This window comes from Streptomyces sp. NPDC020801, assembly GCF_044334385.1.
Taxonomy (GTDB): Bacteria; Actinomycetota; Actinomycetes; order Streptomycetales; family Streptomycetaceae; genus Streptomyces.
The window spans coordinates 1-56,879 of sequence record NZ_JBIRST010000021.1; the positions used below are offsets into that span (position 1 = coordinate 1).

The window sequence follows — 56,879 nt, forward strand, 5'->3', positions numbered from 1 at the left end:
AGAACAAGGACCACCTCACCCAGCTCGACTCGGCCATCGGCGACGCCGACCACGGCACCAACATGCACCGCGGCTTCTCCGCCGCCGTCACGGCCCTGGCCGACTACGAGCCGGACACCGTCGGGGCCGTACTGGTCAAGGCCGGTACCACCCTCATCTCCACCGTCGGCGGCGCCTCCGGCCCCCTCTACGGCGCCGCCTTCCGCGCCATCGGCAAGGCCCTGGACACGTCCGCCGCCGACACGCAGCAGTTCGCCGCCGCACTCGCCGCCGGGCTCGCAAGCGTCCAGAAGCTCGGCGCGGCCAACCCCGGTGACAAGACCATGATCGACGCCTATGCCCCCGCACTGGCCGCCTTCCAGCAAGAGGCCGATGCCGGAGCCGACATGGCGGCCGCGGCCGTGGCCGCCGCCGACGCCGCCGAAGAGGGCATGCGTGCCACCATCCCGATGCAGGCACGCAAGGGCCGTGCCTCCTACCTCGGCGCCCGCAGCATCGGCCACCAGGACCCGGGCGCCACCTCCACCGCCCTCCTCTACCGCGCCCTCGCCGAGACGCTGGGGGACCGATGACCGACCGCCGCACCTACGCCGGGCATGCCGCCGCGCCCGGCATAGCCCTCGGTGTCGTCCACCGCACCGATCGGCCGCTCACCAGAACGGCGTTGCCCCACCGCGCCGGCGGCGACCACACGGAGCAGATCACGGACGCCTTCGACGCCGTCGCCACCCGACTGCTCGACCTGTCCGCCTCGCTGCGTGAACAGGGCAAGGACGAGCAGGCCGACATCATGGAGGTCAACAGCTACATCGCCCAGGACCAGGATCTACGCGATCAGGCCGTCAAGAGGGCGAACGACGGTCAGCCGGTAGCCGTTGCCGTGCGGCTGGCCATCGACGCCTACGCCGGAACCATCGCCGCCCTGGACGATCCCACCCTCGCAGAACGGGCGGCGGACGTCCGGCAGGTCGGACGCCGCGTTCTGGCCCACCTCCACGGCGAGACCGGCCCCGCCCCCGACCAGCCCCTCGTCCTGGTCGCGCACGAGATCGGCGCCGCCGACCTGCTGGAACCGGGCCTGACGGTGACAGCAGCCATCTCCGTGACCGGCGGCCCGAACTCCCATGCTGCGATCGTCGCCCGCTCGCTGGGCATCCCGTTCCTCCTGGCCGTCGACCCCGAGCTGCTCGAGCTGTTGGACGGGCAGGAGATCCTGCTCGACGCCGACCGGGCCGGCGCGGTCGTCCGCCCCGGCGACGAGGAACGCTCCAGGGCCCTGCGAGCCATGGAGGCCGCCCGGGCTCGCAGGCTCGCCCTTGCCGAAGAGCGTCATCTGCCCGCCGAGACGCTCGACCAGCACCGCGTCGTTCTGCGGGCCAACGTGGCCACCCCGGCTGAGGCGCGCGCAGCCGTGACCACGGGTGCTGAAGGTGTCGGCCTGCTCCGCACCGAGCTGCCCTTCCTCAACCACCCCGCCTGGCCCACCCGCGCTCAGCACGCGGCCACCCTCGTCCCCGTCCTGCGCGCTCTCACCGGGCAGGTCGTCACGGCCCGCACGCTCGACTTCGCCGACGACAAACTGCCGCCGTTCCTCGCCCGCCTCCGGGGCGCGCGGATCGGCCGCGGCCTCCCCCTCATGCTCGCCCAACCCGACGCCTTCGCCGACCAGTTCCGCAGCCTGCTCAACGCCGGAGCCGACACCGACCTGCGCATCATGATCCCCATGGTCGCGAGCGTCGACGAACTACGCGCCTGCCGAAGCCTCCTTGAGGCCGCGGCCACCGAAGCCGGCGTACCGGTGCCGCCTCTGGGCATCATGGTGGAACTCCCCGAAGCCGTCACCGCGGCCGACGACCTCGCCCGCGAAGCCTCCTTCTTCTCCATCGGCAGCAACGACCTCACCTGCCAGGTCCTGGGCCTGGACCGGCGCGACCCCACCGCCACCCCCGCCATGGCCGCACACCCCGCCGTACTCGACGCCATCGCCCGCGTCGTCACTGCCGCCCACCGCCACGATCGTCAGGTCTCCGTCTGCGGTGACGCCGCCGCACACCCCCTAGTGACGCCCCTGCTCATCGGCCTCGGCTGCGACAGCCTCTCGGTCGGCCCAGCCGCCCTCGACGAGGTCCGGGCCCGCATCCGCCGACTCCGCCACGACACCTGCGCCTCCCTGGCCGCCGTCGCCCTCACCCGCAAGACCCCCGAAGAGGTCTGGCGACTCGTCGAGCAGTGCTGCCGGCCCTCGCTGCTCTGAGAAGAAGGGGCCTGGACCGTGAAGAAGCTCATCAACTCGCCCGATGAGGTGCTTGCCGATGCTCTCGTCGGTGTGGCCGCCGCGCACCCCTCGCTGACGGTCAACACCTCCGAGCGCTACATCGTCCGCGCGGGCGGGCCGACCCCTGGGAAGGTCGGCCTGGTGTCAGGTGGCGGTTCCGGGCACGAGCCGTTGCACGGCGGGTTCGTCGGGTACGGGATGCTCGATGCGGCCTGCCCCGGTGAGGTGTTCACCTCTCCCGTGCCGGACCAGATCCTCGCCGCCACGCGGGCCGTGGACGGCCGGGCCGGGGTCCTGCACATCGTGAAGAACTACACCGGAGACGTGCTGAACTTCCAGATGGCCGCCGAGCTGGCCGCCGACGACGGCGTGCGGGTGGAGGGCGTCGTGGTCAATGACGACGTCGCCGTGGAGAACAGCACGTGGACGGCGGGCCGACGGGGCACCGGGGCAACGGTGTTCGTGGAGAAGATCGTCGGTGCGGCTGCCGAGCTGGGCGCAGACCTGGGTACGGCCGCGGCTCTGGGACGGGAGGTCAACGGCCGGTCCCGTTCCTTCGGGGTGGCGCTCTCGTCGTGCACGGTGCCCGCGTCGGGGAAACCCGGTTTCGAACTGGGCGAGGACGAGGTCGAGCTGGGCGTCGGCATCCACGGTGAGCCCGGTCGCGCCCGCGGCAGGCTGACCTCCGCCAGGGAGATCGTCGGTGTCGCCTTGGACGCCATCCACGCCGACGTGCCGCTCTCGGGCGAGGTGCTCGTGATGGTCAACGGCCTGGGCGGCACCCCGCTGATCGAGCTGTACGTGGTGTATGCGGCGGTTGCCGAATGGCTTGCCGGCCATGGCGTGTGGATCACCCGCAACCTGGTCGGCAACTACGTCACCAGCCTGGAGATGGCCGGTTGCACGATCACGGTGTGCCGCCTCACGCCACAGCTCACCCATCTGTGGGATGCCCCGGTCGTGACCCCCGCGCTGCGCTGGGGGCGCTGAGCGGCTCGACCACCGACGACAGACCGTACGAGGGAGAGGGACGACGATGGACGCGAGCATGTTCCGGGCCTGGATCCATGAGGCCGCCCGATCGGTAGTGGAGAACGCCGATCATCTCACCCGCCTCGACTCCGCCGTCGGCGATGCCGACCACGGCATCAACATGCGCCGTGGCCTGCAGGCGGCGGTGGCGATGCTGGACGAGACCAACCCGTCCACCCCCGGTGCGGTGCTCGCCACCGTCGGCCGGGCATTGATCAGCAAGACCGGCGGGGCCTCAGGACCGCTCTACGGCACCGGGTTCCGGCAGGCCGCGCGGATCCTGGGCGAGGATCCCGACGTCACCGCCGCACAACTGGGTGCGGCGTTGGCGGCTGCCCTCACCGGCATCCAGCGGATCGGCGCGGCGCTGGAGGGAGACAAGACGATGGTCGACGCCCTCAGCCCGGCCGTGACCGCCTACCAGGCCGTCATCGACACCTGCGGCGATCTGGCCACCGCCACCCGCGCGGCCTCCGACGCCGCCGTGCGGGGCCTGAAGCAGACCGCCGGCATGCAGGCGCGGAAGGGCCGCGCGAGCTATCTCGGCGCCCGCACCCTCGGCCACGAGGACCCCGGCGCGGCGTCGACTGTCCTCATTCTGTCCGCCCTCGCGACCGTCAGCTCGGCGGGCGAGCGGCATGCGGACGGTAATCCGTAAACACCCCTGCATGTTCGGTTGGCCCACGGCTGCCGAGCGAACCTGCCGTCGGCAGGACCAACCTCGCCGTCGATGCCAAGCCCCACCCGGCCGCGCACAGACGGACAGCTGACCCCCGGTACCGAGCGGATCGCCACAGCGACCGCCCCAACCAAGTGGTCGCGATCTCGAACAGCTCCGAGACCGATGTGTAGTTCGCGTCCGCAGGCACCTGCCAGAAGACGCACGAGGCCATGGCCTCAGTCATCGACGTCACGACAAGCGCACTCGCGCGACGAGCGGAGCGCCCGCGATGCGTGGACGCCCCCTGAATCGCGCACGTTCAATGGCGGGGAGAAGGTGCGACGGCAAGTGCAAAGACAACGGGCCGGCAACCAAAGGCGGTTCGCCCCGAGCAACTGGAGGGTGCGCACCCAACTGCTGGCTGTGGTGGTCGTCCCGATCGTCACCGCGCTCGTACTCGGCGGTCTGCGGATCGGATCCGCCGTGCAGAACACCCAGGACATCAACAACGTCCGTCAGCTGGTCCGTGTCGTCGACAAGGGCACGGCACTGGTGGAGGAGATCGAGGACGAACGCGATCTCACCGCCCTCTACGTCGCGGCCGGGCGTACGGGCGACACGAGCCGACTCGACACGCAGCGCTCCAAGTCGGACGCGGCGCTCGCTCGCGTCCGTGCCGAGGCCGCCCGGGTCCACCGCGGGACGAACCCCGTGCCGGCCCCCCGGCTCTCGGCGCTCGACGCTCTTGGCGGGAAGGTGGCGTCTCTGCGCGACGCGGTAGCCCGGTCCAAAATGCGCTTCCCGTCCGTGGTCATCGCGTATACGGCGTTGATCGCCGAGCTCACCCATGCCCTTGACCTGCTCACGCCGGACATCGCCCACCCTGCCCTTGCCGCGAGGGCTGGTGTGCTCGAGACCTTCGCCCAGGCAACGGAGAAAGCCTCCCGGCAACGCGCACTGCTCGGAGGCGTACTGACCCAGCCGCACTTCGAATCGAACGAGGCCCTGAACCTGTCGCTCGCCAGCCGGCAGGAACAGGCATCGATCGACCAGTTCCTGTCCAGTGCGCCGTCGGCCGAGCGTCAGTTCTACGAGCGCGTCGTCACCGGAAGGGACGTCAACAAGGCGGAGGCGCTCCAGAAGCACGCACTCGCCCAGCAGGGCACCAGCCGCCTCCGCTTCGATGCGGGCGAGTGGTTCGACGCCATGACGAGCAAGCTCGACCTGATGAGACTGGTCGAGAAGCAGCTCGTCGGATCAGTGGAAGAGGAAAGCCTGCGTGAACAGCACGAGGCCGAACGCTCAGTGTTCATCACCGCGCTCGTCGAGCTGACGCTCCTCCTGCTCACGTTCGGCCTGACGTACGTCCTCGTGCAGTCGATCGTCCGCCCGCTGCACACCCTGCGCGCCTCCACTCTCGATATCGCGCAACGCCGCCTGCCCGAGGTGGTCCGGTTGCTGCGCGGCTCCAGCGACGCGGATGTGGAGGCCACCGAGGTCGAGCCCACGGACATCGACTCGACCGACGAGATCGCCGGTGTCGCCCGCGCGTTCAACGACGTCTATCGCGACTCCGTACGGCTGGCGTGCGAGCAAGCACAACTGCGGGGCCGCATCAACACGATGTTCGTCAACCTCTCGCAGCGCAGCCAGAACCTCGTGGAACGGCAGCTGGAGCTGATCGACCGTCTGGAGAAGGGTGAGCAGGACCCCGACCTGCTCGCCAGCCTCTTCAAGCTCGACCACCTGGCCACCCGCATGCGCCGCAACGGGGAGAACCTACTCGTCCTCGCGGGCGAGAAGGCGGGCCGCCGCTGGAGCGCCCCGGTCCGGCTCGTGGATGTCCTCCGCGCCGCCATCAGTGAGATCGAGCAGTACCAGCGCGTGCAGCTGCGTGGACTGGTCACCGCGGACGTCGACGGCCGGGCAGTGAACGACATCGTTCACCTCATTGCGGAGCTGCTGGAGAACGCGACGACGTTCTCCTCGCCCGACACGCAGGTGCTCGTCACGTGCCAGCTGCTGTCCGGCGGCGGCGCGAAGGTCGAAATCCAGGACAACGGCATCGGCATGTCGACCCAGGACCTCGAGGACGCCAACGCGAGGCTCCTGACCCCCCCAGTGGTCGACGTCGCGGTGGCGCGGCGCATGGGTATGTTCGTCGTCGGCCGGCTCTCCGGCCGCCACTGCATCCGCGTCCAGCTCCGCGGGTCGTCTCCCCACGGCGTCACAGCAGTAGTCATGCTGCCCCAGCAACTGGTCCGGGAACACGAAGATCACATGGATCCCCCCGGACTGTCAGCCAGGTACACCCCGGAAGGACGCCTCACCGGCTGGCGCAACTACGACACGGCCGAGCAACTCGACGAGAGTGCGTCGCCCAGACGTGCGCTCCGGACACGCCGTCGCGGCGCCCGCTCGAGCGGCACCGTGTCCTGAACGCGCCGGCACCGATGTAGCGGCGGCTCGCCGCTCGGGCCCCTGGCACTCCGTCCGCTCCCACGAACGGCATGGGGGGACTCAGGGGCCGGTCGGAACTCCTCCAGGTCAGAAAGGCAATGCGGTGTGCCCCCGGCAGGATTCGAAGCTGCGACCTGACCCGGGGATCACGGGGTAAGGCGTTTGCGGGGTCACAGGTCGTATCGCCCCCGACCGTGTGGGGGCGATGCGACCTACCGCGCCGCTGGCTAACCCATGGTCTTGGCGCCGTCCAGGGACTCGCGGATGATGTCGGCGTGGCCGGCGTGCTGGGCGGTCTCGGCGATGATGTGCATCAGCACCCGGCGGGCCGACCATCGCGCACCCGACTGGGACCACGGGGCCTCTGGCAGCGGTTGTGTGGCGTTCAGGTCGGGCAGGGTGACGACCAACTCGTCGGTCCGACGGGCCACTTCGGCGTAGTCGGCGAGCACGCCGGCCAGCGTCTCGCCGGGCAGCATCCGGAACTCGTCGGCCCGCCGGGCCCAGTCGGCCTCGGTCATGGAGGTGAAGTCGGGCATTGCCGACGGGCCGTCCAGGATGAACTGCCCCCAGGTCCGCTCGACCGCAGCGACATGCTTGATCAGACCGCCCAGGCACAGCTGGCTGGCGGTGGTCCGGCGCCCGGCCTGCTCGTCGGTGAGGTCGCGGGTGGTGAAACACAGGAAGCGCCGATGCGTGGCCAGCGCCTCCAGCAAGTCGGCGCGCTCGCCGGTGGCGGTCGGCTCATCGGCCGGGTCGTGGGGCGCCAGTTCGTTGACAGTCACGGTCTCGCTCATGGTCGCTGCCTTCCGTGGTTTGTGTTCCGCCGGGCAAGAAGGACGCTAGGGGCCGTAGAGGTCAGATGCTGACCTAAATCGGAGGAGAGGCGAGATTTTCGTGACCCACTCCCCGGCGCCTCCCGAGAATGTGACTCGTCCTTCTCGCCAGCTCGCGCGGGGCGCTGCGAGACACGAGGTTTCTCATCACCTCGCTACCTCGAAGTGATCGGATCGGGATGTTTAATGGTTTTTGTCATGATTTTCCGTCAGGTGTCCTGTGGCGTTCGTGTCTTGTCGCTTGGGGGGTGCGGGGCGCTTTGCTATGAGGAGAGGTGAACCCGCGAATGAGCGCTCATACTCGTGGACAGGGCGATCTGCCGTGGTATCGGGTCAGCTGTAAGTGGCCCGTGGTCGTGTTCAACAGGGTCCTGGTCGGTGGGACGACCCCGGTTCGTGCCGTCGTTGCGTCCGATCCCGTCGGCTCGGGTGGACGGCGTGAGGAGCGCGGCGCGGGGGTGGTATCGGTGGGGTGCGCGCTGCTGTCCGGTATGGCGCTGCTGGCGGCCACGGCTCCACCAGTGGCCGCCGCGCCGGTGGGGGCCGTGCCGGCGCGGACGCAGAGGGCTGATCCGTCGCAGACCTTCACCTTCACCGGCGGTCCGCAGACCTTGACGGTTCCGTCGGGGGCGGTGGTCACGATCACCGCGGACGGAGCCGGCGGCGCCGACAACACCGGCACCCCCTGTTCCGTCACGGGGACCGGCGGGACGGGGGCACGGGTCGTCACCACCCTCCCGCAAACCACTGCACCGACGACCTTCACCATCAACGTCGGCGGCACCGGCGGCAAAGGCTGCAACGGCACCGGGACGCCGGGTGCCGGCGGGTTCAACGGCGGCGCCCCGGGTGGGAGTTTTCCGGCCAGTGGTTTTCATTTTGAAGGTCCGGGTGGGGGCGGGGCCTCCAGCATCAGCACGGGTGGCTCCTTGCTGGTGGTCGCCGGGGGCGGCGGTGCCGCCGGCGGCACCGGAGCGGGCTCTACCGGGGGGAACGGAGGCAACGGCGGGACAACGCCGGATGCCACCGGCGGTACCGCGGGAAGTGCCACCGGCCCCGGGGCCTCGCCGGGGCAGGGTGGGGGCGGTGGCAGCACCAGCACCAGTACCGGCGGTGCCGGCGGGGCCGCCGGCACCGTTCCCTTCTGTGCGGTCACGAACGGCGGGCCGGGGAGCGGGTTTTCAGGTGCCACGGTCGGTGCCGGTGGCACTGGGGGCAGCTTCGACGGCGGCTGCGCCGCCACTGCCATCGCTGGTGGTGGGGGCGGTGGTGGTGGGTACTTCGCCGGCGGGGGCGGCGGCAGCGGCGCCGTCAACAACAGGGGCACCTCGGCGGGTGGGGGCGGTGGTGGTGGGGGCAGCAGCTTCGCCACCCCCACGGGTACCGGCACGTCCTATGCGCTTTCGACTACGGGGACGGCGAACCACAACGGCCAGGTGATCATCTCCTACACGGTCCCGTCCTTGACCATCACCAAGACCCACACCAGGCACTTCACCCAGGGGCGGCATGGCACCTACGCCATCACCGTGGGCAACGCCGCCGGGGCCGCCCCGACCAACGGCGCCACGGTCACCGTGCACGACACCCTCCCCGCCGGGCTCAGGGCCGACAGCATCAGTGGCGCAGGATGGAACTGCACCCTGAACACACTCACCTGCACCCGTAGCGACGTCCTCCCTGCCGGAAGCAGCTACCCTCCCATCACCCTGAAGGTCGACGTCTCCTGCACGGCCCACTCCCAGGTGACGAACACCGCCACCGCCATCGGCGGCGGCGACACCACTACCCGCACCGCCACCGACCTCACCAAGATCAAGCGCCACAACCACGACGAGCGCTGCGAGCACCACGACCACTGGTAACCCAACTGGCCTGCGCCGACGGCGGGGCGTGTCCATGAGGACAGCCCTGCACACGGTGTCCCGGGAGGCTGGGGCGCAACAGCACAGCGGGACGTCCGCAGGAGCGGGTGACGATCGAGCTAGCGGGCATGAACACACCCGCTAGCAACCCTTGTCGACCGCTGCTGACCCATGCATCTGGCACGGCTGCGGCACGCGGGTCAGGACGTCGAGCGCGCCGCCCGAAGGGCACGCTTTCCAACTGTGGTGGTGGGGTGTTGGGGTGCGTGCGGGAGCGTTCACCTGGGTTCATGGGCGGATGGTCGGGGTGCGGGAGTGGGCCTCTGGTCTCGCCTGAACATTCGCGAACGGCGGTGAATGAGACGGAAACTGACACGGTGGCGACCGGCCGGGTACTTGCTCCTGCCCAGGTGAGCGCTCAAAGGTAACTCGCCACCGCGGTCCCGGCTTCGGTGTTGGGGCGAGCCGTACCGCCCAAGGTGTGCCCAGGGCTGTCCTCTGCTGTCCTGTGCCAGCTGCCGTTGACTGCTTGCCATCGAAGATTGGGCGGTGGGGACCAAGCGTCCTCCGGCGAGCCGAGGACGCAATCAGTCGTGACGGCGCGCTCTACCTGACTGGACCTTCGTCTTCTCCAGGTTGTTCGTCAGGCATGTCCAGGATGGCCTCTCGGGTGTAGTGAGGGCTCCCTGGGGGTGGGGCCGCCCCAGGGGCCATGAGTTCGGCGAGGAGCCTGCTCAGGTCATCCGTGGACAGCGCCAGTCCCAGGCTCTGCACGATGCGCAGAGCGCAGTCCCGGATGGACTGAGCGCTCTTCTCGGGCGCCGCCGTGCTCCTGATCTCGTCACACACTCGGCTGAACTGCTCAGCGCTGATCGTCGGCCGACTTACCGGTTGCGCCATGGTGCGTTCCTCCTGGAAGAGCGGGACCGTTCCAACCGCTCTTCCAGAAAGCGCTGAGCGCACCCCAACGGCAACTGGAGAGAGCCAGCGCGCAGACGCTCGACCAAAGCCGCATTGGGAATCGTTGGCACGCGCTCAAGGTGTGCTGTCACAGGACGTCCGCCACCTGACACGGTCTCTTTGCCGGCCTGAAAAATCGAACACATGCTTGAATTCAGCCATGAGGCTGTTTCCCGACCACCTTGCCCAGGCGCAGCAGGAGTGGAGTGCCACCTACCGGCAGCTTGCCGAGCGGCCCGGCTGTACCGAGTTGCGCCGGCGTCTGTACTGGCTGTCGGCTCAGCTGTTCTTTCATCCCTACTGGCAGCAGCAGCGACCGAGCCCTGCAGCGTGGCGGGAACTGCGTGATCTGGGACGCTCGGACGCAGACGTGAGTGAGCGGCTTCATCGATGACACGCTGGAATGCGGGGCCGCATGTCCCGGATGATCCTGAACGCATGTCCGGAGCGATTCGCGTGATCGTGCATCCGCCGTCGTCCACGGGTGGCCGGCGCGTACGCGTGGACGGCGAGATCCTCGGCTTGGCCCACGGCGTGGTCGACGTTGCGGAGTTCCTGCGCCGGGCCGGACTGGAGATCGACCCGGCGGAGGTGGCAGGGGCCCCTGATCGACGGCAGTGAGCCTCCCTGATACTCCAAGGAGTTGGAGTGAGCCCAGCGCGTCGCCGTGCCCGTAGGAGCTCCGCAGGAGTGTCGCGCGGGACTTGCGCCAGTTGCTGTGGGCCGGCCGTGATGAGTGCAGCTCCAGATCAATCCCCATGCTTCATGATGCACACGCTGTGCTTGCTGCACAGCCACAACTGATCAACGGCGGCCGTGACCTGCGGCCGCCTAACCGATCAACGCCCTGACCTAACGCCCTGACCTGCTGTCGAACTGTCGGCAGCGCTGTCGACGTTGGTCATCGTTGAGCGCCCTTTCACGGCCCCAGGACGGCCCGGGAGGGCGCTCGCATGTTGGGCCAACCAGTCGTGAGCGCCGCATTAGGGTAGACGCGTCAGCTGCGGATAGAGGCGGTTCCTCAGGCAGCAACCGCATCGCCTAATTTGAGGAGCTGTCGTGGGTTCGTTGAAACTCTTCGTCGAAGATTTTTACGAACTGCCGCTCCCGGACCGAATGAGCGTCGAGATTCCACCTGTCCCGCGTTCGCTGCCAGTACTCGCGGCCAGTCTCCGACTGCAAAATCTCTCTGGCGTTCGCCCTGATCGAGACGAATGGGATGCCTCCAGTCTCGGCGCCCATCCAGAGATAGGCCATTATCAGACGACTGTAGGTGTGCTGGCGCCATGCGTTTCCCTGTAGCCCGTGCATTGGACCCCAGCAAGAGCGCAGCGACTCATCCTCCATGGCCATGAGGAGTAAGTCGCGTTGGAAGGTGCGCATGGTTTGAAACTGTTCTAGGCGGGCTTGCTTCGCCTGCAAGACCAGCGAGTAGGCCACTCCGATAACTGCCAGAGCAGAGAGGATGGCGGAAATCGATGCATAAGTTTGCCCAATGTCGCTCAGCACCGCCCATTTCTCGCCGTAGTTGGGTGCCACCGCCCGGAGGATGAACGGCGCAGCCGCCACCAACGTCAGAAGAGCCACACTTGCAACAATAATGATCATTGGAATCCGGAACCTACTTGCGTTCCGTCCATGGACTTGTCCGCTCGATTGGATGTCCGTCAAGGTGACCCCCAGGAGATCGGTGCTGTGGAAAGCGTAAGGCGAACCAACTCGGCCGTCCGCCCCTTGAACGTATGACGTCCGATTTCTTCGTCTCCCGGTACATTCCGTCGGTGCCCCGGTCTCGCTGCCGGGACTGGTGGCTCGTCCGTGGGAAAGCGCCTTCAACGGCCAGCAGCGGCACGGCATCGCCTACCGTGCCACCGTCGTTGCGCCCGGCGCCTTCCCGATGGCTGAGGCGGTCTGACCGACGTGACCGACCTTGTGACTCTGGCCGAGCCGGGCGGGCCGCTCGCTGCGATAGGCGGCGCGGCCTACGCCCGGCACGCCTACCCGGCGGCGTACTGGTCCACGGTCGGGCTGCCGGTCTCGGTGGCCCGGCTGCCGGCCTCGTACACGTCGACCATGGACGCCCGCGGTCCGACGGTCGCGCCGCCTCGGTGACGGGCGCTGGCTGTCAGGGCGACCACTCGCCCGGAGGTGCGTCCCGTGCCTCTCCGCCGGGGTCTGATCAGGCCTATCTCGACCGGCCTCCGGGTCCGGCTGCGGCTGGCTCCCGGCCAGGAGCCGGCGGACGTCACAGCATCGGCGGAACGCCTCCGCCAGGGCCGGCCAGTCCTCTGAGAAGGCCGCGATGATCTATCAGCACTCCGACGACGACCGGCAACCGGCAGCAGGAGGCTGCCGCCGGACTGGACGCCATCGTGCGCAAGGCACGCCAGGAAGTTGCGGCCGTGCCAGAAGAAGACGCCGATGATCCAGACGATCAGCGTTCTGGCACGAATCTGGCACGCGACGAGTGATCACCGAGGACAGCAAAAAGGCCCGGGTTTTTGACCTGGGCCTTCTTCATGGAGCGGGTGACGAGAATCGAACTCGCGCTCTCAGCTTGGGAAGCTGATGTTCTACCATTAAACTACACCCGCGTAAGACGCCGATTCGGAGGTCGGTGTCCGACGTTCGCTCACTGTACCTCATCGCTGGCCCCCGGTGCTCGAACCGAGGGGCCTGGGCGCGTTCTCAGGGGGGTAGCAGGGCTGCGGGGGGCGGGAGTTGGGGCGTACGGTGGGGGCGGCGGAAGAGGGGCCGGGTGGGGCCGGAGTGCCGTCTGGAGGGTCGTCTCTTTGATCCCGTACTGTGGCTTTTGTCGTCAGGTGGCAGAAGGCCAGACGCGGCTCTGGGGAAGGGACTTAAGGGACTTGATGGAGCGCACCGTCGTCCGTTGTGCCGAGGGGCACGTGTTCAGCACCGCTTCGTTCCCGATGCAGCAGGCCGAGCGGCTCGGCCCCGGCCGGCTCGTGAGGTGTCCACGATGTGCCCGGCTCCGCAGTGCGGTGCCGGTGATCTTGGAGAAGCGGTAGCGGCGGTTTCCGCGATATCACCGGTACCAGCGATATCACCGGTACCAGCGATATCACCAGTACCAGCGGTACCAGCACTTCGGCGCGTGGGGTCGTCCTGATTGTGGGGGCTCCGCGCGCCTTGCGTATCCTCGGGGCGTGCTTCTCTCAGACAAGGACATCCGGGCCGAGATCGACGCCGGGCGGGTACGGATCGATCCCTACGACGAATCCATGGTGCAGCCGTCGAGCATCGACGTGCGGCTCGACCGCTACTTCCGGGTGTTCGAGAATCACCGCTACCCCCACATCGACCCCTCGGTCGAGCAGCCGGACCTCACCCGGCTCGTCGAGCCCGAGGGCGACGAGCCGTTCATCCTGCACCCCGGGGAGTTCGTGCTCGCGAGTACGTACGAGGTCATCACGTTGCCCGACGATCTCGCCTCGCGGCTCGAGGGCAAGAGCTCGCTGGGGAGGCTCGGGCTCGTCACCCACTCCACCGCCGGGTTCATCGACCCCGGGTTCTCCGGGCACGTGACCCTGGAGCTGTCGAACCTGGCCACCCTGCCGATCAAGCTGTGGCCCGGGATGAAGATCGGGCAGCTGTGCATGTTCCGGCTGACCTCGCCCGCCGAGTCCCCGTACGGCAGCGAGCGCTACGGGTCCCGGTACCAGGGGCAGCGCGGGCCCACCGCCTCGCGGTCCTATCTCAATTTCCACCGGACGCGGGTGTGAGGGACGCCACCGACATGACCGGCATACGAGAGAACCTCACCTACGAGCGCTTCGGCACCGCTGTCCGCGAACTCGCGCGGACCATCGCCGACGACGGTTACGAGCCCGACATCGTGCTCAGCATCGCGCGCGGCGGAGTCTTCGTGGCCGGCGGGCTCGCCTACGCCCTCGACTGCAAGAACATCCACCTGGTGAACGTGGAGTTCTACACAGGTGTGGGGACCACGCTGGAGATGCCCGTCATGCTCGCGCCGGTACCGAACGTGATCGACTTCTCCGACAAGAAGGTCCTGATCACCGACGACGTCGCCGACACCGGCAAGACGCTCAAGCTGGTCCGCGACTTCTGCCTGGACACCGTGGCCGAGGTGCGCAGCGCCGTGATCTACGAGAAGTCCCAGTCGCTCGTGAAGTGCGACTACGTCTGGAAGCGCACCGACGACTGGATCAACTTCCCGTGGAGTGTCCAGGAGCCCGTGGTCAGGCGGGCGGGGCAGGTTCTCGACGCCTGAGCGGAACTGAACGGAACTGAGCGGAAGGGGCCCGGCTGTGCGCGGGCCCCTTTTTCGTCTCCGTGCCGGCTTCGTCTCCGTGCCGGTCGCCTTCCAGTGCCGCATCAGGCAAAGTTCGCCTCGTTGTGACGTGTCGTCCGGTTGCTGCGCCCTGCGGCACCAGACGGTCAGAATGATCGCGTGGCTGAACGCGTGCGGGTCCGTGAGATCGATGACGACGAGGGACGGCGCCTGCTGCGGATCATCCGCCGGGGCACCGGATCGGTGGTGACCTGGCGGCGGGCCCAGATAGTGTTGCTGTCCGCCCAGGGCCTGTCCGTTGCGAAGATCGCCACGGTGACGTTCACCAGCGCGGACCGGGTCCGCGACGTGGTCCACAACTTCAACGCCGACGGCTTCGACTCGCTCTACCCGAAGTACAAGGGCGGGCGCCCGAAGACCTTCACGCTGCCCGAGCGCCGCGAGATCAAGAAGATCGCCAAGTCCAGGCCGGCCGAGCACGGCCTGCCGTTTTCGACCTGGAGCCTGGCCAAGCTAGCCGACTTCCTGGTCGCCGAGGGGGTGGTTGACGACATCAGTCACGAGGGTCTTCGGGTCCTGCTCCGCGAGGAGGGCGTCTCATTTCAACGCGTGAAGACCTGGAAAACCTCCCGCGATCCCGACTACGAGGCCAAGAAGGCCCGCGTCGAGCACCTGTACGCGATCGCCGACAACGAGGTCATACCTGAAGAAGACGAGCCCGACATCGTGTTTTGCCTGGACGAGTTCGGCCCGCTGAACCTCCAGCCCCACCCGGGACGGCAGTGGGCCGAGCGGGGAGGGCGGCATAAGGACCCCGACCGGGAGCCCCGGCCCCGACGGCGGGCGACCTACACCCGCCCGCACGGTGTCCGGCACCTGTTCGCCGCCTACGACCTGGCCAAGGACAAGCTCTACGGCCACATCAAGCAAAAGAAGAACCGGACGAAGTTCCTGGAGTTCTGCCGTTACCTGCGCAGCCTCTACCCGCCGGAGATGCGGATCGCGATCGTGCTCGACAACTTCTCCCCGCATCTGACCACGAAGAGGGACACCCGGGTCGGCGACTGGGCCGAGGCGAACAACGTCGAGCTCGCCTACACGCCGACCAACTCCTCCTGGCTGAACCGGATCGAGGCCCAGTTCACCGCCCTGCGCTACTTCGCGTTGAACGGCACCGACCACGCCAGTCATAAGGAGCAGGGCAGCATGATCCGCCGCTACATGATCTGGCGGAACAAGCACGCAGCAGACGAACGCCTCCGCGACATCGTGACCCGGGCGAACGTCGCATAGCCGCTGGTCACCCGCTCTCCCGCCTCAGGCTCATCAACTTGCTGAGGGCGCCACCTGTTCCTTGCTCAGCAAGGTTCCGCGCGGCCTGAAGCCAGCCGAGGAGTAGAAGCCGACGGCTCCCTTGTTCGGCGCGAAGATGCCGGCGTAGATGATCGAGACACCGCGCTCCGCGGCGGCCTGCTCCGCCGCGATCAGCAAGGCCGACCCAACACCCTCGCCGCGATGCCCATCCAGGACGACGGTGTGGATGTCAGCCGCGCGGCAGGGAGCCAGAATCTGATGGTCCGGGGGATCGGCCAGCAGGACCACCTCCACCATGCCCACCACCTCACCCACCACCTCGGCGACGAGGATCACTACCTTGGACTCGACCGAAAGCACCTCCTCGAAGTGCCTTCGCACGGCCTCGGTGTCGGGCACGCGATAGACGGCCGCATCGAGTTGGACATGCCTTTCAGCATTCGCGAGACGCAGGCGGACAAGTGCGGGCACGTCGTCCCGCTCGGCAGCCCTGACCAAGATCGACATAGGTCAAGAGCCTTCCACCCGGCCTGCCAAAACCACAAGGCGCACAGGCCAACTCAAGACAGGGCGAACATTGCCTGATGCGGCACTAGAAGGTGCCCAGCTTCACGATCGACAGCAGGGCGATCAGCTGGATCGCGCTGGCACCCAGGGCCTTGGGCCAGGGCAGGTCGTGGGAGCGGCTGACCATGAGGGTCAGCAGGGCGCCGGCCGCCACCCAGGTGGCCCAGCCGAGCAGCTGGACGAAGCCTGCGTCGCCGCCGAGGAACATGGCGAAGAACAGGCGGGGTGCGTCCGTGATGGACATGATCAGCATGGACAGGCCGACCGTGGGCTGCCAGGCCCCGTCGCCGCCGAGCTGGCGGGCCAGGGTGTGGGTGACCACACCGAGGACGAAGGAGCTGATCACCATCGCCACCGCGGTGATCAGGACGATCGGTACCGCGTTGGAGAGCGTGGCGTGGATCGCGTCCTTTCGGGCGCCGTCGAAGCCGAAGACCGCCAGCAGACCGTAGAGGAACGTCACGACGAGGGCGGGACCCCACATGGTGTAGTCCCGCATCTGCAGGAACGTCTGTTTGGGGGACAGCACGATGCCCCGCAGCAGTTCCTTCCAGTGCAGACGGGGGCCGATCGGGCCGGCCGGGGCCGAGCCCGCGCGGTAGGTCTCGCCCTGCGAGTACGGGTCCTCGCCGACCGTGAACGCCTGGGTGTGACCCGGGTTGTTGGCCGCGTACGGGTCGGGGCCGCCCTGCGGGTAGGCACCGCCGTCGCCGAAGTACTCCGGCTCGCCCTGACCGCCGTAGCCGCCACCCTGGCCGCCGCCGTTCCCCTGCGGCCACTGGCCGGCCCCGGCAGCCGCACCGGCTCCCGCTCCGGCCCCGCCGCGTCCGTACGGCGGTTGCTGCTGCGGGTACGGCTGCGGCGCCGAGGGGTAGCCGTACGACGGTGCCTGCGGCGCCTGCTGTCCGTACGGGGGTCGTTGCGGTCGCGCTTGCGGGGCACGGTTGTCCCGGCCGCCGCGTCCGATCCTGAATCCAGCCACGTCTTCGAACGTACCCGGTCCCGGAGAGTGACGTGCCGGAGCCGGGCGTTCGGACCCGCCTTTGCGGCTGAGCTGTGACATCCCCTAAGGGGCGGGGCCCTTAGGGGATGTCAGCAGGTGACGGCGAGCGGCCTCTGGGGCTCAGTCCGCGAAGACCGCGCCGAACTGGGGCGTGCCCGAGGTCGAGACGCCCACCTCGCCCGGGGCGATCCAGCGGGAGCCGTTCGTGGTGATCTTCGTGCCGTTGGAGGGCAGGTAGGTGAGCCGGCCGTCGCCGGAGTTCTCGTAGGAGCCGACGAGGAGGTCGGCCCTGCCGTCGCCGTTGAAGTCGGCGAGCGGGACCCTGGCCGAGTCGGCGGCGTTCGCCGTCGCGGCCGAGAGGCTGAGCAGCCCGCCCGTCAGCGCGGCGGCGGTGGCCGTGGCGAGGGCGATTCGCAGGTGGTGCTGGTGTGGCCCGTGTGTCGGCTGACGGCTGCTGTGAGGCCGCTGGACGGCCGTTGCGAGTGTCGGCGTGCGCCGATGTCAGGACCGCTGTGGCTGCCGATGTCAGGGCCGCTGTGACTGCCGGCGTGGGGCGCCGTGACCGCCGACGTCAGGGCCGCCGTGACCGCCGACGTCAGGGCCGCCGTGACCGCTTGTGTGGCGCGGGTCCGGGTGCCTCGGGCGCCGAGGCGCGGAACCGGGCAGGATGGGTCCATGAGCGAATGAAGCCGTCAAGGTAAGCACATGGCCTGGGTTGCGGCGATGCACGCCACGCGACCCGCTTTGATCCAGACCCCCCGGGTGTCTATTTCGCGGAAATGCGGGTAAGCATGGGGGTCGGGTCCGGGTGGGGCTTTGTGCCAGACTTTGACCCATCCCCCGGTGCCCAGACATGAGAAAAGCCGTCCACCACGTCGGGCAGACGGTCCCTCAGGTCGGGCCGGGTCACTCCGTGTCGGCAAGCGCCCGGTACAGCGTCGCGCGGGACACGTTGAGCGCCTTGGCGATGGCCGTGACGCTCTCCCCCTTGGCCTTACGCGCTTTGGCCGCAGCGAGCTTGTCAGCGTCCATGACGGTCGGCCGTCCGCCCGTACGACCCTGGGCCTTGGCAGCGTCCAGACCCGCCCGAGTGCGCTCAACGACCATGTCGCGCTCAAGCTCAGCAAAGGCAACCGTCATCGTGAAGAAGAACTTGCCCTCACCCTTCGGGGAGTAGCTACCGGCCAGTGTGCCGGTCAGAATCCGCAGCGCAATCCTCGAACTCCGGCCGGACGACCTTGGGGTCCCAGCCGGATTTACCGCCGTCGGCGAAGTGGCCCGCGTTGTCCCAGCCTTTGGCCGTGATCAGCGCCTCGCACTTGGTCCGCTGTGCTTCGGGGACGACGCGGAGTCGTCCTCACGCTTCCTTGACTGTCGGATGTAGGACACTGCGCGCACATGGTCCAGATCAGGGGTCCAGTCGGGGCCCCGTTTGACGAGAGGTGTCATGTGCCTAGCGTAGTAAAAATCAATGTGTTGACCGTACCGGCCGAGCAGCGGGAGACGCTGGAGAAGCGGTTCGCCCACCGGGCCCACGCCGTGGAGAGCTCCGACGGCTTCGAGTGGTTCGAACTGCTCCGCCCGGTCGAGGGCACCGACAACTACCTCGTCTACACGCGCTGGCGCGACGAGGAGTCGTTCCAGGCCTGGCTCGAAGGGCCGATGAAGGCCGCCCACCAGGGCGCCGGCGAGGGTGGGGAGCGGCCGCAGCCCGCGGCCACCGGCTCCACCCTCTGGTCCTTCGACGTCGTGCAGCAGGCGTCGCCGAAGAGCGAGTAGCGCGCCCGAAGGGCGAGTTGCGCATACGACGGCGCCCCCTGCCCGAAGGGGACAGGGGGCGCCGTTCCGTGCGACCGGCCGCCGCTACTTCACCGGCTCCGGCTCCGGCGTGCTCTCGCTCTCCGCCTCGCCCGCCGGCGGCTCGTCCGCCGGGGTCCTGACGGAGTCCAGCAGGAGCTGGGCGACGTCGACGACCTGGATGGACTCCTTGGCCTTGCCGTCGTTCTTCTTGCCGTTGACCGAGTCGGTCAGCATGACCAGGCAGAACGGGCAGGCGGTGGAGACGATGTCCGGGTTGAGGGACAGAGCCTCGTCGACGCGCTCGTTGTTGATGCGCTTGCCGATCCGCTCCTCCATCCACATCCGCGCGCCGCCGGCGCCGCAGCAGAAGCCCCGCTCCTTGTGGCGGTGCATCTCCTCGTTGCGCAGACCCGGGACCTTGCCGATGATCTCGCGCGGGGGCGTGTAGATCTTGTTGTGGCGGCCCAGGTAGCAGGGGTCGTGGTAGGTGATGATGCCCTCGACCGGTGTGACCGGGATCAGCTTGCCCTCGTCCACCAGGTGCTGCAGCAGCTGGGTGTGGTGGATGACTTCGTAGTCGCCGCCGAGCTGCGGGTACTCGTTGCCGAGGGTGTTGAGGCAGTGCGGGCAGGTGGCGACGATCTTCTTCGCCGACTTCGGCTTCCTCGACTCGGGCGTGGTGTTGCCCTCGTCGTCCGTCTCCTCGCCGAAGGCCATGTTCAGCGCGGCGACGTTCTCCATGCCGAGTTCCTGGAACAGGGGCTCGTTGCCCAGTCGGCGGGCGGAGTCGCCGGTGCACCTCTCGTCGCCGCCCATGATCGCGAACTTCACGCCCGCGATGTGCAGCAGCTCGGCGAAGGCCTTCGTGGTCTTCTTCGCCCGGTCCTCCAGGGCGCCGGCGCAGCCGACCCAGTACAGGTACTCGACCTCGGACAGGTCCTCGATGTCCCGGCCGACGACCGGGATCTCGAAGTCGACCTCCTTGGTCCACTCCAGGCGCTGCTTCTTGGCCAGGCCCCAGGGGTTGCCCTTCTTCTCCAGGTTCTTGAGCATCGTGCCCGCCTCGGACGGGAACGCGGACTCGATCATCACCTGGTAGCGGCGCATGTCGACGATGTGGTCGACGTGCTCGATGTCCACCGGGCACTGCTCGACGCAGGCGCCGCAGGTGGTGCAGGACCACAGCACGTCGGGGTCGATGACGCCGTTGTCCTCGGCGGTGCCGATCAGCGGCCGCTCCGCCTCGGCGAGCGCGGCGGCGGGCACGTCCTTCAGCTGCTCCTCGGAGGCCTTCTCCTCGCCCTCCATGGTCTTGCCACCGCCGGCCAGCAGGTACGGCGCCTTGGCGTGCGCGTGGTCGCGCAGCGACATGATCAGCAGCTTCGGGGAGAGCGGCTTGCCGGTGTTCCAGGCCGGGCACTGCGACTGGCAGCGGCCGCACTCGGTGCAGGTGGAGAAGTCAAGCAGGCCCTTCCAGGAGAACTGCTCGACCTGGGAGACACCGAAGACGTCGTCGTCACCGGGGTCGGTGAAGTCGATCGCCTTGCCGCCGGAGGTCATCGGCTGCAGGGCGCCCAGGGCCGTACCGCCGTCGGACTCGCGCTTGAACCAGATGTTGGGGAACGCGAGGAAGCGGTGCCAGGCGACACCCATGTTGGTGGTGAGGGAGACCACGATCATCCACACGAAGGACGTGCCGATCTTGATCATCGCGGTCAGGTAGACCAGGTTCTGCAGGGTGCCGGCCGACAGGCCCTTGAAGGCGAGCACCAGCGGGTACGAGGCGAAGTACCCGGCCTCGTAGTGGTCCACGTGGTGCAGCGCGCCCTCCAGGCCGCGCAGGACGTAGATCGCGAGGCCGATGGTGAGGATGACGTACTCGACGAAGTACGCCTGGCCGGCCTTGGAGCCGGCGAAGCGGGACTTGCGCCCGGGCCGGGACGGCAGGCTCAGCAGCCGGATCGTGATGAGCACGGCGATGCCGAGCACGGTCATCACGCCGATGAACTCGATGTACATCTCGAACGGCAGGAAGTCGCCGATGACCGGCAGCGCCCAGTCGGCCTGGAACAGCTGGCCGAACGCCTGTGCGAGAGTCGGCGGCAACGTCAGGAAGCCGATGGCCACGAACCAGTGGGCGACGCCCACGATGCCCCACCGGTTCATGCGGGTGTGGCCGAGAAACTCCTGGACCAGGGTCACGCTGCGCCGGTACGGGTTGTCGGTCCTGGTGCCGGCGGGTACGGGCTGGCCCAGCTTGAAGTACCGGACGAACTGGCCGATGGCACGGGCGAGCAGCGCAACGCCGACCACGGTCAGGACCAGCGACACGACGATCGCGGCGAGTTGCATTGGGGCTCCTGAGGCGGCCTCGAAATTACTAAGCGGTAACTTATGCAGTTCGTCTGAGACTACCCGCATCCTCCGTCGCAATGTAGCCGGGCGCGGGGTGATCTGGATCGCTGAGGGCCGCCCGGGGATCGAACCCTGTTCCGATCGTGTTATTCACACCCAATCGCCCCATATACCCCTAATTTAAGAACCGTGCTATACGGGATCGCCACCGCCACCACCGCCCTTCTCCTCGCCGCCGTGCTCTCGGCCCTGTTCCGGGTCCTCGCGCTGCGGCTGGGGCTCGTCGACCTCAGGCGCCGGCTGCGCCCCGTACCGCTGCTCGGCGGTGTGGCCGTGGTGGTCAGCACCTGCCTGGTCACGGCCGCCGGCGGCTGGACGGGCGCAGCGCCGCTCGGCGACGGGGTCGGACGACTGCTCGCCGCGGGCGCCGGAGTCGCCGTCCTGGGGCTGATCGCGGACGTGTGGCGGCTGAAGACGAGGTTCCTGCTCCTCGGTACGGCGGTCGCGGCGGCCGTCGTGGTGCCCTACGACGAGACCGGGATCGGGGCGGGGATCGGGGCCGTGGTCTGGATCGCCTGCGTGGCCGCCGCCTTCCGGGGGCTGGACCACGCGGACGGCCTCGCGGGCACGGTCGGGGTGCTCACCGCCTTCGGTGCGGGCGCGTGCGCGGCGGCCGAGGTGATGGACGGCCTCGCGGTGCTGCTGAGCGTGCTGGCCGCCGCCCTGACCGGCTTCCTCATGCACAACTGGCATCCCGCGCGGATCGCGTTCGGCGCCTCCGGCGCGCTGTTCACCGGTTTCGTGCTCGCCTCGGCCGCCGTCCTCACCCGGACGGGCTACGACCCCCTCTCCACCGCCGCGGTGCTGTTCGCGCTCACCGCCGTCGCGAGCGCCGACGCCGTCCTGGTCGTCCTGTCCCGGAAGCTGGCGGGGCGTCCCGTGCTGCGCCGCGGCCCCGACCACCTTGCGCACCGGCTGCGCCGGATCGGGCTCACCCCGCACGGCGCGACCGTCCTGCTCGGCCTCGCCACCTTCGCCGCGGTCCTCGTCGGCGTGCTGGTCCACACGGGCTGGACGGCGCGCAGCAGTGTGCTGTGGGTGCTCGGTGCGACCCTGGTGGCCGTCCTCGGACTGCTCCGGGTCCCGGTCCACGGCCCCCGGGGGCGCCCGGCGGAGCTTCACGGGACGCGCGGGGGCACCGGTGTCCACGGCCCTCGGGGGCGCATGGGCCTGCCCGGCCTCCGCAGGGGCACCGGCGCGCGGACGAGCGTGCGCGCCGGTGCACCCACGGCCGTGCACGGGGTCCGTGATCGGACGGTTCCCCTCGCCACCCGTGATCGTGATCGGACGGTTCCCTTCACTACCCGTGATCGTGATCGGACGGTTCCCTTCACTACCCGTGATCGTGATCGGACGGTTCCCTTCGCCACCCGTGACCGTGATCGGACAGCTACCTTCGCCACCCGCGGGCAAACGGATGTCTACGGCACCCGGTCCCGGGCAGGCGCCCAGGAGACCCCCGGAGCCCAGGGAGCCCGTGGAGCTCCGGAGGTCCCGCGACTCGGCCCCCCGCACGACCGTCATGGCACTCGCCGGCCCCCCGAATCTCCCCCGCCCTCACCTCGGCAGTCGACGTCACCGCAGGTCAGAGCGCCCTTGCGTGTGAGGGATGGATAAGAGTTGAGTCTGGCTGACTCAGGTCTGTTGACCCAGCGGGACGGCTCAGGCACACTTGAGTCCGTTCCACTCAAGTCAGCTGGAGGATTCACCATGGCACGTGCGGTCGGCATCGACCTGGGCACGACTAACTCCGTCGTCAGCGTTCTGGAGGGCGGCGAGCCCACCGTCATCACCAACGCCGAGGGCGCCAGGACCACGCCGTCCGTCGTCGCCTTCGCCAAGAACGGCGAGGTGCTGGTCGGCGAGGTGGCCAAGCGCCAGGCCGTCACCAACGTCGACAGGACCATCCGGTCGGTCAAGCGCCACATGGGCACCGACTGGAAGATCAACCTCGACGGCAAGGACTTCAACCCGCAGCAGATCAGCGCCTTCGTGCTGCAGAAGCTGAAGCGGGATGCCGAGGCCTACCTGGGCGAGAAGGTGACCGACGCGGTCATCACCGTACCGGCGTACTTCAACGACGCCGAGCGCCAGGCCACCAAGGAGGCCGGCGAGATCGCCGGTCTGAACGTGCTGCGCATCGTCAACGAGCCGACGGCCGCCGCCCTGGCCTACGGCCTCGACAAGGACGACCAGACCATCCTCGTCTTCGACCTCGGTGGCGGCACCTTCGACGTCTCGCTGCTGGAGATCGGCGACGGTGTCGTCGAGGTGAAGGCCACCAACGGTGACAACCACCTCGGTGGTGACGACTGGGACCAGCGCGTCGTCGACTACCTGGTCAAGCAGTTCCAGTCCGGGCACGGCGTGGACCTGTCCAAGGACAAGATGGCTCTCCAGCGTCTGCGTGAGGCGGCGGAGAAGGCCAAGATCGAGCTGTCCTCGTCCACCGAGACCTCGATCAACCTGCCCTACATCACGGCCTCGGCCGAGGGCCCGCTGCACCTGGACGAGAAGCTCAGCCGAGCTCAGTTCCAGCAGCTGACCGCGGACCTGCTGGAGCGCTGCAAGAGGCCGTTCCACAACGTCATCAAGGACGCCGGCATCTCCATCAACGAGATCGACCACGTCGTCCTCGTCGGTGGCTCCACCCGTATGCCCGCCGTCGCCGAGCTCGTCAAGGAGCTGACCGGCGGCAAGGAGGCCAACAAGGGCGTGAACCCGGACGAGGTCGTCGCCATCGGCGCCTCGCTCCAGGCCGGTGTCCTCAAGGGCGAGGTCAAGGACGTCCTGCTGCTCGACGTCACCCCGCTGTCCCTCGGCATCGAGACCAAGGGCGGCATCATGACCAAGCTGATCGAGCGCAACACGACCATCCCGACCAAGCGCTCGGAGATCTTCACCACGGCCGAGGACAACCAGCCGTCGGTGCAGATCCAGGTCTACCAGGGCGAGCGCGAGATCGCCGCGTACAACAAGAAGCTCGGCATGTTCGAGCTGACCGGTCTGCCGCCGGCGCCGCGCGGCGTCCCGCAGATCGAGGTCTCCTTCGACATCGACGCCAACGGCATCATGCACGTGACCGCCAAGGACCTGGGCACGGGCAAGGAGCAGAAGATGACCGTCACCGGCGGCTCCTCGCTGCCGAAGGACGAGGTCGACCGCATGCGTGAGGAGGCCGAGCGCTACGCGGAGGAGGACCACAAGCGCCGCGAGGCCGCCGAGACCCGCAACCAGGGCGAGCAGCTCGTCTACCAGACCGAGAAGTTCCTCAAGGACAACGAGGACAAGGTCCCGGGCGAGATCAAGACCGAGGTCGAGGAGGCCGTCGCCGAGCTGAAGGAGAAGCTCAAGGGCGAGGACACCTCCGAGATCCGTACGGCCACCGAGAAGGTCGCGGCCGTCTCGCAGAAGCTCGGTCAGGCCATGTACGCCGACGCCCAGGCCGCTCAGGCCGCGGGCGGTGCCGGTGACGCCGGTGCCGGCCAGGCGAAGGCGGACGACGACGTCGTCGACGCCGAGATCGTCGACGAGGACCGGAAGGACGGTGCCGCGTGACGGAGGAGACCCCGGGCTTCGACGAGCAGCAGCCGCAGGCTCAGGCTCAGCAGCCCGACGTCCCCTCCGGCGCCACCTCTGACGACGCCGAGCCGCAGGCCGCCGCCTCCTCCCGGGAGGAGGCGGCGGCCCCGGCCGGGGACGCGGCTCAGTCGGCCGGTCTGACGGCCCAGCTGGACCAGGTGCGCACCGCGCTCGGCGAGCGCACGGCGGACCTCCAGCGGCTGCAGGCGGAGTTCCAGAACTACCGGCGCCGGGTCGAGCGCGACCGGATCGCGGTCAAGGAGATCGCCATCGCGAACCTCCTGACCGAGCTCCTGCCCGTGCTCGACGACATCGGGCGCGCGCGGGAGCACGGCGAACTGGTGGGCGGTTTCAAGTCCGTCGCCGAGTCGCTGGAGACCGTGGCGGCGAAGATGGGGCTGCAGCAGTTCGGCAAGGAGGGCGAGCCCTTCGACCCGACGATCCACGAGGCGCTGATGCACAGCTACGCGCCGGACGTCACGGAGACGACGTGCGTGGCGATTCTGCAGCCCGGGTATCGGATCGGCGAGCGCACCATCCGCCCCGCGCGGGTCGCGGTGGCCGAGCCCCAGCCCGGCGCGCAGACGGTCAAGCCGGCCGAGGAGTCCGGTTCGGCCAAGTCCGCCGAGCAGGGCGAGGACAAGGACAGCGGTGGCCCGGAGGAGGGCTGACGTAATAACCAACGACGCAGGAGAGGAGGGACGTCGGGGATGAGCACCAAGGACTTCATCGAGAAGGACTACTACAAGGTCCTCGGCGTCCCCAAGGACGCCACCGAGGCCGAGATCAAGAAGGCGTACCGGAAGCTCGCCCGCGAGTTCCACCCGGACGCCAACAAGGGCAACGCCAGGGCCGAGGAGCGCTTCAAGGAGATCTCCGAGGCCAACGACGTGCTCGGCGACCCCAAGAAGCGCAAGGAGTACGACGAGGCCCGCGCCCTGTTCGGCAACGGCGGGTTCCGTCCCGGTCCCGGGGCGGGCGGCGGCTCCTTCAACTTCGACCTGGGCGACCTCTTCGGAGGTGGCGCGCAGGGCGGAGCGCAGGGCGGTGGCGGCTTCGGCGGCGGTCTCGGTGACGTCTTCGGGGGCCTGTTCAACCGCGGTGGCGCGGGCGCGGGCGCGGGTACGCGCACCCAGCCCCGGCGCGGCCAGGACATCGAGTCCGAGGTCACGCTGAGCTTCACGGAGGCCATCGAGGGCGCCACGGTGCCGCTGCGCATGTCCAGCCAGCAGCCGTGCAAGGCCTGCTCGGGCACCGGCGACAAGAACGGCACGCCGCGCGTGTGCCCGACCTGTGTCGGCACGGGGCAGGTGGCGCGTGGCTCGGGCGGCGGCTTCTCCCTGACCGACCCCTGCCCGGACTGCAAGGGCCGCGGTCTGATCGCGGAGAACCCCTGCGAGGTCTGCAAGGGCTCCGGGCGTGCCAAGTCCTCCCGGACGATGCAGGTGCGCATCCCGGCCGGCGTCAACGACGGGCAGCGCATCCGGCTGCGCGGCAAGGGCGCTCCGGGCGAGCGGGGCGGACCGGCGGGCGACCTGTACGTGGTGGTGCACGTGGGGGCGCACCCGGTCTTCGGCCGCAAGGGCGACAACCTCACCGTCACCGTGCCGGTCACCTATCCCGAGGCCGCCCTCGGCGGTGAGGTGCGCGTGCCCACCCTCGGCGGGCCACCGGTCACCCTGAAGCTGCCCCCCGGCACGCCGAACGGCCGTACGATGCGGGCCCGTGGCAAGGGCGCGGTCCGCAAGGACGGCTCCCGCGGCGACCTGTTGGTCACCGTGGAGGTGAGTGTCCCCAAGGACCTGTCGGGGAAGGCTCGTGACGCGCTCCAGGCGTATCGCGAGGCGACCGCGGGCGAGGACCCGCGGGCGGAGCTGTTCGAGGCCGCGAAGGGAGCATGAGTGAGATGGACGGACGCCGTCGCAACCCGTACGAACTGACGGAAGACACCCCGGTGTACGTCATCTCCGTGGCCGCCCAGCTGTCCGGGCTGCACCCGCAGACCCTGCGTCAGTACGACCGGCTGGGCCTGGTGTCCCCCGACCGCACCGCCGGGCGGGGCCGCCGCTACTCGGCCCGGGACATCGAACTGCTCCGTCAGGTGCAGCAGTTGTCGCAGGACGAGGGCATCAACCTGGCCGGCATCAAGAGGATCATCGAACTGGAGAACCAGGTCGCCGCGCTGCAGTCCCGCATCGCCGAGATGCAGGCGGCCCTGGACGGCGTGGCGGCCACCATGCGGCAGCGCGAGGCCGCCGTCCACGCCTCCTACCGCCGGGACCTGGTCCCCTACCAGGAGGTCCAGCAGAGCAGCGCGCTGGTGGTGTGGCGTCCCAAGCGGCAGCAGCCCGACTGACGCGGAACGAGTGGACAGAAGAGGCCGGGAGGGCCGGACGGCCCTCCCGGCCTCCCTTTGTGTGCGCATGGCCGAGATCGTTCGTTCCTCTGCTCGATGACCAAAGGTTGTTCGGATCTTTGCCCGACGATTGACCGTCGTCCGGTGGAGGGTCCGTAACGGGCGTTTGGAGAGGGTTCCGCAACGTTTTCCAAGGTCTTCACAGAGGAAGCGGAGCGTGGTGTTGTCATCTCGTTAAGTGCTTCCGCTTGACGCCGGTGGTCGCCTCCGCGTTGGCTTTTCAGTCACCTGGGTCGCAATGCTGCGCCCTCGTCCGGAAGGCACCAGAAGTGAGCACCTCGATGCGTCGTATCGCCATAGCCGTGGCCGCGTCCACGCTGACCCTCTCGCTGGCCGGTTGCGGGGCGCTCGGCGGGTCGGGCAGCAGCGCCGACGCGAGCCCGACCAAGGGCGGCGACATGACGGTGGGCCTGCTTCTGCCGGAGACGGCCAACACCCGCTACGACAAGTTCGACTACCCCATCATCAAGGACAAGGTGGCCGCACTCACCCGGAACCGGGGCAAGGTCGACTACGCCAACGCGGGTGCGGACGCGAACAAGCAGGCGAGCCAGTTGCAGCGGATGATCGACGACAAGGTCGACGTCATCCTGCTCGACGCCGTCGACTCGCACGCCATCGCCGGCGAGGTGAAGAAGGCCAAGGACGCGGGCATCCCGGTCATCGCCTACGACCGGCTCGCCGAGGGCCCGATCGACGCGTACATCTCCTTCGACAACGAACTGGTCGGCGAGGTGCAGGGTCGCTCGCTGCTCGAGGCGATGGGGGCGAGCGCCGACAGCTCCTCCAAGATCGTCATGATGAACGGCTCGCCCACCGACCCGAACGCCAAGCAGTTCAAGCAGGGCGCGCTGTCCGAGCTCAGCGGCAAGGTGACGATCGCCAAGTCCTACGACACCAAGGACTGGAAGCCGGAGAACGCCCAGGCCAACATGACCGCGGCACTCAGCGAGGTCGGCAAGGGCAACATCGTCGGCGTCTACGCGGCCAACGACGGCATGGCGGGCGGTGTCATCAAGGCCCTCAAGGCCGCGGGCGTCACCAACCTGCCGCCGGTCACCGGCCAGGACGCCGAACTCGACGCGGTGCAGCGGATCGTCACCGGCGAGCAGTACATGAGCGTGTACAAGTCCTACCCGACGGAGGCCGAGACCGCCGCCGAGATGGCCGTGGCCAAGGTCCAGGGCAAGGACATCCAGTTCGACGCCCTGACCCGGGACAAGGTGAGCAGCCCGACCAACAAGGACGTCCCCTCGCAGCTGGTCTCCGTGGTCGCCCTGACCAAGAGCAACATCAAGGACACGGTCGTCGCCGACGGCATCTACAAGCTGTCCGACATCTGCACCGGCAAGTACAAGTCGGCCTGCGCCTCGATCGGCCTCAAGTAAGGGCCGTGCGGGCGTCGCCCGTTCGGGTCCGCCGGCCGTCGTCACGTTGCTGCAATGCGCCAGACGGAGGCCGGTACACACCGGGTGATACCGGTGGTTATGGGTGGTCAGGCTCTGGGGAGCCGTGTTGCACAGCCGGTCCGGTCCGCGCATAGTTGCGCTGCGGAAGAGGCGGAAACCGGGGGTGTGATGGGCCATGGCCGGGCACGGGACGGAGAAGCATCCTCACGGTGCCGACCGACTGTGCGACGCCGGGGATCGCGTGTATTCCCGGGCCGTACGGCGCGGCCGCGTGCCGCGCCGGGACGCCGAGCCGGTGCCGTGCCTGCTTGAACTGGCCCTGCTGCACCCGGACCCGGACGACATGGACTTCCTGGTGCCGACCGCGCCGCAGGAGGTCATGACCCGGCTGCTGCGCGGGATGTACGACGAGGTCAGCGAGAGCCACCGGCGGGTGGGCTCGGTCGTGGCCGCCTTCGAGCGCTACGCGGGGCTCGGCGGCCGGATGCAGCTGTCCTCCGCCGCCGTCGAGGGCCCCGCGATCCGGGTCCTGGACGGTCTGTCCCGTATCCAGGCGGCCATGGACGAGGCGACCGAGGCGTGCACCACCGAGGTGCTCACCGTCCAGCCCGGCGGCATCCGCCGTGAGCACGAGCTCTCCGAGGGCCTGCACCGGGCGCTGGCGCTGCGCGGCCGCGGGGTGCGCATGCGCGACCTGTACACCCACGTGGCCCGGCACGGCCAGGGCCTGCTCAACTACCTGGAGCTGATGGGCGACGCGGTCGAGGCGCGCACCCTGGACGAGGTGATCGACCGCCTGATCCTGTTCGACCGCACGGTGGCCTTCGTCCCCGCCAACAGCGACCGCACGATGGCGCTGGAGCTGCGTCACCCGGCGCTGGTGGAGTACCTCGTGACGGTCTTCGAACGGCTGTGGCGCCTGGCGATCCCGCTGACCGCGCCGCTCCCGGACACCGGGATCGAGGGCATCTCGCTCCGCGAGCAGTCCATCGCCGCGCTGCTGGCGGAGGGTCACCAGGACGCGGTCATCGCCGAGCGGCTGGGCATCAGCGTCCGCACCTGCCGGGCCCATATCGCCCGGCTCTCGGAGACGCTGGGCGCGGCGAGCCGTACGCAGCTGGGTGTCCGGATCGCCCAGGCCGGTCTGGACGGGTCCCCGCGCAGCTCGGAGCCGGCCCCGCGCAGTTCGGAGCCGGCCCCGCTCACCGTGCCGGACCAATTCGGCGAGCCTGCTCCAGAATCCCGGACTGGGCGATGAGATAGCCGAGCTGTGCGCGGCTGCCGCTGCCCAGGGCGGTGGCCAGCTTGGCGATGTGGGCCCGGCAGGTGCGCACGTTCATGCCCAGGCGGCGGGCTATCGCCTCGTCGACGTGGCCCTCGACGAGCAGCTTGGCGATGGAGTGCTGGATGTCCGTGATGCCGTCGGGGGCGGTCTCGTAGGGCGTGCCGGTGCTCAGTGGGACCGCGCGGTCCCACAGGAACTCGAACACCTTGATCAGGTAGCGGACCAGGCCGGGCTGGCGGAGCTCCAGGGCGACCTGCTGGTCGTCGCGGGCGGGGATGAAGGCGACGGTCTCGTCACAGATGATCACCCGCTCCACCAGTTCGTCGATGGAGCGGTACTCCACCTTGCCGTCGGCGAGCCGGGCGGCGTAGGCGAGTTGTTCAGGGTTGTAGCGGGCCGTGTGCTGATACAGCGTGCGGATCTTCACACCGCGTTCGATCAGCGGCCGGTCGCGCTCCAGGCCCATCAGCAGGGCGCGCTCGGACAGGCGGTCGCTCGGCTGGACCGTGAGCATCTCGGTCCGGCACTGGGCGGTGGCCAGATTGAGCGCGGCATTGATCCGGTCGCTGCCCTCCAGCACGATGAGGGAGTCGCCGGCGGTGGCCGCCTGGGTGCTGATGGTCATGAACGGCTCAAAAGCATCGGCGAGCTCGATCGCCGACCGCCGGCGCTGGGTGATCTCCCGCTCCAGCGGGCCGAGCCGCTGCGCCAGGGCGACCGTCGGCGGTACGGGACGCAGCCAGTCGGGGTCGTCGGGATCGGGATGGAGCAGGGCGAACTCCATCAGGCAGGGCGCCGGCCCCGTGTCCGCACGGGCGATCCGTCCGGTTCGCAGGGCGGTGGCGTAAAGACGGCTGCCCTCCTCGCACAGCTCGGACAATGGGTGGGTATGACCGGCTTTGGTCCGATTCGCTGCCAAATTTCCACCCCCCAGGGTCCTGAACATGCAGGAACATGATGCACCGATTGTGTGGCCATGACGTGCCCGAATGAGCCATCGTCTTATCCGACGGGGGAAGAGGGGACCTTCAAGTGAGGACGAAGCCGATTATGCGTAACAGAATGCTTCGCTCGGTGCTTGTCACCGCCTTTTCCGCCGTTGTGGCTCTCGGCGCACTGGGCGGCTTCTCCGGAGCGAAGAAGGACGGCGTCCAGGCGAACAGCAGCTGGCCCTCGGTGGCGGCGCAGACCGACGTCCTGGCGAACAGCAGCTGGCCGCTGGTGGTCGCGCACGCCGGCACCGCGGACAACAGCAGCTGGCCGATCGCCCCGGTGGACGGTTCCGGGAGCTGATGTGACCACACCACCCGACGACCGGTCCTTCCGCCGCGAAATGGCCACCGCCTACCGCTCCGGCTGGCACTTCATCGACCTGGTCACCGCCATCCCCCACAGCGGTGACTCACTGATGGTGACCGTCTTCGGTGAGCCTGTCGTCGTCACGCGGGACGAGGACGGAGACGTACGGGCGTACCGGTGTCTGCGGCGGCCTCGGGGGGCGCCGCAGCCCGTACGGTGTGCCATCCGGTACGGAATGATCTTCGTGAACCTGGATCAGCGGGACCACCGGCAGGTGGCGCCGGAACCCGACACGGTCAGGACCATCTCAGCCACCCCCCGCAGTGCCTGACGCGATTCCCCCGTCGTAAAAGATCGCTCAGGTACTTCCCCCCGCAGCGGCGTCACCGTGACCTGAACACGGTGACGCCGCTGCAGTTTCACCCGGAATCTCCGGATATCGGCAGACCGAGCCCTGGCTGAAAACAGCCGCCGCTCCCGCCTCCCGCCTCCCTCGCGCCTCCCGCTCAGCCTCGGCCCAGCGCCCGGATCAGTTCGATCTCGATCACCACCCGGGAGGGGTTGGGTGCCGGCGTGCGCTCGTAGCGCTCGGCGTAACGCCGCTCCGCCTCCGCGATCCGTTCCGGTTCCGTGCGGACGAACGCGCGGCCCTCCAGCGTCGCCCAGCGCCGCCCGTCCACCTGGCACACCGCGACCGGCGCGCCCTGCGGCCCGGCCGCCCGTACATGGCCCACCTTCGCGCTCGCCTTGTTGGTGATCACCCGGGCCAGCCGTGCCCCGGGGTCGTAGGTCACCCCCACCGGGACGACGTGCGGGGTGCCGTCGGGGCGGAGGGTGGTCAGCGTGCACAGATGCCGCTCCCGCCAGAAGCCGAGGTACGGCGCGTCGGGTGCGCCCGGGTCCTGGGAATACGTGGTGGTGCCCATGACCCGGCAACTTAACCCAGGAGGGCCCGCAGGTCCCGGCAACTCGGTCCCGACAGGCCTCCCGGACCTACCTTGAGTGGAATAGACTCAAGTTTGTGTACGTTGACTGAGTCAGCACTGGGAGATGTGGCAGAGGGCCGACGCCAAGGAGGAGAGAAGCGACTGTGGACGCCGAGCTGACCAACAGGAGCCGGGACGCGATCAACGCGGCCGGCAACCGGGCCGTGACCGGGGGACACCCCGACCTGACCCCCGCCCACCTGCTCCTCGCGCTGCTCGAGGGACAGGAGAACGAGAACATCATCGACCTGCTGGCGGCCGTCGACGCCGACCAGGCGTCCGTCCGGGCCGGCGCCGAGCGGGTGCTCGCCTCGCTGCCCAGCGTGACCGGCTCCACCGTCGCGCCGCCGCAGCCGGGCCGTGAGCTGCTCGCCGTGATCGCGGACGCGCAGAGCCGGGCCCGGGACCTCGGGGACGAGTACCTGTCGACCGAGCACCTGCTCATGGGCATCGCCGCGAAGGGCGGCGCGGCCGGCGAGGTGCTCACGGGGGAGGGCGCCAGTGCGAAGAAGCTGCAAGAGGCATTCCAGAAGGCGAGGGGAGGGCGCCGGGTGATCACACCCGACCCCGAGGGCCAGTACAAGGCCCTGGAGAAGTTCGGCACCGACTTCACTGCCGCGGCACGTGAGGGAAGGCTGGACCCGGTCATCGGCCGGGACCAGGAGATCCGCCGCGTCGTGCAGGTGCTGTCCCGCCGCACCAAGAACAACCCGGTCCTCATCGGTGAGCCGGGCGTCGGCAAGACCGCCGTCGTCGAGGGGCTCGCCCAGCGGATCGTCAAGGGCGACGTGCCCGAGTCCCTCAAGGACAAGCGGCTGGTCGCGCTGGACCTCGGGGCGATGGTCGCGGGCGCCAAGTACCGCGGCGAGTTCGAGGAGCGGCTGAAGACCGTCCTCGCGGAGATCAAGGACTCCGACGGGCAGATCATCACCTTCATCGACGAACTGCACACGGTCGTGGGCGCGGGTGCCGGTGGCGACTCCGCGATGGACGCCGGCAACATGCTCAAGCCGATGCTGGCCCGCGGCGAGCTGCGCATGGTCGGCGCCACGACGCTGGACGAGTACCGGGAGCGGATCGAGAAGGACGCGGCGCTCGAGCGGCGCTTCCAGCAGGTGCTGGTCGCCGAGCCGAGCGTGGAGGACTCCATCGCGATCCTGCGCGGGCTCAAGGGCCGCTACGAGGCCCACCACAAGGTGCAGATCAACGACTCCGCGCTGGTGGCCGCGGCGACCCTGTCCGACCGCTACATCACCTCCCGCTTCCTGCCGGACAAGGCCATCGACCTGGTCGACGAGGCCGCCTCCCGGCTGCGGATGGAGATCGACTCCTCGCCCGTGGAGATCGACGAACTCCAGCGCGCCGTGGACCGGTTGAAGATGGAGGAGCTGGCGCTCGACAAGGAGACCGACGCGGCCTCGCGCGAGCGGCTGGAGAAGCTGCGCCGCGACCTCGCCGACAAGGAGGAGGAGCTGCGCGGCCTGACCGCCCGCTGGGAGAAGGAGAAGCAGTCCCTCAACCGGGTCGGTGAGCTGAAGGAGAGGCTCGACGACCTGCGCGGGCAGGCCGAACGCGCCCAGCGCGACGGCGACTTCGACACCGCCTCCAAGGTGCTGTACGGCGAGATCCCGGACCTGGAGAAGGAGCTGGAGGCCGCCTCGCAGGCCGAGGAGGAGGCCGCCAGGGACACCATGGTCAAGGAGGAGGTCGGCCCGGACGACATCGCCGACGTGGTCGCCTCCTGGACCGGTATCCCGGCCGGCCGCCTCCTGGAGGGCGAGACGCAGAAGCTGCTGCGCATGGAGGAGGAGATCGGCAAGCGGCTCATCGGCCAGACCGAGGCCGTACGCGCCGTCTCCGACGCCGTCCGCCGCAGCCGCGCCGGCATCTCGGACCCCGACCGGCCCACCGGCTCGTTCCTCTTCCTCGGCCCGACGGGCGTCGGCAAGACCGAACTCGCAAAGGCACTGGCCGACTTCCTCTTCGACGACGAGCGGGCCATGGTCCGCATCGACATGTCCGAGTACAGCGAGAAGCACAGCGTGGCCCGGCTGGTCGGCGCCCCGCCCGGATACGTCGGCTACGAGGAGGGTGGCCAGCTCACGGAGGCGGTCCGCCGCCGCCCCTACAGCGTCGTACTCCTCGACGAGGTGGAGAAGGCCCACCCGGAGGTCTTCGACATCCTCCTGCAGGTGCTGGACGACGGGCGTCTGACGGACGGTCAGGGGCGTACGGTCGACTTCCGCAACACCATCCTGGTGCTGACCTCGAACCTGGGCAGCCAGTTCCTGGTCGATCCGATCACCAGCGAGGAGGAGAAGAAGGAACAGGTCCTGGAGGTGGTCCGCGCCTCCTTCAAGCCGGAGTTCCTCAACCGCCTGGACGACATGGTGGTCTTCTCCGCCCTGACCAAGGACGAGCTGAGCCGGATCGCGAAGCTCGCGATCGACCGCCTGGCCAAGCGCCTGTCGGAGCGCCGCCTGACCCTGGAGGTCACCCCTCAGGCGCTGGCGTGGCTCGCCGACGAGGGCATGGACCCGGCCTACGGCGCCCGTCCGCTGCGCCGTCTGGTGCAGACCGCCATCGGCGACCGCCTCGCCAAGGAGATCCTCTCCGGCGAGGTCAAGGACGGCGACACGGTCCGCGTCGACCGCTTCGGCGAGGGCCTGCTGGTGGGACCGGCGACCGGCAAGACGCTCTGAGCGGCACGGCGGCCCGCCCTCACGGCACGGGGGCGGGCCGCCGTTCGCACGACCGGGACCGGTCCCGGGCAGCCATTCGCCGGCTCAACCACTGGCCGGCTCAGTCATTGGCCGGCTCAACCGTTCATGAGGTCAACTGTTCACGCGGTGAACGCGGAAAAACGCCCCGAGGCCGCATCCGGTCCCGCGTACGTCACCGCCACATTCACGGCGTCCGCGCCGAAGCGGGAGTCCGCGGCACCCGGGACATGTCCGGCGTGGTTCCCGTCGCCCCGGCGGGCCCTGGCGGAAGCCCAGGTCCAGGCGGAGGCCGGCCGGGTCCGCGCAGAACTCGGTCCGCGGCTTCGGCGCGTCCGGACAGGTGCCCGCCGGCCAGTCGCGCGCCTTGTCCCGCGGCATCCGGGAGCCGGCCGTGCAATCGACGTCCTGCCACTCCTGCACGGCGCACCGGGCATCGCGCGCCCCGGCCGGCAGCCGCGCACCGCCGAACGCCAGGGCGTCGGCGCACAGCGCCTTCCCGGGCGCTCCGCCGAGCGGGTAGTCGGACCGCGCCCACCGACGACCAGCGGCCCGCCCCGGCCAGGAGCAGCGCGGACAGCCCCAGGTCCACCGTCAGCAGGACCCACCGGGTCCGCCGGCGTCCGCCACGCCCGGCCGCCGTTCCCCCCGTCACCGCTCACCTCGCCACTCCCGGTTCCGTCCCCGCCTCGCCGCGTCCGGCCAGATCATGTCAGCCAGGGGCTGACAGGCGGCGTCAGGGCTTGCCACCCCCCTCCCCGGATGGGGGAGGATGGCAGGATCCGTACGAAGGGAAAAACACGGTGAGCATCGACCCGTCCTCGATTCCGAACTTCGGGGGCCAGCCCGAGCCGCAGCCCCAAGGACCGGCGGGCCCCGTCGTCCCGGATCAGGACCTCGTGAAGCAGCTCCTCGAACAGATGGAGCTCAAGTACGTCGTCGACGACGAGGGCGACCTCGCGGCGCCGTGGGAGCAGTTCCGTACGTACTTCATGTTCCGCGGCGAGGACGACCAGCAGGTCTTCTCGGTACGGACGTTCTACGACCGGCCCCACAAGATCGACGAGAAGCCGCAGCTGCTCGAGTCCATCGACGACTGGAACCGTCGGACCCTTTGGCCCAAGGTCTACAGCCACACCCACGACGACGGCACCGTCCGCCTCATCGGCGAGGCGCAGATGCTGATCGGCATGGGCGTGAGCCTGGAGCACTTCGTCTCCTCGACGGTCAGCTGGGTGCGGGCCGCGATCGAGTTCGACCGGTGGCTCGTCGAGCAGCTGGGCCTCGAGGAGGCCGTGAACGAGGCGGACAAGCCCGAGGACGACGAGGAGTAGTCCTCCCGAGGGCCACAGGGCGCGCAGGACCTACAGCGGCGTGTAGGTGATCACCAGCGGGTGCGCGCCATGAGCGAACGAGAGCCCGGCCAGGGCGCAGGCCACGACGGCCCTGTGCCGGGGCCGGGCTCTCGCCGTGCGCCCGGGGCCCGTCCACAGGCTGTGGAAACATGGCTCCGGGGGCGGCCCAGGGCCGTTGGATCTCCACCCACAACGGCACCGGGGCGGGTGGCCGCCGCCGTGTGCGGCGGCCCGTGTGTGCCGGCCCGTGTGTGCCGGCCCGTGTGTGCCGGCCCGGGTACGTCGGCCCGTGCGGGTCAGGCTGCCAGGGTCTTCAGGCGCTCGGCCGCCTCCTGGAGCACCGCCGGCTGTTCGCAGAAGGCGAAACGGACGAACGGTGCGCCCTCCTCGCGGTGGTCGTAGAAGACGGCGTTCGGGATCGCGACCACGCCCACCCGCTCGGGCAGGGAGCGGCAGAAGGCGAAGCCGTCCGACTCGCCCAGCGGGCGGATGCCGGTGGTGACGAAGTAGGTTCCGGCGGGGCGGAACACCGTGAACCCCGCCTCCGCAAGGCCCGCCGCCAGTAGCTCCCGCCGGGCCCGCATGTCCGCCCGGAACGCGGCGAAGTACGACTCCGGCAGCGCCAGCGCCTCGGCGATCGGGTACTGGAACGGACCCGAGGCCACATAGGTCAGGAACTGCTTGGGCGCCCGCACCGCCGCCACCAGCGCGGGCGCCGCCGTGATCCAGGCCACGCCTCGTTCGTACACCCATTCACGCGTGGCACACCGGGCCCACCAGGGGCAGCCGTCGCCGACCGGAGGCGCGGGCTGAGAAGTCCGCCGCTCTCCGCCGCACGACTGAACGCAACGCACCGTGCGGACGGGACGGGACCGGTGGATCGCCGCGGTTCACCAGTCAGCTCTCGTAGTGGTAGCGGCACTGTGCGATCAGGACGGCGTCCTCGGTGGCCTTGTAGATCAGTCTGTGCTCGTCGTTGATGCGGCGCGACCAGTAGCCCTGGAATCCGTGCTTGAGCGGTTCCGGTTTACCGATCCCTTCGTTGCCGTTCCGGGCGATGTCCGCGATGAGCGTGTTGATGCGCTTCAGGATCTTTCGGTCCTGAAGCTGCCACCACAGGTAGTCCTCCCAGGCGCGGGAGGAAAAGGTGATCTTCAACCCGGGGCCCTCATTCGTCGGTCGCCAGCTCGCGTACGGTGCCGCCGCCGTTCTCCAGCTCGTCGATGGAGGCGAGTAGGCGCCGGGCGTTCGCCGGGCTTCGCAGCAGGTACGCGGTCTCCTTCAGGGACTCGTAGTCCTCAAGGGAGATGATGACGACCGGCTCATGTCCGGCCCGGGTGATGACGACCTCCTCACGGTCGTCGGTGACGGAGTTGAGCACCTCGGCGTACCGCGCGCGGGACTCGGAATACGTCATGGTCTTCACGATCAACCCTCCTTCGACGTACAAGAAATTGTACGTCTCGCTCTGTGGTGCGGCAAGCGCCGGTACGACGGCCGGGAGCATGCGGCCTCCGGTGCGGACGTTCCGGGCGGGCGGGGCGGGCGACGGGGAATGCGAGGACCGACCTGCGGCGGCGGGCGGTGCGCGAGCGCTTTGCGGAGCCTTTCCGCCGCATCCGTCAGCACCTCGGTGCGTTTGCAGAAGGCGAACCGTACGAAGGCGCACCCTGCTCGCGGTGGTCGTAGAAGACCGCGTTCGGGATGGCGACGACGCCCGCGCGCTCCGGGAGGGCGCGGCAGAAGGCGAAGCCGTCGGTCTCGCCGAGGGGGCGGATGTCGGTGGTGATGAAGTAGGTGCCGGCGGTGTCGTAGACCTTGAAGCCCGCTTCGGCCAGGCCCGACGCGAGGATGTCGCGCTTGGTGCGCATGTCCTGGCGGAAGGTCTCGAAGTAGAGGTCGTCCTCCACACCGAACTCCCGCGCCCGGAGCCCGAGGCGGACGCCCGCTGACGAAGACTGCCAATGTGGCCAGTCCGTTGCCGTGAGTCCGTGCGGCGAAGCCCGGTTCGTCGCAAGGAGGTTCAACGCCGGGGTCGCTGTGGGTGACAACCACCGTGTACGGCCCTTGCGGTAGCTGGCCGCTCGCCCTCAGCCGAGTTGTCGGCCCCGGATGGGCGATAGCGTGGGGCGGCAAGGACTGCTGCTGACAGGGTGGACGAATTTTATGCGGATGCGGTTCGAGCCCGAGGCCGAGGAAGAGTTCGAGGCGGCGTGCGGGCTGCTGGTCGACCGCCTCGTCCGGTGGGCCGGGGAGCAGACGCTGCCGGTGGACGGGTTCACGGCTGAGACGGCACTGGACTACCGGCACCGGGCGACTGCCGACGGCCGACTGGGGCTGTGGGAGTCGCGCCATGTGGAGGAGCTACTCCTCTCCTGGCTTCCCCAGCAGGTCACCGAGCTTCCCGGGGAGGAACGCGCCGATGCCTCGGGCACACTGCGCACGCTGCTGCGCTACCTGCACGCCACGCAGTTGGCGGACCCGCGCGGCCCCGCCCTCGAGGACTCCCTCGCGGCGGTCGACGCGACGGCGGGACGGTATCCCGCGGCGATGGCGGACCGCACCCGCTGGGGGATGGCGAAGTTCTGGGCCATGACAGCCGCCGAGCAGGGCGTGGACGTCTTGGACGGGGCGGCGTTGCAGCGCTTCGCGGAGCGGGCGCAGCGTGGGGAGGCCGTCTACGACGAGCAGGTCCTCGATGCGATCATGGAACGGCGGCTGACCGGCAACACACTGTCCGGTGTGGCGCGGGCCGAGCCGCAGCTGCCTGTGGTGCTCCCCCCGGACGGCGAGCTGCGTCGACGGGCCGAGACATCGGCGATTCTTGCGCAGTTGCGCGGACTCGCCGAGTGGGCGGGGCGCGACGGCCGCGCGGTGACGGCGGCGGGGCGGCTGCGGATGGCAGATGCCCGCGAGCTGGTGGACGTACTGGACACCGGGGACAAGGTCGACGGGGTGCGCTCTTCGGCCGACCTGCCGCAGCTGGGACTGCTGTTGGAGTGGGCGAAGAAGGCGCGGCTGGTCCGGGTGGTCAAGGGGCGTTTGTACGCGGTGGCCAAGGCCCGGCCGGTGCTGTCAGATCCGCTTCAGCTGTGGCTGCGCGCCTTCGACGCGTGCTTCGAGTTGCGGCAGGCCCTGATCGGCGCGCGGAGCGGCTGGCACGTCGAGTCGATGCTCTTCGACGTCTACGAGGACATCCTGGAAGATGTGCTGAACACGCTCTACAGCCTGCCGTACCCGATGCCCTGGCCACGGTTGCGTGACTCCGTACACCTGGCCTATCGGGCCCGCTTCCGGCTGGACGGCGGGTCGGATCTCCGGCACCGGATGTGGTTCGAGCACGCCGACCGGGACCTGCGCACGGTGCTCGACCTGCTGGACGACCTGGGCGCGATCGAGCGTGGCCGTGGGATGGCCGACCCGGTGTTCCTGGACGTCGACCTCTCCGATACCGGACCCGAGCTGCCCGCGGACATGCCGCCGGAGCTCGCGGAGCTGCTGGGCGTCGCGGGGGCGGCCACGGACCCGGCGGCGCGGGAGAGGGCCGATGCCCGGCGCGAGGAGCTGACCACAGGGCCGGTCGAGCTCATCCATCTCACCGAACTCGGTACCCGGGCCGTACGGCGGCGGCTGATGGCGGCCGGCAGGGACGCACCGCTGGTCGGTGAACTGGCCCAGGCGCCGGCGGCCGGCCTGCTGGGGGTGCTGGCCGATGACTACGACCCGGACTCCGCCCGCACGGAGCTGGCCGGCTGGATCACGGCCCGCGGCGTGCGAGAGGCCGCACTGCGGCAACTGACCGACGCCGTAAGGACCATGGCTTTCCGCACGCGCGCGCAGGCGATGCTCGACGTGCTGTTGGCGGCGTTGCCGGACGGTGAGGGCGAGCGGCTGCTGCGTACGCTGCGTCGCGACACCCAGCTGGCGCCCCTGGCGCTGAACGCTCTGGCGCAGCGCGAGTTGCTGTCCCCAGGGGACATGACCGATGCCGAGCATCTGCTGGTGCTTGCCGAGAACCTGCTCCAGCTTGTGGAGCTGGCGGGCGGCTCAGGCAGCGCCGAGGAGGCGCTGCGCGCCCAGGGTCCCCAGGCCAGGGACGCGGTTGCCGCCGCGTTGGACTCCGCGCACCCGGAAAGGGCCGGGCTCGACGAGCTCAGGCAGTTGGCGGCACGGGTACCGGGTACCCACGGCGCCCGCCCCGGCATCGCCCGGAAGGCTCGGCGCCCCTCAGGCAAGAGCGTCCGCAAGCGGCGCCGCTGACCGGGCAACTCAGCCTGGCCCCCAGACGCCGGGTGTGCCGGCACTGGCACGGAGCCGGGCGGAGGGAAACCGATGGTCCCGGCGTCGTACGTCCTTGGTGGCGCGTTACCGTCGGCGTCGTGGTTGAGGGATGGGACGAGGACGGACTGCGGGCCCTGCGTGGCGCGCTCTACGCGCAGGACGGGGCGGCACTGCTTGCGGCGTTGCGTCGTGGACCCGTGCGTGAGGTGCTGCAGCTGGTCGGCGATGGTGTGGCCGGGGCCGCGGCGCAGGGCCTGCCGGGGGCCGCGGAGACGGCGGCCTTGTTTCTCGGCGCGCTCCAGGAGCGTGGCTTCCGGGGCGATGAGGAGCTGGCGGACCGGTTGCGTGAGGCCACGGGAGACGCGGCGATCCCCCTCCTGCGTCCGCTCGCGGTGGATCTGGAGATGCTCGCCATGCTGCTGGAGGGTGACCTGGCCGAGTCCGGTGGCCGGATCGATCTGCCCACCGGGGAGTGCTGGCCTGCGTTCACCGATGAGCTGGGGCCTGGGCCCGAGGCCGAGGAGAACGACGATCCCGAGCGATGGCTGTACGTGCCGGCTCTGGGGTCCCGGGCAGGTTACCGGGACATGGAGCTGTTCATCGAAGAGGTCGAGGACGCCGCCCTTGCCGACCGGCTGCGGTCCGCCATCGGCGGGCGGGGCGCCTTCCGGCGCTTCAAGGACGTGCTCGCCGGTGACGAGCGCTCCTGGAGCCGGTACCACCGGTTCCGCGATGAGCGACAGCGCGGCCGGGCCCGTGCCTGGCTGGCCGAGGAGGGCTACTGCCCGCACATCACCTTCTTCGTAGAGCCCAGCTCGGGTTCGTACCCTTCGGGGCCGGTATGACTCTTCGCTGCCCCTGTCCCGCATGATCCGGAGGCGCTGTCACCGGGCCTGGCGGCGTCGGCTGATCGCTGATGGAAGCGTGTCCGCGGACAGGCGGGCCGCGTGATACGACTGCCGATCACCGGTGTCCCGGTCGACCAGGCGGCAGTCGAGTGCGGGGGCGCGGCGGCGCGGAGCGACCAGGCCGTGTGGCCGGTACATCTGCTGGTACGTCTGTGGCTGTCAGACGGCCAGCGTCTTGAGTCGGGAGGCCGCCTCCTCCAGCACGCCTGTCCGCTTGCAGAACGCGAAGCGGACAAAGGGCGCGCCCTGCTCACGGTGGTCGTAGAAGACCGCGTTGGGGATCGCCACCACCCCGCAGCGCTCCGGCAGTGCACGGCAGAAGGTGAAACCGTCGCTCTCACCGAGGGGCCGGATGTCGGTGGTGATGAAGTACGTGCCGGCCGGGCGGAAGATCTTGAAGCCCGCCCGCTCCAGGCCGCCCGCGAGCAGGTCCCGCTTGGCCAGCATGTCCGCGCGGAAGTCCGCGAAGTATGAGTCGGGCAGGCTCAGGGCCTCGGCCACGGCGTACTGGAAGGGCCCGGACGCGACGTACGTCAGGAACTGCTTGGCCGAGCGGACCGCGGCCACCAGAGTCGGGGTGGCCGTAATCCAGCCGACCTTCCAGCCGGTGAACGAGAACGTCTTGCCGGCCGACCCGATCGTCACCGTCCGCTCGCGCATCCCCGGGAACGTGGCGAGCGGCACGTGCTCGGCGTCGTCGAAGACCAGGTGCTCGTACACCTCGTCCGTGACCACCAGGAGATCGCGTTCCACGGCCAGCTCCGCGATCGCCGTGAGCTCCGCGCGGGTGAGGACCGTGCCCGTGGGGTTGTGCGGGGTGTTGATCAGCAGCAGCCGGGTCCGGTCGGTCACCGCGGCCCGCAGCTCGTCCAGGTCCAGCCGGAAGGCGGCTCCGTCGGCGCCGACGGCTCCGTCGTGGTTGTGCGGCCGCAGCGTGACCGGCACCCGCTGCCCGCCCGCCATCGCGATGCAGGCGGCGTAGGAGTCGTAATACGGCTCCAGGGCGACCACCTCGTCCCCGGGCTCCACGAGCGCGAGCAGCGCGGCGGCGATCGCCTCGGTGGCGCCCGCCGTGACCAGCACCTCGGTGTCCGGGTCAAAGGACAGCCCGTAGCGCCGCAGCTGGTGCGCCGCGACGGCCCGGCGCAGCTCGGGAACGCCCGGGCCCGGTGGGTACTGGTTGCCGCGTCCGTCGCGCAGCGCCCGTACCGCCGCCTCCCGGATCTCCTCGGGGCCGTCGGTGTCGGGGAACCCCTGCCCCAGGTTGATCGACCCGGTCCGCGCGGCCAGGGCGGACATCTCGGCGAAGATCGTCGTCCCGAACTCGGCGAGCCGGCGGTTGAGGAGCGGGCGTGCGCTGGAGGTCATGCCGGTCATCCTGCGTCGAAGCTCTGGACTTCCTCAAGTGGGCTTTGGCCGGAGCAGTGGCCGGGCATCCCCCGGGCACGCAACGAGCGAGGCGCCCGCGGGGGGCTGCTTCGGGGGACTTCCGGGGGGAGCCCCGGGGGATCGGAAGGAGGGGGACGCCATGGTCTTCGGCATCGTCCTTGCCGTGGTCGCGGTGCTGTTCGTGGCCGCCGTGGTCGCCGCGGCACGCAGGAGCGCCCGCAGCGACCGGCACGCCAAGAGGCACGGGGGCCGGTGGGTGCGGTCCCACAGCGGGAGCGGCGACGGGGGCGTGAGCTGGTGGGCGGCGGGGGACGGCGGCTCGTCGTCCGGCGGCCACCACTCCGGCGGCCACCACTCGGGCGGGCACCACTCCTGCGGGGGGCACTCCTCGTGCGGCGGCGGGTCCTCCTGCGGGGGCGGCTCGTCGTGCGGCGGCGGATGCGGTGGAGGCAGCTGACACGGGGCAGCCGAGCTCCACAGGGAGAACCGCATCCCTGGCGGCGCCCGTCGGCAGGAGCTGGCCGGCGGGCGCCCCAGCGCCGACCCGCGCGCCACCGCGCCGACTCACGCGCCCTGGCGCACGCCGTGGTTGAACAGTTGAGCTGTGGGGCCCTCTAGGGGATGGAAACCCCACGAAGTTGGGTAAAGACGCTGTGGCGGCGCCATCGTTCATGATTCCCTCTAACTCGCCGACGCAGCCCCTGGGACGTCCTGCTCACCCCACACCTGAACTGGGCTGACCTGGCCGCTCTCCCCTGGGTCGACCGGGGTGCGCCGGCCCTTTGCCTCCCCTTCTTTCTGCGTGCTAGCGGAGCCGACCCATGCTCACGACCCTGAACACCTCCTATACCGACACGCGCGCGGCCGACCTCGCCTGGGCCCTGGGACGCGAGCCGCTGCCCGCACTGGCCACACTGGACCTCGAACTGGCCGACGCGAAGCTTCAGTTACGCCTTCTCGGCGCATCCCACCAGGTGCTTCTGGAGGAGGAGCGGGGCAGTTGCTCGGAGACGGTGGCGTGCATCGCGGGCTCCAGTACGCCCCTTCCGCTCGGGGTCGCCAAGCGCGTGGACGACTGGGAGTACGAGTTCGCGGCGCGCGTCGAGGTGCTCTCGCCGGGCTCGTTCGCCGGCCGCGCCCAGGAGTTGCTGGCGCTGGTGTCCGACCACCCCCACGGCCTCGCGGGGGTCTTCCCGGGCAGCCCGCACGCGTTCACCGCGATGCTGGCGCAGCGGTACGAGGGCCAGGTGCACTGGCGGACCTGGCACGCCTACCCGCAGGACGGCCAGTTGGTGGCGACCCGGACGAGAGTGGGAGCGCGCCGCTCCGCACTGGCCGGGTCCAACTGAGCTACGGCGCCGGCCGGGCTTCAACCGAAGTGCCGCCGGCCGGGCTTCAACCGAAGTGCCGCCGGCCGGGCTTCAACCGAAGTGCCGCCGGGGCCGACTGAAGTCCCGGCGGGTCCAACTGGCCGAATTCAAACGCCTGATGCGTCAACCGTTCCTTTTTCCACACGTGTGGGTGACGAAGCGTCCCACACCCGTGACGTAACGTCGCAGTCGTGATCGAACCGCACGCCCCGGCCCAGTCCGGCACCGCGCCACCCGGCACGGCGCCGGTCCGGTGCGGCCCCGCGAGGCTGCCCGTCCGGCCGGGGACCGGCCGGTTCCTCGTCCTCGCGGGCGTCTTCGTCTGCGCGGCCTGCGGACTCGTCTACGAGCTCGAACTCGTCGCCCTCGCCTCGTACCTGATGGGCGACTCGGTCACCCAGGCCTCCGTCGTGCTGTCCGTCATGGTGTTCGCGATGGGCGTCGGCTCGCTCGTCGCCAAGCGGCTGCGCCGGCACGCCGCCGTCGCCTTCGGCGCGATCGAGGCGACGCTCGCCCTCGTCGGCGGCTGCAGCGCCCTGGCCCTGTACGCGGTCTTCGCCTTCACCGGCGGCTGGGGCGGGATGTGGGCCGACGGACCGCGCTGCCTGCTGGTCGCCTTCTCACTCGCCATAGGCCTGCTGATCGGTGCCGAGGTGCCGCTGCTGATGGAGCTGATCCAGCGCATCCGCCGGCAGGACGCGGGCGGCGCGGTCGCCGACCTGTTCGCGGCGGACTACGTCGGCGCGCTCGTCGGGGGCCTCGCCTTTCCCTTCCTTCTCCTGCCGCTGCTCGGTCAGTTGACCGGGGCACTGCTCACCGGCGCGGTCAATGTCGTGGCCGGCGGGGCCCTCGCGCTCGGCCTGTTCCGGCGGGACCTGACCCCGCGCGGGCGCCGGCTGCTGCTGGTCGCCAACCTCGCCGTACTCGGGCTGCTCGCCTCGACCGCCGCCCTGGTCGGCGACTTCGAACGGGCCGCGCGGCAGGCGGTGTACGGCAACGACGTCCGCGTGGCGCTGCGGACCGGCGTCCAGGAGGTGGTCCTCACCGGCGGCACCCAGGGCCGCCCGCTGGACCTGTTCCTCGACGGGCGGCTGCGGGTCAGCGGCCACGACGAGCGCCGCTACCACGAGGCCCTCGTCCACCCCGCGATGACCGGCCCGCACGCGCGCGTGCTGATCCTCGGCGGCGGAGACGGCCTCGCCGCCCGCGAAGTGCTCCGCCACCCCGGCGTCGAGCACGTGGACATCGTGGAACTCGACCCGGACGTCGTCCGGTTGGCGCGCAGCGACCCGGCGCTCGCCCGGCTGAACGGGCACGCCTACGGCGACCCGCGCGTCCACGTGACGACGGCCGACGCCTTCGACTGGCTGCGCGGGGCGCCGCCGGCGGCGTACGACGTGGTGATCGAGGACCTGCCCGATCCGGGCATCACGGCGAGTACGAAGCTCTACGCGCAGGAGTTCTACGGCCTGGCCCGCCGGGCCCTGGCGCCCGGCGGCCGGCTGGTGGTGCACGCCGGCCCGGTCTCCCTGTGCCCGCGCGTGTTCTGGACGGTGGAGGCGACGGTCCGTGGGGCCGGGCTGCGCACCGTCGCCTACCGGGCGGGCGGCCACGACCAGGGCTTCACAGCCGGGCCCGACCGTACGGCGGGCCCCTCCCACGCGCCCCGGGACTGGGGCTTCGTCCTGGCGGCCCGCTCCACCCCCGTGCTCGGCCTGGACCCACGGGCCCCCCGCCCGCACACGCTCACCCCGGCCGCGCTGGCGGCGGACGCCCGCGCCGCACTGCGCACACGCATCCCGGACCTGCCCCCGTCGACACTGGTCCACCCGCGCTACGCAGACTGAGGAACCGTTCCGGTGCCGGGTGCCGTTCACGGCACGTACGGCCACAGCGTCGTCGCCCGCGGACCAGTCCACCGGCCTGCGCGCCCTGACCTCCCGCGAGGTGGAGCTCCTCCGCCTGGTGGCCCGGGGCCTGACCAACGCCGAGGCCGCCGACCGCCTCTTCGTCAGCGAGGCCACGGTCAAGACCCACCTCAGCCGCACCATGGCCAAACTCAGCCTGACCAGCAGAGCCCAGGCGGTGGTGCTGGCCTGCGAGACGGGGCTGGTGCGGCCGGGGGCGAGGGGTGAGGGGTGAGGGGTGAGGGGGCGGCGGACCGGGGCGTCCGGGCGGCCGGGGCCTGCGGTGGTGCGGTGGTCAACACGGGACGAGTTGCGGTCGAGGGGAGGGTATTACCGGCCGCCACTGGGTACCCTCGGCTGACATGGAGCACGAGGTGTTCGTTCCGGTTCCGGCCCAGCGGCTGCGGGAGGCGCTCGCCGACCCCGCGCAGGTTGCCCGGGCGGTTCCCGGGCTTCAGGCGGAGGCGGGCACCGAGCCCGTCGCCGGCCGCCTGAAGGTGCGGATCGGCAGCCACTCCATCACCTACCGCGGCACCTTGCGCGTCTCCGCCGGCGACGAGGGCACGTACGCCGTCGAGGGCGACGCGACCGAGTCCCGCGGCACCGGCTCGGTCAAGTTCGCGCTCACCCTGCGCGTCCGCGACACCGACGCCGGCTCGACCCTCACCTTCGACGGCACCGCCATCGCGGGCGGCCGCGTCGCCGAGCTCGACCCGGAAGCGGTGCGGGCCGCCGCGGCCCGGCTGCTGAACCGTTTCGCGGAGGGGCTCGCCGAGGACACCGAACCCCGCCCCGCCGCGCCGTCCGGGCGCATCCCGGCCTTCGAGACGGAGGTCTTGCCGCCCTCTCCCGACCCGCTCGCGGACGAGGAGGACCAGGCCGAGGACCACAACGGTGAGGACCGGCCCGGCGGCGAACGGGACGAGGAGGCCGAGGAGCAGGCCGAGCGGGACGACATCCTGGAACCCGTCCTGCCCCCGACCGGTGCCGAGACCGGCACCGAGGCCGTCTCCGACACCTTCGCCGAGGCCGAGGAACCGCCCGCCGAGGCCGCGCACGCGCGCCGGACGATGATCGGCCGCAGCGCGGAGGAGGTGGACCACGCCCCGCCCCGCGGCCGCTACGCCCCCGTGCCCGCCCCGCTCACCGTCTCCGGCAACCCCGTCCTGCGCTGGGCCGCTCCCGCCGCCGCGCTGGCCGTGGCCTCGGCCATCGTCGTGGGCCGCGCCCTCAGACGCCGCCGGTGAGGCAACAACCCCCGACCCGCACCGCCGTCGGCCGGCCACGACGGAAAACAACCTCTTGATCGGCCCAGTAGCCTCGTTGCGTGAGTAACGAAGAGATCACGCTGACCGCGGGCGACGCGGAGGCGATCGTGCGGCCGGGCGACGGGGGCCGTATCGGAGGACTCCGCGTGGGCGGCCTCGAACTGCTCCGCCAGGGCGAGCGGTTCGGCTGCTTCCCGATGGTTCCCTGGTGCGGCAGGATCCGCGACGGCCGGTTCCTGGACGGCGCCACGGTCCACCAGATGCCGCTCAACTCCCCGCCGCACGCCATCCACGGCACCGCCCGCGACGGCGCCTGGCGCACGGCCCGCACCTCGGCGCACGAGGCGGTGATCACCTACGACCTCGTCGACCCCTGGCCCTACGCCGGCCGGGTCACCCAGGCGGTCGCCCTGACCGGGGACTCCCTGACGCTGACGATGTCCGTGGAGACGTACGACTCCTCCTTCCCGGCCCAGATCGGCTGGCACCCGTGGTTCAACCGCAACCTCGGGGGAGAGGGCGCCGAGGACGTCCGGCTGGACTTCCACCCCGCCTGGCAGGAGGAACGCGGCGACGACCACCTGCCCACCGGCCACCGCACCGACCCCCGGCCCGGCCCCTGGGACGACTGCTTCGGCATGCCCGGCGGCGTGGACGTCACGCTCACCTGGCCCGGCCGGCTGGAGCTGAGGGTGACCAGCCCCGAGGAGTGGGTCGTCGTCTACGACGAGCAGGAGGCCGCGGTGTGCGTGGAGCCGCAGACCGGCCCGCCCAACGGCCTGAACACCCGTCCGCGCCTGGTCACGCCGCTGGAACCGCTGGAGGCCACGACGACCTGGACCTGGCGCCCCGCTTAAGCTGACTGCCATGAGTGACGTTCGCGGCGAGCTGCTGCAGCAGATCAAGGACAAGGCCGTGGTACACGGCAAGGTGACGCTGTCGTCGGGCAAGGAGGCCGACTACTACATCGACCTCCGCCGCATCACGCTCGACGGCGTGGCCGCGCCGCTGGTCGGTCAGGTCATGCTCGACCTGACCGCCGACCTGGACTACGAGGCGGTCGGCGGCCTCACCCTGGGCGCCGACCCGGTGGCCACCGCGATGCTGCACGCCTCCGCCGCACGCGGGAGGACGCTGGACGCGTTCGTCGTGCGCAAGGCGGGCAAGGCGCACGGTCTGCAGCGCCGTATCGAGGGCGCGGAGGTCGCGGGCCGTCGTGTGCTCGCCGTCGAGGACACCTCCACCACCGGCGGTTCGGTGCTGACCGCCGTCGAGGCGCTGCGGGAGGCCGGCGCCGAGGTCGTCGCGGTCGCCACGATCGTGGACCGGGCGACGGGCGCCGCCGAGGCCATCGCCGAGAAGGCGCAAGTGCCGTACGTGTTCGCGTACTCGAAGGACGACCTGGGTCTGGACTAGCGGACCCGTCATCCACAGGCTGGACAGGGTGTCCGGTGCATCCGGCTCCGTCTGCAAAGATGGGGCCGACGACGACGTCACCCCCTAGGTCAGGGCCTTCAGCACGCAGAATGCCACCCGCACATACAAGGAGCGGACCATGCCCATCGCAACCCCCGAGGTCTACAACGAGATGCTCGACCGGGCGAAGGCAGGCAAGTTCGCCTACCCGGCCATCAACGTGACGTCTTCCCAGACCCTGCATGCGGCGCTGCGCGGTTTCGCCGAGGCGGAGAGCGACGGCATCGTCCAGATCTCGACGGGTGGCGCCGAGTTCCTGGGCGGTCAGTACACCAAGGACATGGTCACCGGCGCCGTCGCCCTGGCCGAGTTCGCGCACATCGTCGCCGAGAAGTACCCGGTCAACATCGCGCTGCACACGGACCACTGCCCGAAGGACAAGCTCGACGGGTATGTGCGCCCGCTGCTCACGCTCTCCGAGAAGCGTGTCCAGGCCGGTCTGAACCCGCTGTTCCAGTCCCACATGTGGGACGGCTCCGCGGAGACCCTCGCGGACAACCTCGTCATCGCCCAGGAGCTGCTGGAGCGCGCCCGCGCCGCCAAGATCATCCTTGAGGTCGAGATCACCCCGACCGGCGGCGAGGAGGACGGTGTCTCGCACGAGATCAACGACTCCCTGTACACGACGGCCGAGGATGCGATCCGCACCGCCGAGGCCCTCGGCCTGGGCGAGAAGGGCCGCTACCTGCTGGCCGCGTCCTTCGGCAACGTCCACGGCGTGTACAAGCCGGGCAACGTCGTGCTCCGCCCCGACCTGCTGAAGGAGCTGAACGACGGCGTGGCCGCGAAGTACGGCCTGCCCGCCGGCAGCAAGCCGTTCGACTTCGTCTTCCACGGCGGCTCCGGCTCCACGGAGGAGGAGATCCGCACCGCCCTGGAGAACGGCGTCGTGAAGATGAACATCGACACCGACACCCAGTACGCCTTCACGCGTCCGGTCGCCGACCACATGTTCAAGAACTACGACGGCGTCCTGAAGGTCGACGGCGAGGTCGGCTCCAAGAAGACCTACGACCCGCGCACCTGGGGCAAGCTGGCCGAGGCGGGCATGGCCAAGCGCGTCGTCGAGGCCTGCGGCAACCTGCGCTCCACGGGCACCAAGATCAAGTAGGACCGTACGGGACGGCAGATGACGGACCCGGCGCGACGGCGCCGGGTCCGTTCCCCGTCTGGTCCCCCGACGGCCGGCGCGGGATGATCCCCTCATGGCTGTCACCGCACGGCACGCCCCCGCCGTCAGGATCGCCACACCCACCGGGCGCTGGATCCTCTTCACGACCGTGCTCGGCTCCAGCATGGCCCTGCTGGACTCGACCGTCGTCAACGTCGCCCTGCCCCGCATCGGCCAGGACCTCGGCGCGAGCCTCTCCGCCCTCCAGTGGACGGTCAACGCCTACCTGGTCACCCTGGCCGGCCTGATCCTGCTCGGCGGCTCCCTCGGCGACCGCTACGGCCGCCGCAGGATCTTCGTGCTCGGCGTGGTCTGGTTCGCCGCCGCCTCCCTGCTCTGCGGCCTCGCCCCCGGCCCCGCCGTCCTCATCGCCGCCCGCGCCCTGCAGGGCGTCGGCGGCGCCCTCCTCACCCCCGGCTCCCTCGCCCTCATCCAGGCCTCCTTCCACCCCGACGACCGGAGCAGGGCCGTGGGCCTGTGGTCCGGATTCGGCGGCATCGGCGCGGCCGTCGGCCCGTTCCTGGGCGGCTGGCTGGTGGACGGCCCCGGCTGGCGCTGGGTGTTCCTGCTCAACGTCCCGCTCGCCCTGGTCTGCGCGCCCGTCGCCGTACGCCACGTCCCCGAGTCCGATGCGGGCACCTCCCCCCTCGAACGCGGCCCGGAGCCCGGCGGCGGCCGCGCCCGCGGCGGCTTCGACGTGCTCGGCGCCGCGCTCGGCGCCCTCTCCCTCGCCCTGGTGACGTACGCCCTGATCGCGGCCGGACACGGCTCCCTCGCCGTCGCCCCGACCGCGACCGCCGGAGTGCTCGCCGCCGTCGCCTTCGTCTACGTCGAGAAGCACCGCCCCGACCCGATGATGCCGCTCGACATCTTCGCCTCCCGCCAGTTCACCGCGGTCAACCTGGTCACCCTGTGCGTCTACGCGGCCTTCGGCGGCTTCTTCTTCCTCACCGCCCTCCAGCTCCAGGTCGTGTCCGGCTACTCGGCGCTCCAGGCGGGCACCGCCCTGCTCCCGACCACCGCACTCATGCTCCTGTTCTCGGCCCGCTCGGGCGCCCTCGCCGACCGCATCGGCCCGCGCATCCCGCTCACCGCCGGCCCACTGCTCAGCGCGGCGGCGATGCTGCTGATGCTGCGGGTCGGCAAGGGCGCGGACTATCTCACCGACGTCCTGCCTGCCCTGCTGGTCATGGGCGCCGGCATGGTCACCCTGGTGGCCCCGCTGACCGCCACCGTCCTCGCCTCGGTGGACACCTCCCGCGCGGGCCTGGCCAGCGGCATCAACAACGCGGCCGCCCGCGCCGCCGGCCTGATCGCGGTGGCCGCGCTGCCGCTGCTGACCGGGATGGGCCCGGAGGCGTACCGTTCGGCGGACGCCTTCGACGCCGCGTTCCGGCGGGCGATGCCGATCTGCGCCGGGGTGCTGGTGGCGGGGGCGGTGCTCGCCTTCGCCACGGTCCGCCGCCCGGCCCCGGACTGCCGCCACCCCGAGTGCCGCACCCACTGCTGGGTGACCGCGCCTCCGCTGGAGGGCCGCCGGTCGCGAGGCGGTGCCCCGTAGGGCGGCCCGCCACCCACCCGCATCCCCGACGGCCCGGAGCCCCGTGAGCTCCTCGCGAAGGGCACCTCGCCCGCCGAGGTCGCCGCGCGGTACCCGGCGTCCTCGCCGGCGTGGGCGCAGCCGGCCGACGACGCGTTCGAGCGGGGCGCGGCCGTGGAGTCGTACGCGTACGCCCGTACGGGCTGCCACCGCGGTCTGGACGCCCTGCGCCGCGGCGGGTGGAAGGGGCACGGCCCGATTCCGGGGAGAATGCCACTGCATGTAATCGTGCACTCCGTGCCACCGCCGCTGTCCGGGTTACCGCGGCACGGACGTTTCAGCCCCGGTGACTACCGCTTCAGCTCGGTGTACGCCTCAGCACTGCTGTCCCTGAGGAACTGCCAGCAACGCTCCGCCTCGTCCTTCTCGTTGATCTCGCCCGCGGCACGAGCGAGGGCGGCGAGGCAGCGCAGGAACCCACGATTGGCCCGGTGGTCCCAAGGGATGGGGCCATGCCCCTTCCACCCGGCCCGGCGCAGTGCGTCCAAGCCGCGGTGATAGCCGGTGCGCGCGTAGGCATAGGACTCCACCACTCGCCCCGCCTCGAAGGCGTCGTCCGCGAGCATCGCCCAGGCGAGCGAGAACGTCGGATGCTTCGCCGCGACCTCGGTCGGCGCCAGGGAATCCTCGCCCAGCAGGCGGTACGCCTCTTCGTTCTCCGGCAGGTACGTCGGTTCCGGGCCGCCGAGCAGGTTCTTGTGCGTCGTCATGGAAGCAGTCTGCCACTTGCGGACAGACATTCGTGATGCACATGAGGAACATCGGCCGTGGTCCAGGTGGTGATGAGAACGGCGGTTGATGTAACCGACCGTGGTATGCGACGATCCGGCGCATGGCGGTACGACGGGGGTCCTCCGGGGCCATACAGGTGGGCATCTACACCCGGATCAGCAAGGACGACGAGGCTGAGGGACTGGGCGTCGCACGGCAGGAGGAGGACTGCCGCCTGCACTGCGCGGCCCGGGGGTGGGAGGTCGCCAGGGTCTACGAGGACAACGATCTCTCCGCGTACAAGCGCAAGACGGTACGCCCCGAGTTCCGGCAGATGCTGGAAGATCTGAAGGCCGAGCGGATCGACGGGGTCGTCGCCTGGGACATCGACCGCTTCACGCGTCAGCCGCGTGAACTGGAGGCGTGGATCGACGAGTACGAGGATGCCGAGCGCCGGAAGCGCCACCTCGTCTTCGACTCGGTATCGGCGTCGGACATCGACCTGTCCACGGAGAACGGCCGGTTCATCGCGCGGATCAAGGTGACTGTCGCCAGCAAGGCCTCGGCGGACACCTCCCGGCGTACGAAGCGCAAGCACCTGGAACTGGCGGCGCAGGGCAGGCTTCCCGGTGGCCGGGCGCCGTACGGATGGAACCGAGAGGACCGCAGGACGCTGGTGCTGGAAGAGGCCGAAAACCTCCGCAAGGCGGTGCAGGACTTCCTCGGCGGCATCCGCTGGGCGTCGATCGCGCGTGAGTGGCGGGACAAGGGGGTCAGGTCGCACAGCGGCGGCTTCTTCGACGACTCCAAGATCAAGCGGATGCTGATGAACCCGCGGATCTGCGGCTACCGGATGCACCAGGGTGAGTTGTTCCTGGACGAGCATGGTGAGCCCGTCGTCGGCGACTGGGAGCCGATCGTCACCCCCGAGGACTGGTACCTGCTCACGGAGAAGGTCCGGCGGGAGTCGGAGGGGCGGGCCGCACGAGACAACGCCACCAAGTACCTGCTCTCCGGCATCGCCCGGTGCGGGCGGTGTGGTGCGAAGATGCGGGGCTTCCCGTCGTACCGGAAGTCGAAGACGTCATCGCAGTTCAAGTACGCGTGCCCCGGTAAGAACGACGGGGGATGCGGGGGAGTCGCCAGGGCAGGCGAACCGGTCGACCGTCTCATCAGGAACGCCGTGTTCCTCAGTTCGGACAAGGCGCTCGCGAACGTCCGTCAGCACGCGCCGGAATGGACCGGAGAGGAGCTACTGGCCTCTCTCGAAAGGGATATGGCCGAGTTCCAGCGGGCGTGGCAGGAGAAGCGCATGTCGGCCGCTCGCTACATCGCGCTCACCGAGGACCTGGAGAAGCAGATCGTGGAGCTGCACCGGGAGCGAGCCCTGCACCGCGCCGAGGCGTCCACCTTCGCGGCCGGCCCCACCGACATACGGGAGCGGTGGGAGAAGCTGACGATCGAGCAGCAGCGCGCCGCCGTCCTCAAGGTCTTCCGCGCGGTCGTCATCAAGCCGGCGTCCAACGGGCCGATCTTCGACCCGGCGGACATCGAGCCGGTGCTCAGGTGATGAACGGAAACCGGGCCTCCGTTTCGGCTGGGGACCCGGCTCGGTTCGTTCACGATCGGTCCACGCCGAAGATGCGGAGCAGGTCGTCGACCCACTCCTCGACCCGATCAGGGAGCTGAGCTTCTGCTCGGCGCAGCCACTCGTCCTCAGCCGGAGAGTCCGACCTCCCGCGCCGCGCCACCGCGGCCGCGGAATGGGCGGAAACACGGTGCCGGGACACGGTGAGGGAAACGGGTGAGGGCGGCGTCCGAGTGCGGAGTCGGTGCGGAGGCAGGGGATATTGAGGGTTGGTACAAGGGGTGATTCCTCTTCCGGCTGGCATGGGTGCGGCAACATCGGCCCGCCGGTCGATCGCTGGGGATGGGGTGAGGTGCCCGTGCTGGGGGTTCGCGCGCCCAGGACGGGAGTGGACGGAGGCCGGAGGCTACGCCTCGTCGGGGGAGCCGGCATCGTCGTCGCGGACGGCGGCCCGGGAACAGGGATCACCGACTGATCGTTCCACTCCCGCCGCTGCCGCGAACTCTGTGCCGGCCGAGCCGGCTCCGCGATCCCTGTGGGGCATCATGTGACGCCGGTTCCGGGGAATTGCGCAACCGTCCACAGTCATCCGTTCCACCGCCGCGATCACGTTCTCGCGGACCGATTGCGCATGGCTCCCATGGTGCGGGGGGAATCCGCCTCCGTGCGTTGATGCCAAGGACCTCCCGTGCGGCGATCCCGGCCATTTTCCCGACCACCCCGTCCGGGATGGTCGTTCTGCCACGGGGCTCCGACGCACCCGGCAGCATCGTGCCCAGGCGAGTGCGGGGCTCATCCGGACCGGCTTGTGCAGAGCTGAACCGTTCGGCTCCGTCTTGCGCCGTCCACATCCTGGGATTGGGCGGCTTCGGACCCCCGTCGTACGACGTGAGGTCTAGGCTGCTGTATGGACGTCCCAGACCCCGGCGGCATGCTGTTGCTGAACGCAGATGGCTGCGGGGTGCGGACCTTTCGTCCGTCACCCGGCGCATCCCTGGAGGGAACTGGGTGGGCCCACTGTCCTGTTGTGCAGGCTGTCGGACCGGCCGTTGCTCTGCCTCCGTCGAACGTACGCCCCTGCCGGCAGCGCGCCCAGGGAGGCCGGGACTCCGGCACCACCGCGCCCGCTGCCGGATGGTCTTCCGAACCGAGGCGTCATGCCCCTCCCACAGCTCACCGTCTACCGCCATGACCGAAGGAAACGGGCGCTGATCACCTTGACCGGTGAGATCGATCTCGAAAACGCGCCGTTGGTGTGCGCATCCCTGGAGCGGTGCTTGCGAGACGGCATCCGCACCGTCGACGTCGACCTCACCCCCGTCACCTTCTGCGACTGCAGCGGACTCAACGCCTTCCTGCATGCTTCGCAGCAGACCACCGTGGCCGGCGGGACCCTGCGACTGCACCACCCTCCCGCGATGCTGGCTCGGATGCTGGACCTCACCGGCTGCGGCTTCCTCCTCCTCGGCCTTCCGTTCGGCCAGCTGCCACCTCCTCTCGGGGACACCCCGGCCGCACCCGCTCCCGCCCCGCCGCACGGGTCTGTCCCGCCGGCGCCCGTCCTCTCGGGCGATGTGCGATGACGGCCGCATGGAAGGCCGGCCGGCCCCACCACATTCCCCGCGCATGTATTTTCCCGCGGGGAACGAACCACGGCGAGGCCGGGGGGCCTTGTCACGATGCCTGGAGGCGGCGGTCCGGTTGGGGCCTGACAGCCGGTCGGCCCGCATCCAGACACTGGCGGCCGAGCAGGCGGCCCGACGCGGTGTTCGGGTCGGCGTGGTGGACGTGTGCACCGCGGCCGTGGCCGCGCTGCCGGTCGCAGGGGCCGGGCTGTCGGCGATGTCCCGGACCGCGGCGAGCCACCCGCTGTGCAGCACTGACGACATCAGTGAGCAACTGGAAGAGCTCCAGCTCACGTTGGGTGAGGGACCTTGCGTGGACGCCTTTGCACGCGGCTCGGCCGTCCTGACACCCGATCTGCGCTCCGTCGAACTGCAGGATCACTGGGCCGTGTTCGCCGATGCGGCCCTGGAAGCCGGAGCCCGCGCGGTCTTCTCACTTCCCCTGCAGCTGGGGGCGATCAGCCCGGGAGTTCTGGACCTGTACGCCGATATTCCGACCGTACTCGACCCGGAGGAACTGGGCGACGCACTGGCGTTCGCCGATCTCGCGACTCTCCTCCTGCTCGATACGGGGATCGACGAGACGGGTGCACCGACCGGGGGACCAGTGTCGGACCGCAGCTTCGAGGGCCTGGGCGCATATCGGGCGGAGATCGACCAGGCCAGCGGCATGCTCGCGGTCCAGCTTGGCGTCGGGATCGAAGAAGCCTTCGTCCGGCTCCGCGCCTGCGCCTACACGCAGGGGCGCCGGCTCGCCGATGTGGCCGCGGACGTGGTGGCCCGTCGGCTTCGTTTCTCACCGGACGCGGAGCCGGGCCAGGCGGAGGAGGAAACCTGACGCATGGCTGCCGACCGCGGAACGTACCGTACTTCCCGCCTCTTCAGGCTGGGACTAGTCTCAATCGAGGGTGCCCACGATGGATCAACAGCTTCTGGCCAAGACTTTCGTCGAGCTGGCCGACAACCTCGTCGCCGACTTCGACCTCATAGACTTCCTGCGCCTGCTGGCCGACCGCTGCGTCGGCATGCTCGACGCGAGCGCCGCCGGGGTGCTGCTCGCCGACCGGGA

The 56,879-nt window shown here is 70.0% G+C and carries 49 protein-coding genes, 1 tRNA gene and 7 pseudogenes (1 of these 57 running past the window's edge); 40 read left to right on the top strand and 17 right to left on the bottom strand.

The window, feature by feature from the left end; translation table 11 throughout:
* From dhaL (ACH4UM_RS32665) to ACH4UM_RS32685, 5 genes are all read left to right on the top strand, one after another.
* Positions 1 to 572: dihydroxyacetone kinase subunit DhaL (dhaL, locus tag ACH4UM_RS32665; protein ID WP_398187314.1), on the top strand; the 572-nt coding region annotated here is incomplete at its 5' end.
* Positions 569 to 2,254, top strand: coding sequence for a phosphoenolpyruvate--protein phosphotransferase (locus ACH4UM_RS32670; protein WP_398187317.1), 1,686 nt, complete (start codon positions 569 to 571; stop codon positions 2,252 to 2,254). The genes dhaL (ACH4UM_RS32665) and ACH4UM_RS32670, both read left to right, overlap by 4 nt.
* An 18-nt stretch (positions 2,255 to 2,272) precedes the next feature.
* Positions 2,273 to 3,265, top strand: a complete 993-nt coding sequence (dhaK, locus tag ACH4UM_RS32675) for a dihydroxyacetone kinase subunit DhaK (protein WP_398187320.1) — start codon at positions 2,273 to 2,275, stop codon at positions 3,263 to 3,265.
* A gap of 46 nt (positions 3,266 to 3,311) precedes the next feature.
* A complete protein-coding gene (dhaL, locus tag ACH4UM_RS32680) occupies positions 3,312 to 3,965 on the top strand; it encodes a dihydroxyacetone kinase subunit DhaL (protein WP_398187323.1) in 654 nt (217 codons plus the stop codon).
* 351 nt (positions 3,966 to 4,316) lie between these two features.
* The gene (locus ACH4UM_RS32685; protein ID WP_398187326.1) at positions 4,317 to 6,407 is read left to right on the top strand and encodes a nitrate- and nitrite sensing domain-containing protein; all 2,091 of its coding nucleotides are present in this window, start codon (positions 4,317 to 4,319) and stop codon (positions 6,405 to 6,407) included.
* Positions 6,408 to 6,655: 248 nt separating this feature from the next.
* Here ACH4UM_RS32685 and ACH4UM_RS32690 read toward each other — a convergent pair whose 3' ends face one another.
* Positions 6,656 to 7,225 carry a DinB family protein gene (locus ACH4UM_RS32690; RefSeq protein ID WP_398187329.1) on the bottom strand — a complete coding sequence of 190 codons (570 nt, stop codon included), beginning with the start codon at positions 7,223 to 7,225 and terminating at the stop codon, positions 6,656 to 6,658.
* Between the two features lie 497 nt (positions 7,226 to 7,722).
* Here ACH4UM_RS32690 and ACH4UM_RS32695 point away from each other — a divergent pair, with 497 nt between their 5' ends.
* The 3 genes from ACH4UM_RS32695 (at position 7,723) to ACH4UM_RS32705 (ending at position 10,710) form a co-directional block, all read left to right on the top strand.
* Positions 7,723 to 9,129 (top strand): hypothetical protein, encoded by a 1,407-nt coding sequence (locus ACH4UM_RS32695; RefSeq protein ID WP_398187331.1) that lies wholly within the window; start codon positions 7,723 to 7,725, stop codon positions 9,127 to 9,129.
* Between the two features lie 1,120 nt (positions 9,130 to 10,249).
* Positions 10,250 to 10,483, top strand: coding sequence for a hypothetical protein (locus ACH4UM_RS32700; protein ID WP_398187333.1), 234 nt, complete (start codon positions 10,250 to 10,252; stop codon positions 10,481 to 10,483).
* A 44-nt stretch (positions 10,484 to 10,527) separates the two neighbouring features.
* Positions 10,528 to 10,710 (top strand): hypothetical protein, encoded by a 183-nt coding sequence (locus ACH4UM_RS32705; RefSeq protein ID WP_398187335.1) that lies wholly within the window; start codon positions 10,528 to 10,530, stop codon positions 10,708 to 10,710.
* Between the two features lie 420 nt (positions 10,711 to 11,130).
* Here the strand turns inward: ACH4UM_RS32705 and ACH4UM_RS32710 are convergent, their stop codons facing one another.
* Complete coding sequence (locus ACH4UM_RS32710) at positions 11,131 to 11,676, bottom strand: DUF6082 family protein (RefSeq protein WP_398187338.1); 546 nt, start codon at positions 11,674 to 11,676, stop codon at positions 11,131 to 11,133.
* Positions 11,677 to 12,009: 333 nt separating this feature from the next.
* Between ACH4UM_RS32710 and ACH4UM_RS32715 the strand changes: the two are divergent.
* A pseudogene (locus ACH4UM_RS32715) lies at positions 12,010 to 12,360 on the top strand (conjugal transfer protein TraS); the annotation flags it as partial.
* Between the two features lie 249 nt (positions 12,361 to 12,609).
* On the opposite strand, the gene ACH4UM_RS32720 reads toward ACH4UM_RS32715, so the two are convergent.
* Positions 12,610 to 12,683 (bottom strand) — tRNA-Gly (locus ACH4UM_RS32720).
* Between the two features lie 573 nt (positions 12,684 to 13,256).
* On the opposite strand from ACH4UM_RS32720, the gene dcd reads away from it, so the two are divergent.
* The 3 genes from dcd (at position 13,257) to ACH4UM_RS32735 (ending at position 15,658) form a co-directional block, all read left to right on the top strand.
* Entirely contained in the window at positions 13,257 to 13,832 is a 576-nt protein-coding gene (dcd, locus tag ACH4UM_RS32725) for a dCTP deaminase (RefSeq protein ID WP_398187341.1), read from the top strand.
* Between the two features lie 14 nt (positions 13,833 to 13,846).
* Positions 13,847 to 14,344 (top strand): phosphoribosyltransferase, encoded by a 498-nt coding sequence (locus ACH4UM_RS32730; RefSeq protein ID WP_398187344.1) that lies wholly within the window; start codon positions 13,847 to 13,849, stop codon positions 14,342 to 14,344.
* 180 nt (positions 14,345 to 14,524) lie between these two features.
* Positions 14,525 to 15,658, top strand: coding sequence for an IS630 family transposase (locus tag ACH4UM_RS32735; RefSeq protein ID WP_398187346.1), 1,134 nt, complete (start codon positions 14,525 to 14,527; stop codon positions 15,656 to 15,658).
* Between the two features lie 33 nt (positions 15,659 to 15,691).
* Here ACH4UM_RS32735 and ACH4UM_RS32740 read toward each other — a convergent pair whose 3' ends face one another.
* The 5 genes and pseudogenes from ACH4UM_RS32740 to ACH4UM_RS32760 form a co-directional block, all read right to left on the bottom strand.
* Positions 15,692 to 16,186, bottom strand: a complete 495-nt coding sequence (locus ACH4UM_RS32740; RefSeq protein WP_390712344.1) for a GNAT family N-acetyltransferase — start codon at positions 16,184 to 16,186, stop codon at positions 15,692 to 15,694.
* 85 nt (positions 16,187 to 16,271) lie between these two features.
* Positions 16,272 to 17,309 carry a Yip1 family protein gene (locus tag ACH4UM_RS32745; RefSeq protein ID WP_398187349.1) on the bottom strand — a complete coding sequence of 346 codons (1,038 nt, stop codon included), beginning with the start codon at positions 17,307 to 17,309 and terminating at the stop codon, positions 16,272 to 16,274.
* Positions 17,310 to 17,369: 60 nt separating this feature from the next.
* Positions 17,370 to 17,576 (bottom strand): annotated as a pseudogene (locus ACH4UM_RS32750) (hypothetical protein); the annotation flags it as partial.
* A 579-nt stretch (positions 17,577 to 18,155) separates the two neighbouring features.
* Positions 18,156 to 18,389, bottom strand: a complete 234-nt coding sequence (locus ACH4UM_RS32755) for a helix-turn-helix domain-containing protein (RefSeq protein WP_398187352.1) — start codon at positions 18,387 to 18,389, stop codon at positions 18,156 to 18,158.
* A pseudogene (locus tag ACH4UM_RS32760) lies at positions 18,363 to 18,558 on the bottom strand (hypothetical protein); the annotation flags it as partial. The pseudogene ACH4UM_RS32760 and the gene ACH4UM_RS32755, both read right to left, overlap by 27 nt.
* Before the next feature lie 89 nt (positions 18,559 to 18,647).
* On the opposite strand from ACH4UM_RS32760, the gene ACH4UM_RS32765 reads away from it, so the two are divergent.
* Positions 18,648 to 19,028 (top strand): antibiotic biosynthesis monooxygenase family protein, encoded by a 381-nt coding sequence (locus tag ACH4UM_RS32765; protein WP_398187355.1) that lies wholly within the window; start codon positions 18,648 to 18,650, stop codon positions 19,026 to 19,028.
* A gap of 84 nt (positions 19,029 to 19,112) precedes the next feature.
* Here the strand turns inward: ACH4UM_RS32765 and ACH4UM_RS32770 are convergent, their stop codons facing one another.
* Positions 19,113 to 21,401, bottom strand: a complete 2,289-nt coding sequence (locus ACH4UM_RS32770; protein ID WP_398187358.1) for a (Fe-S)-binding protein — start codon at positions 21,399 to 21,401, stop codon at positions 19,113 to 19,115.
* A gap of 192 nt (positions 21,402 to 21,593) precedes the next feature.
* On the opposite strand from ACH4UM_RS32770, the gene ACH4UM_RS32775 reads away from it, so the two are divergent.
* The 7 genes from ACH4UM_RS32775 to ACH4UM_RS32805 all read left to right on the top strand — a co-directional run bounded on the left by ACH4UM_RS32775 (position 21,594) and on the right by ACH4UM_RS32805 (position 30,129).
* On the top strand, positions 21,594 to 23,081 hold the full coding sequence (locus ACH4UM_RS32775; RefSeq protein WP_398187361.1) for an MraY family glycosyltransferase: 1,488 nt from the start codon (positions 21,594 to 21,596) through the stop codon (positions 23,079 to 23,081).
* Between the two features lie 93 nt (positions 23,082 to 23,174).
* Entirely contained in the window at positions 23,175 to 25,022 is a 1,848-nt protein-coding gene (gene dnaK, locus ACH4UM_RS32780) for a molecular chaperone DnaK (protein ID WP_398187364.1), read from the top strand.
* A complete protein-coding gene (gene grpE / locus ACH4UM_RS32785) occupies positions 25,019 to 25,717 on the top strand; it encodes a nucleotide exchange factor GrpE (RefSeq protein ID WP_398187367.1) in 699 nt (232 codons plus the stop codon). Before dnaK ends, grpE begins: the two co-directional genes overlap by 4 nt.
* Positions 25,718 to 25,756: 39 nt before the next feature.
* A complete protein-coding gene (gene dnaJ, locus ACH4UM_RS32790) occupies positions 25,757 to 26,947 on the top strand; it encodes a molecular chaperone DnaJ (RefSeq protein ID WP_398187370.1) in 1,191 nt (396 codons plus the stop codon).
* Positions 26,948 to 26,952: 5 nt separating this feature from the next.
* On the top strand, positions 26,953 to 27,402 hold the full coding sequence (locus tag ACH4UM_RS32795) for a heat shock protein transcriptional repressor HspR (protein WP_398187373.1): 450 nt from the start codon (positions 26,953 to 26,955) through the stop codon (positions 27,400 to 27,402).
* Between the two features lie 341 nt (positions 27,403 to 27,743).
* Positions 27,744 to 28,850, top strand: coding sequence for a sugar ABC transporter substrate-binding protein (locus ACH4UM_RS32800; RefSeq protein ID WP_398187651.1), 1,107 nt, complete (start codon positions 27,744 to 27,746; stop codon positions 28,848 to 28,850).
* A gap of 196 nt (positions 28,851 to 29,046) precedes the next feature.
* Positions 29,047 to 30,129: a LuxR C-terminal-related transcriptional regulator gene (locus ACH4UM_RS32805; protein WP_398187376.1), complete on the top strand. Its 1,083-nt coding sequence runs from the start codon at positions 29,047 to 29,049 to the stop codon at positions 30,127 to 30,129.
* Here the strand turns inward: ACH4UM_RS32805 and ACH4UM_RS32810 are convergent.
* Positions 30,074 to 31,102, bottom strand: coding sequence for a helix-turn-helix transcriptional regulator (locus ACH4UM_RS32810; protein WP_398187379.1), 1,029 nt, complete (start codon positions 31,100 to 31,102; stop codon positions 30,074 to 30,076). The genes ACH4UM_RS32805 and ACH4UM_RS32810 overlap by 56 nt on opposite strands.
* 128 nt (positions 31,103 to 31,230) lie before the next feature.
* On the opposite strand from ACH4UM_RS32810, the gene ACH4UM_RS32815 reads away from it, so the two are divergent.
* Together ACH4UM_RS32815 and ACH4UM_RS32820 are read left to right on the top strand one after the other, a co-directional pair.
* Positions 31,231 to 31,449: a hypothetical protein gene (locus ACH4UM_RS32815; RefSeq protein WP_398187381.1), complete on the top strand. Its 219-nt coding sequence runs from the start codon at positions 31,231 to 31,233 to the stop codon at positions 31,447 to 31,449.
* A gap of 1 nt (position 31,450) precedes the next feature.
* Complete coding sequence (locus ACH4UM_RS32820) at positions 31,451 to 31,786, top strand: hypothetical protein (protein ID WP_398187384.1); 336 nt, start codon at positions 31,451 to 31,453, stop codon at positions 31,784 to 31,786.
* A gap of 175 nt (positions 31,787 to 31,961) precedes the next feature.
* Here the strand turns inward: ACH4UM_RS32820 and ACH4UM_RS32825 are convergent, their stop codons facing one another.
* Positions 31,962 to 32,381 (bottom strand): pyridoxamine 5'-phosphate oxidase family protein, encoded by a 420-nt coding sequence (locus ACH4UM_RS32825; RefSeq protein ID WP_398187387.1) that lies wholly within the window; start codon positions 32,379 to 32,381, stop codon positions 31,962 to 31,964.
* A 164-nt stretch (positions 32,382 to 32,545) separates the two neighbouring features.
* Here ACH4UM_RS32825 and clpB point away from each other — a divergent pair, with 164 nt between their 5' ends.
* Complete coding sequence (clpB, locus tag ACH4UM_RS32830; RefSeq protein WP_398187390.1) at positions 32,546 to 35,143, top strand: ATP-dependent chaperone ClpB; 2,598 nt, start codon at positions 32,546 to 32,548, stop codon at positions 35,141 to 35,143.
* Positions 35,144 to 35,964: 821 nt separating this feature from the next.
* Complete coding sequence (locus tag ACH4UM_RS32835; protein ID WP_398187393.1) at positions 35,965 to 36,495, top strand: YbjN domain-containing protein; 531 nt, start codon at positions 35,965 to 35,967, stop codon at positions 36,493 to 36,495.
* Positions 36,496 to 36,812: 317 nt separating this feature from the next.
* Here the strand turns inward: ACH4UM_RS32835 and ACH4UM_RS32840 are convergent.
* The 4 genes and pseudogenes from ACH4UM_RS32840 to ACH4UM_RS32855 all read right to left on the bottom strand — a co-directional run.
* Positions 36,813 to 37,250: pseudogene (locus ACH4UM_RS32840) on the bottom strand (aminotransferase class I/II-fold pyridoxal phosphate-dependent enzyme); the annotation flags it as partial.
* 163 nt (positions 37,251 to 37,413) lie between these two features.
* Positions 37,414 to 37,674 (bottom strand): Txe/YoeB family addiction module toxin, encoded by a 261-nt coding sequence (locus ACH4UM_RS32845; RefSeq protein WP_046730454.1) that lies wholly within the window; start codon positions 37,672 to 37,674, stop codon positions 37,414 to 37,416.
* A 10-nt stretch (positions 37,675 to 37,684) separates the two neighbouring features.
* Complete coding sequence (locus ACH4UM_RS32850; RefSeq protein WP_398187396.1) at positions 37,685 to 37,942, bottom strand: type II toxin-antitoxin system Phd/YefM family antitoxin; 258 nt, start codon at positions 37,940 to 37,942, stop codon at positions 37,685 to 37,687.
* 170 nt (positions 37,943 to 38,112) lie between these two features.
* A pseudogene (locus tag ACH4UM_RS32855) lies at positions 38,113 to 38,417 on the bottom strand (aminotransferase class I/II-fold pyridoxal phosphate-dependent enzyme); the annotation flags it as partial.
* Positions 38,418 to 38,688: 271 nt separating this feature from the next.
* Here ACH4UM_RS32855 and ACH4UM_RS32860 point away from each other — a divergent pair.
* Together ACH4UM_RS32860 and ACH4UM_RS32865 are read left to right on the top strand one after the other, a co-directional pair.
* Positions 38,689 to 40,776: a hypothetical protein gene (locus ACH4UM_RS32860; RefSeq protein WP_398187399.1), complete on the top strand. Its 2,088-nt coding sequence runs from the start codon at positions 38,689 to 38,691 to the stop codon at positions 40,774 to 40,776.
* 119 nt (positions 40,777 to 40,895) lie between these two features.
* The gene (locus tag ACH4UM_RS32865; protein WP_398187402.1) at positions 40,896 to 41,642 is read left to right on the top strand and encodes a UPF0158 family protein; all 747 of its coding nucleotides are present in this window, start codon (positions 40,896 to 40,898) and stop codon (positions 41,640 to 41,642) included.
* A 222-nt stretch (positions 41,643 to 41,864) separates the two neighbouring features.
* On the opposite strand, the gene ACH4UM_RS32870 is transcribed toward ACH4UM_RS32865, so the two are convergent.
* Positions 41,865 to 43,082: a pyridoxal phosphate-dependent aminotransferase gene (locus ACH4UM_RS32870; protein WP_398187405.1), complete on the bottom strand. Its 1,218-nt coding sequence runs from the start codon at positions 43,080 to 43,082 to the stop codon at positions 41,865 to 41,867.
* 151 nt (positions 43,083 to 43,233) lie between these two features.
* On the opposite strand from ACH4UM_RS32870, the gene ACH4UM_RS32875 reads away from it, so the two are divergent.
* The 10 genes and pseudogenes from ACH4UM_RS32875 to ACH4UM_RS32920 form a co-directional block, all read left to right on the top strand.
* A complete protein-coding gene (locus ACH4UM_RS32875; RefSeq protein WP_398187408.1) occupies positions 43,234 to 43,551 on the top strand; it encodes a hypothetical protein in 318 nt (105 codons plus the stop codon).
* 364 nt (positions 43,552 to 43,915) lie between these two features.
* Entirely contained in the window at positions 43,916 to 44,443 is a 528-nt protein-coding gene (locus ACH4UM_RS32880; protein ID WP_398187411.1) for a DUF2617 family protein, read from the top strand.
* A gap of 212 nt (positions 44,444 to 44,655) precedes the next feature.
* On the top strand, positions 44,656 to 46,311 hold the full coding sequence (locus ACH4UM_RS32885) for a polyamine aminopropyltransferase (RefSeq protein WP_398187414.1): 1,656 nt from the start codon (positions 44,656 to 44,658) through the stop codon (positions 46,309 to 46,311).
* Between the two features lie 76 nt (positions 46,312 to 46,387).
* Positions 46,388 to 46,606, top strand: a pseudogene (locus ACH4UM_RS32890) (response regulator transcription factor); the annotation flags it as partial.
* Between the two features lie 127 nt (positions 46,607 to 46,733).
* Complete coding sequence (locus ACH4UM_RS32895; protein ID WP_398187417.1) at positions 46,734 to 47,618, top strand: SRPBCC domain-containing protein; 885 nt, start codon at positions 46,734 to 46,736, stop codon at positions 47,616 to 47,618.
* An 80-nt stretch (positions 47,619 to 47,698) separates the two neighbouring features.
* Positions 47,699 to 48,496 carry an aldose 1-epimerase gene (locus ACH4UM_RS32900; RefSeq protein ID WP_398187420.1) on the top strand — a complete coding sequence of 266 codons (798 nt, stop codon included), beginning with the start codon at positions 47,699 to 47,701 and terminating at the stop codon, positions 48,494 to 48,496.
* A gap of 10 nt (positions 48,497 to 48,506) precedes the next feature.
* The gene (pyrE, locus tag ACH4UM_RS32905) at positions 48,507 to 49,055 is read left to right on the top strand and encodes an orotate phosphoribosyltransferase (protein WP_398187423.1); all 549 of its coding nucleotides are present in this window, start codon (positions 48,507 to 48,509) and stop codon (positions 49,053 to 49,055) included.
* Between the two features lie 139 nt (positions 49,056 to 49,194).
* Complete coding sequence (gene fbaA, locus ACH4UM_RS32910; RefSeq protein ID WP_398187426.1) at positions 49,195 to 50,226, top strand: class II fructose-bisphosphate aldolase; 1,032 nt, start codon at positions 49,195 to 49,197, stop codon at positions 50,224 to 50,226.
* A gap of 94 nt (positions 50,227 to 50,320) precedes the next feature.
* Positions 50,321 to 51,847, top strand: a complete 1,527-nt coding sequence (locus ACH4UM_RS32915) for an MFS transporter (RefSeq protein ID WP_398187428.1) — start codon at positions 50,321 to 50,323, stop codon at positions 51,845 to 51,847.
* A gap of 21 nt (positions 51,848 to 51,868) precedes the next feature.
* Positions 51,869 to 52,090, top strand: a pseudogene (locus ACH4UM_RS32920) (DUF3151 family protein); the annotation flags it as partial.
* An 86-nt stretch (positions 52,091 to 52,176) separates the two neighbouring features.
* On the opposite strand, the gene ACH4UM_RS32925 reads toward ACH4UM_RS32920, so the two are convergent.
* Positions 52,177 to 52,596 carry a DUF3151 domain-containing protein gene (locus tag ACH4UM_RS32925; RefSeq protein ID WP_398187431.1) on the bottom strand — a complete coding sequence of 140 codons (420 nt, stop codon included), beginning with the start codon at positions 52,594 to 52,596 and terminating at the stop codon, positions 52,177 to 52,179.
* A 122-nt stretch (positions 52,597 to 52,718) separates the two neighbouring features.
* Here ACH4UM_RS32925 and ACH4UM_RS32930 point away from each other — a divergent pair, with 122 nt between their 5' ends.
* The 4 genes from ACH4UM_RS32930 to ACH4UM_RS32945 all read left to right on the top strand — a co-directional run.
* Positions 52,719 to 54,167 carry a recombinase family protein gene (locus tag ACH4UM_RS32930; RefSeq protein WP_398187434.1) on the top strand — a complete coding sequence of 483 codons (1,449 nt, stop codon included), beginning with the start codon at positions 52,719 to 52,721 and terminating at the stop codon, positions 54,165 to 54,167.
* Between the two features lie 1,175 nt (positions 54,168 to 55,342).
* Entirely contained in the window at positions 55,343 to 55,768 is a 426-nt protein-coding gene (locus ACH4UM_RS32935; RefSeq protein WP_398187437.1) for an STAS domain-containing protein, read from the top strand.
* Positions 55,769 to 55,967: 199 nt separating this feature from the next.
* Complete coding sequence (locus ACH4UM_RS32940) at positions 55,968 to 56,648, top strand: GAF and ANTAR domain-containing protein (protein ID WP_398187440.1); 681 nt, start codon at positions 55,968 to 55,970, stop codon at positions 56,646 to 56,648.
* A 79-nt stretch (positions 56,649 to 56,727) separates the two neighbouring features.
* Positions 56,728 to 56,879, top strand: partial view of a GAF and ANTAR domain-containing protein gene (locus ACH4UM_RS32945; protein ID WP_398187442.1) — the beginning only. 640 nt of this gene lie beyond the right edge of the window; the window shows 152 of its 792 coding nt (coding positions 1–152); it begins with the start codon at positions 56,728 to 56,730; its stop codon lies beyond the right edge, outside the window.

Coding starts and splice junctions, on each gene's coding strand:
- pyrE (WP_398187423.1), top strand. CDS start 48,507: ATGAGTGACGTTCGCGGCGAGCTGCTGCAGCAGATCAAGGACAAGGCC.
- ACH4UM_RS32930 (WP_398187434.1), top strand. CDS start 52,719: ATGGCGGTACGACGGGGGTCCTCCGGGGCCATACAGGTGGGCATCTAC.
- ACH4UM_RS32670 (WP_398187317.1), top strand. CDS start 569: ATGACCGACCGCCGCACCTACGCCGGGCATGCCGCCGCGCCCGGCATA.
- ACH4UM_RS32925 (WP_398187431.1), bottom strand. CDS start 52,596: ATGACGACGCACAAGAACCTGCTCGGCGGCCCGGAACCGACGTACCTG.
- ACH4UM_RS32825 (WP_398187387.1), bottom strand. CDS start 32,381: ATGGGCACCACCACGTATTCCCAGGACCCGGGCGCACCCGACGCGCCG.
- fbaA (WP_398187426.1), top strand. CDS start 49,195: ATGCCCATCGCAACCCCCGAGGTCTACAACGAGATGCTCGACCGGGCG.
- dnaK (WP_398187364.1), top strand. CDS start 23,175: ATGGCACGTGCGGTCGGCATCGACCTGGGCACGACTAACTCCGTCGTC.
- ACH4UM_RS32730 (WP_398187344.1), top strand. CDS start 13,847: ATGACCGGCATACGAGAGAACCTCACCTACGAGCGCTTCGGCACCGCT.
- ACH4UM_RS32765 (WP_398187355.1), top strand. CDS start 18,648: ATGGTCCAGATCAGGGGTCCAGTCGGGGCCCCGTTTGACGAGAGGTGT.
- ACH4UM_RS32740 (WP_390712344.1), bottom strand. CDS start 16,186: ATGTCGATCTTGGTCAGGGCTGCCGAGCGGGACGACGTGCCCGCACTT.
- ACH4UM_RS32690 (WP_398187329.1), bottom strand. CDS start 7,225: ATGAGCGAGACCGTGACTGTCAACGAACTGGCGCCCCACGACCCGGCC.
- dhaL (WP_398187323.1), top strand. CDS start 3,312: ATGGACGCGAGCATGTTCCGGGCCTGGATCCATGAGGCCGCCCGATCG.
- ACH4UM_RS32895 (WP_398187417.1), top strand. CDS start 46,734: ATGGAGCACGAGGTGTTCGTTCCGGTTCCGGCCCAGCGGCTGCGGGAG.
- ACH4UM_RS32805 (WP_398187376.1), top strand. CDS start 29,047: ATGGCCGGGCACGGGACGGAGAAGCATCCTCACGGTGCCGACCGACTG.
- dnaJ (WP_398187370.1), top strand. CDS start 25,757: ATGAGCACCAAGGACTTCATCGAGAAGGACTACTACAAGGTCCTCGGC.
- ACH4UM_RS32810 (WP_398187379.1), bottom strand. CDS start 31,102: ATGTTCAGGACCCTGGGGGGTGGAAATTTGGCAGCGAATCGGACCAAA.
- ACH4UM_RS32875 (WP_398187408.1), top strand. CDS start 43,234: ATGGTCTTCGGCATCGTCCTTGCCGTGGTCGCGGTGCTGTTCGTGGCC.
- ACH4UM_RS32860 (WP_398187399.1), top strand. CDS start 38,689: ATGCGGTTCGAGCCCGAGGCCGAGGAAGAGTTCGAGGCGGCGTGCGGG.
- ACH4UM_RS32755 (WP_398187352.1), bottom strand. CDS start 18,389: ATGACGGTTGCCTTTGCTGAGCTTGAGCGCGACATGGTCGTTGAGCGC.
- ACH4UM_RS32935 (WP_398187437.1), top strand. CDS start 55,343: ATGCCCCTCCCACAGCTCACCGTCTACCGCCATGACCGAAGGAAACGG.
- ACH4UM_RS32880 (WP_398187411.1), top strand. CDS start 43,916: ATGCTCACGACCCTGAACACCTCCTATACCGACACGCGCGCGGCCGAC.
- ACH4UM_RS32705 (WP_398187335.1), top strand. CDS start 10,528: ATGTCCGGAGCGATTCGCGTGATCGTGCATCCGCCGTCGTCCACGGGT.
- ACH4UM_RS32770 (WP_398187358.1), bottom strand. CDS start 21,401: ATGCAACTCGCCGCGATCGTCGTGTCGCTGGTCCTGACCGTGGTCGGC.
- ACH4UM_RS32800 (WP_398187651.1), top strand. CDS start 27,744: ATGCGTCGTATCGCCATAGCCGTGGCCGCGTCCACGCTGACCCTCTCG.
- ACH4UM_RS32870 (WP_398187405.1), bottom strand. CDS start 43,082: ATGACCGGCATGACCTCCAGCGCACGCCCGCTCCTCAACCGCCGGCTC.
- ACH4UM_RS32700 (WP_398187333.1), top strand. CDS start 10,250: ATGAGGCTGTTTCCCGACCACCTTGCCCAGGCGCAGCAGGAGTGGAGT.
- ACH4UM_RS32915 (WP_398187428.1), top strand. CDS start 50,321: ATGGCTGTCACCGCACGGCACGCCCCCGCCGTCAGGATCGCCACACCC.
- ACH4UM_RS32745 (WP_398187349.1), bottom strand. CDS start 17,309: ATGTCACAGCTCAGCCGCAAAGGCGGGTCCGAACGCCCGGCTCCGGCA.
- ACH4UM_RS32795 (WP_398187373.1), top strand. CDS start 26,953: ATGGACGGACGCCGTCGCAACCCGTACGAACTGACGGAAGACACCCCG.